Annotated in this window: 54 protein-coding genes (2 of these 54 running past the window's edge); 32 read left to right on the plus strand and 22 right to left on the minus strand. The window is 66.6% G+C overall.

Annotated features, from left to right (window positions below; all coding sequences use genetic code 11):
- Positions 1-83 carry the 5' end (the start) of a hypothetical protein gene (locus G432_RS01115; protein WP_015456963.1) on the minus strand. 445 nt of this gene lie to the left of the window's left edge, so only the first 83 of its 528 coding nucleotides appear in the window; its start codon is at positions 81-83; the stop codon falls past the left edge of the window.
- A gap of 152 nt (positions 84-235) precedes the next feature.
- Between G432_RS01115 and G432_RS01120 the strand changes: the two genes are divergently transcribed.
- On the plus strand, positions 236-1,162 hold the full coding sequence (locus G432_RS01120) for a cation diffusion facilitator family transporter (protein WP_015456964.1): 927 nt from the start codon (positions 236-238) through the stop codon (positions 1,160-1,162).
- Positions 1,163-1,273: 111 nt separating this feature from the next.
- Here G432_RS01120 and G432_RS01125 read toward each other — a convergent pair whose 3' ends face one another.
- Entirely contained in the window at positions 1,274-1,513 is a 240-nt protein-coding gene (locus G432_RS01125; RefSeq protein WP_015456965.1) for a hypothetical protein, read from the minus strand.
- Between the two features lie 154 nt (positions 1,514-1,667).
- The gene (locus G432_RS01130) at positions 1,668-3,041 is read right to left on the minus strand and encodes a M28 family peptidase (protein ID WP_015456966.1); all 1,374 of its coding nucleotides are present in this window, start codon (positions 3,039-3,041) and stop codon (positions 1,668-1,670) included.
- Between the two features lie 374 nt (positions 3,042-3,415).
- On the opposite strand from G432_RS01130, the gene ettA reads away from it, so the two are divergent.
- Positions 3,416-5,095 (plus strand): energy-dependent translational throttle protein EttA, encoded by a 1,680-nt coding sequence (gene ettA, locus G432_RS01135; RefSeq protein ID WP_015456967.1) that lies wholly within the window; start codon positions 3,416-3,418, stop codon positions 5,093-5,095.
- Between the two features lie 91 nt (positions 5,096-5,186).
- Here ettA and G432_RS01140 read toward each other — a convergent pair whose 3' ends face one another.
- On the minus strand, positions 5,187-5,585 hold the full coding sequence (locus G432_RS01140; RefSeq protein WP_015456968.1) for a hypothetical protein: 399 nt from the start codon (positions 5,583-5,585) through the stop codon (positions 5,187-5,189).
- Between the two features lie 79 nt (positions 5,586-5,664).
- Entirely contained in the window at positions 5,665-6,300 is a 636-nt protein-coding gene (locus G432_RS01145; protein WP_015456969.1) for a carbonic anhydrase, read from the minus strand.
- Between the two features lie 66 nt (positions 6,301-6,366).
- Here G432_RS01145 and lipA point away from each other — a divergent pair, with 66 nt between their 5' ends.
- Entirely contained in the window at positions 6,367-7,287 is a 921-nt protein-coding gene (lipA, locus tag G432_RS01150; RefSeq protein ID WP_015456970.1) for a lipoyl synthase, read from the plus strand.
- Positions 7,274-7,750: a type II toxin-antitoxin system RatA family toxin gene (locus G432_RS01155; protein WP_015456971.1), complete on the plus strand. Its 477-nt coding sequence runs from the start codon at positions 7,274-7,276 to the stop codon at positions 7,748-7,750. Before lipA ends, G432_RS01155 begins: the two co-directional genes overlap by 14 nt.
- Here the strand turns inward: G432_RS01155 and G432_RS01160 are convergent.
- From G432_RS01160 to G432_RS01170, 3 genes are read right to left on the minus strand one after another with little or no spacing between them, the layout of a single operon-like run.
- Positions 7,696-8,214: a CinA family protein gene (locus tag G432_RS01160; protein WP_015456972.1), complete on the minus strand. Its 519-nt coding sequence runs from the start codon at positions 8,212-8,214 to the stop codon at positions 7,696-7,698. The genes G432_RS01155 and G432_RS01160 overlap by 55 nt on opposite strands.
- Position 8,215: 1 nt before the next feature.
- Positions 8,216-8,758: a hypothetical protein gene (locus tag G432_RS01165; RefSeq protein ID WP_144061966.1), complete on the minus strand. Its 543-nt coding sequence runs from the start codon at positions 8,756-8,758 to the stop codon at positions 8,216-8,218.
- Positions 8,759-8,781: 23 nt separating this feature from the next.
- Entirely contained in the window at positions 8,782-9,957 is a 1,176-nt protein-coding gene (locus G432_RS01170; protein WP_015456974.1) for a bifunctional 2-C-methyl-D-erythritol 4-phosphate cytidylyltransferase/2-C-methyl-D-erythritol 2,4-cyclodiphosphate synthase, read from the minus strand.
- 84 nt (positions 9,958-10,041) lie between these two features.
- Between G432_RS01170 and dusB the strand changes: the two genes are divergently transcribed.
- The 7 genes from dusB to hflX all read left to right on the plus strand — a co-directional run bounded on the left by dusB (position 10,042) and on the right by hflX (position 19,233).
- Entirely contained in the window at positions 10,042-11,040 is a 999-nt protein-coding gene (gene dusB, locus G432_RS01175) for a tRNA dihydrouridine synthase DusB (protein WP_015456975.1), read from the plus strand.
- A complete protein-coding gene (locus G432_RS01180; RefSeq protein ID WP_015456976.1) occupies positions 11,016-12,140 on the plus strand; it encodes a two-component system sensor histidine kinase NtrB in 1,125 nt (374 codons plus the stop codon). Before dusB ends, G432_RS01180 begins: the two co-directional genes overlap by 25 nt.
- A complete protein-coding gene (gene ntrC, locus G432_RS01185) occupies positions 12,137-13,591 on the plus strand; it encodes a nitrogen regulation protein NR(I) (RefSeq protein WP_015456977.1) in 1,455 nt (484 codons plus the stop codon). Before G432_RS01180 ends, ntrC begins: the two co-directional genes overlap by 4 nt.
- Positions 13,592-13,682: 91 nt before the next feature.
- Entirely contained in the window at positions 13,683-15,938 is a 2,256-nt protein-coding gene (locus tag G432_RS01190) for a sensor histidine kinase (protein WP_015456978.1), read from the plus strand.
- The gene (gene ntrX, locus G432_RS01195) at positions 15,939-17,324 is read left to right on the plus strand and encodes a nitrogen assimilation response regulator NtrX (protein ID WP_015456979.1); all 1,386 of its coding nucleotides are present in this window, start codon (positions 15,939-15,941) and stop codon (positions 17,322-17,324) included.
- 125 nt (positions 17,325-17,449) lie between these two features.
- Complete coding sequence (hfq, locus tag G432_RS01200; RefSeq protein WP_015456980.1) at positions 17,450-17,938, plus strand: RNA chaperone Hfq; 489 nt, start codon at positions 17,450-17,452, stop codon at positions 17,936-17,938.
- A complete protein-coding gene (gene hflX, locus G432_RS01205) occupies positions 17,935-19,233 on the plus strand; it encodes a GTPase HflX (RefSeq protein WP_015456981.1) in 1,299 nt (432 codons plus the stop codon). Before hfq ends, hflX begins: the two co-directional genes overlap by 4 nt.
- On the opposite strand, the gene mazG is transcribed toward hflX, so the two are convergent.
- Complete coding sequence (mazG, locus tag G432_RS01210; protein ID WP_015456982.1) at positions 19,196-19,972, minus strand: nucleoside triphosphate pyrophosphohydrolase; 777 nt, start codon at positions 19,970-19,972, stop codon at positions 19,196-19,198. The two genes, hflX and mazG, sit on opposite strands and share 38 nt — an antisense overlap.
- A gap of 234 nt (positions 19,973-20,206) precedes the next feature.
- On the opposite strand from mazG, the gene G432_RS01215 reads away from it, so the two are divergent.
- Positions 20,207-21,268, plus strand: coding sequence for an NAD(P)-dependent alcohol dehydrogenase (locus tag G432_RS01215; protein ID WP_015456983.1), 1,062 nt, complete (start codon positions 20,207-20,209; stop codon positions 21,266-21,268).
- A 95-nt stretch (positions 21,269-21,363) separates the two neighbouring features.
- Positions 21,364-22,665, plus strand: a complete 1,302-nt coding sequence (gene purB, locus G432_RS01220) for an adenylosuccinate lyase (protein ID WP_015456984.1) — start codon at positions 21,364-21,366, stop codon at positions 22,663-22,665.
- 49 nt (positions 22,666-22,714) lie between these two features.
- Here the strand turns inward: purB and G432_RS01225 are convergent, their stop codons facing one another.
- Positions 22,715-24,430: an acyl-CoA dehydrogenase gene (locus tag G432_RS01225; RefSeq protein WP_015456985.1), complete on the minus strand. Its 1,716-nt coding sequence runs from the start codon at positions 24,428-24,430 to the stop codon at positions 22,715-22,717.
- A gap of 50 nt (positions 24,431-24,480) precedes the next feature.
- Here G432_RS01225 and G432_RS01230 point away from each other — a divergent pair, with 50 nt between their 5' ends.
- On the plus strand, positions 24,481-25,446 hold the full coding sequence (locus G432_RS01230) for an L-threonylcarbamoyladenylate synthase (protein ID WP_015456986.1): 966 nt from the start codon (positions 24,481-24,483) through the stop codon (positions 25,444-25,446).
- A 10-nt stretch (positions 25,447-25,456) separates the two neighbouring features.
- Here G432_RS01230 and msrA read toward each other — a convergent pair whose 3' ends face one another.
- Complete coding sequence (msrA, locus tag G432_RS01235) at positions 25,457-25,999, minus strand: peptide-methionine (S)-S-oxide reductase MsrA (RefSeq protein WP_015456987.1); 543 nt, start codon at positions 25,997-25,999, stop codon at positions 25,457-25,459.
- Between the two features lie 147 nt (positions 26,000-26,146).
- On the opposite strand from msrA, the gene G432_RS01240 reads away from it, so the two are divergent.
- Both G432_RS01240 and G432_RS01245 read left to right on the plus strand, forming a co-directional pair.
- Positions 26,147-28,567 (plus strand): PAS domain-containing protein, encoded by a 2,421-nt coding sequence (locus G432_RS01240; RefSeq protein WP_015456988.1) that lies wholly within the window; start codon positions 26,147-26,149, stop codon positions 28,565-28,567.
- Between the two features lie 5 nt (positions 28,568-28,572).
- Positions 28,573-28,932, plus strand: a complete 360-nt coding sequence (locus tag G432_RS01245) for a YbaN family protein (RefSeq protein WP_015456989.1) — start codon at positions 28,573-28,575, stop codon at positions 28,930-28,932.
- A gap of 15 nt (positions 28,933-28,947) precedes the next feature.
- On the opposite strand, the gene cofH is transcribed toward G432_RS01245, so the two are convergent.
- The 3 genes from cofH to pgi form a co-directional block, all read right to left on the minus strand.
- Complete coding sequence (gene cofH, locus G432_RS01250; protein WP_015456990.1) at positions 28,948-31,869, minus strand: 5-amino-6-(D-ribitylamino)uracil--L-tyrosine 4-hydroxyphenyl transferase CofH; 2,922 nt, start codon at positions 31,867-31,869, stop codon at positions 28,948-28,950.
- Between the two features lie 49 nt (positions 31,870-31,918).
- Positions 31,919-33,265: a glutathione-disulfide reductase gene (gene gor / locus G432_RS01255; RefSeq protein WP_015456991.1), complete on the minus strand. Its 1,347-nt coding sequence runs from the start codon at positions 33,263-33,265 to the stop codon at positions 31,919-31,921.
- An 86-nt stretch (positions 33,266-33,351) separates the two neighbouring features.
- Positions 33,352-34,854: a glucose-6-phosphate isomerase gene (pgi, locus tag G432_RS01260; protein WP_015456992.1), complete on the minus strand. Its 1,503-nt coding sequence runs from the start codon at positions 34,852-34,854 to the stop codon at positions 33,352-33,354.
- A gap of 200 nt (positions 34,855-35,054) precedes the next feature.
- Here pgi and lepB point away from each other — a divergent pair, with 200 nt between their 5' ends.
- A complete protein-coding gene (gene lepB, locus G432_RS01265; protein ID WP_015456993.1) occupies positions 35,055-35,837 on the plus strand; it encodes a signal peptidase I in 783 nt (260 codons plus the stop codon).
- 88 nt (positions 35,838-35,925) lie between these two features.
- Complete coding sequence (locus G432_RS01270) at positions 35,926-37,503, plus strand: sensor domain-containing diguanylate cyclase (RefSeq protein ID WP_015456994.1); 1,578 nt, start codon at positions 35,926-35,928, stop codon at positions 37,501-37,503.
- A gap of 7 nt (positions 37,504-37,510) precedes the next feature.
- Here the strand turns inward: G432_RS01270 and G432_RS01275 are convergent, their stop codons facing one another.
- The 3 genes from G432_RS01275 to G432_RS01285 form a co-directional block, all read right to left on the minus strand.
- Entirely contained in the window at positions 37,511-37,732 is a 222-nt protein-coding gene (locus G432_RS01275) for a hypothetical protein (RefSeq protein ID WP_015456995.1), read from the minus strand.
- A gap of 109 nt (positions 37,733-37,841) precedes the next feature.
- Positions 37,842-39,203 (minus strand): DEAD/DEAH box helicase, encoded by a 1,362-nt coding sequence (locus tag G432_RS01280; RefSeq protein WP_051128687.1) that lies wholly within the window; start codon positions 39,201-39,203, stop codon positions 37,842-37,844.
- Between the two features lie 212 nt (positions 39,204-39,415).
- Entirely contained in the window at positions 39,416-40,141 is a 726-nt protein-coding gene (locus tag G432_RS01285; protein ID WP_051128775.1) for an aspartyl/asparaginyl beta-hydroxylase domain-containing protein, read from the minus strand.
- A 265-nt stretch (positions 40,142-40,406) separates the two neighbouring features.
- On the opposite strand from G432_RS01285, the gene G432_RS01290 reads away from it, so the two are divergent.
- The 14 genes from G432_RS01290 to G432_RS01355 all read left to right on the plus strand — a co-directional run bounded on the left by G432_RS01290 (position 40,407) and on the right by G432_RS01355 (position 52,918).
- Positions 40,407-41,720 (plus strand): M20/M25/M40 family metallo-hydrolase, encoded by a 1,314-nt coding sequence (locus G432_RS01290; protein ID WP_015456998.1) that lies wholly within the window; start codon positions 40,407-40,409, stop codon positions 41,718-41,720.
- Between the two features lie 50 nt (positions 41,721-41,770).
- Positions 41,771-42,343 carry a NifU family protein gene (locus G432_RS01295; RefSeq protein ID WP_015456999.1) on the plus strand — a complete coding sequence of 191 codons (573 nt, stop codon included), beginning with the start codon at positions 41,771-41,773 and terminating at the stop codon, positions 42,341-42,343.
- A gap of 37 nt (positions 42,344-42,380) precedes the next feature.
- Positions 42,381-42,971 carry a malonic semialdehyde reductase gene (locus G432_RS01300; protein WP_015457000.1) on the plus strand — a complete coding sequence of 197 codons (591 nt, stop codon included), beginning with the start codon at positions 42,381-42,383 and terminating at the stop codon, positions 42,969-42,971.
- A 4-nt stretch (positions 42,972-42,975) separates the two neighbouring features.
- Positions 42,976-43,593, plus strand: coding sequence for a tRNA (adenosine(37)-N6)-threonylcarbamoyltransferase complex dimerization subunit type 1 TsaB (gene tsaB, locus G432_RS01305; RefSeq protein WP_015457001.1), 618 nt, complete (start codon positions 42,976-42,978; stop codon positions 43,591-43,593).
- Complete coding sequence (gene rimI / locus G432_RS01310; protein WP_015457002.1) at positions 43,590-44,081, plus strand: ribosomal protein S18-alanine N-acetyltransferase; 492 nt, start codon at positions 43,590-43,592, stop codon at positions 44,079-44,081. The genes tsaB and rimI overlap by 4 nt, the downstream gene beginning before the upstream one ends.
- Positions 44,082-44,194: 113 nt before the next feature.
- Positions 44,195-44,608: a MucR family transcriptional regulator gene (locus G432_RS01315; RefSeq protein WP_015457003.1), complete on the plus strand. Its 414-nt coding sequence runs from the start codon at positions 44,195-44,197 to the stop codon at positions 44,606-44,608.
- Positions 44,609-44,840: 232 nt separating this feature from the next.
- A complete protein-coding gene (locus G432_RS01320; RefSeq protein ID WP_015457004.1) occupies positions 44,841-45,263 on the plus strand; it encodes a Fur family transcriptional regulator in 423 nt (140 codons plus the stop codon).
- 19 nt (positions 45,264-45,282) lie between these two features.
- The gene (locus G432_RS01325) at positions 45,283-46,026 is read left to right on the plus strand and encodes a lysophospholipid acyltransferase family protein (protein WP_015457005.1); all 744 of its coding nucleotides are present in this window, start codon (positions 45,283-45,285) and stop codon (positions 46,024-46,026) included.
- Complete coding sequence (gene miaB, locus G432_RS01330; protein ID WP_015457006.1) at positions 46,023-47,351, plus strand: tRNA (N6-isopentenyl adenosine(37)-C2)-methylthiotransferase MiaB; 1,329 nt, start codon at positions 46,023-46,025, stop codon at positions 47,349-47,351. Before G432_RS01325 ends, miaB begins: the two co-directional genes overlap by 4 nt.
- Before the next feature lie 161 nt (positions 47,352-47,512).
- Positions 47,513-48,865 (plus strand): cytochrome-c peroxidase, encoded by a 1,353-nt coding sequence (locus tag G432_RS01335; RefSeq protein WP_015457007.1) that lies wholly within the window; start codon positions 47,513-47,515, stop codon positions 48,863-48,865.
- A gap of 160 nt (positions 48,866-49,025) precedes the next feature.
- A complete protein-coding gene (locus tag G432_RS01340; protein ID WP_015457008.1) occupies positions 49,026-50,027 on the plus strand; it encodes a PhoH family protein in 1,002 nt (333 codons plus the stop codon).
- On the plus strand, positions 50,024-50,533 hold the full coding sequence (gene ybeY / locus G432_RS01345; RefSeq protein ID WP_015457009.1) for an rRNA maturation RNase YbeY: 510 nt from the start codon (positions 50,024-50,026) through the stop codon (positions 50,531-50,533). The genes G432_RS01340 and ybeY overlap by 4 nt, the downstream gene beginning before the upstream one ends.
- A gap of 106 nt (positions 50,534-50,639) precedes the next feature.
- Entirely contained in the window at positions 50,640-51,530 is an 891-nt protein-coding gene (locus G432_RS01350; protein WP_041864750.1) for a hemolysin family protein, read from the plus strand.
- Positions 51,531-51,562: 32 nt separating this feature from the next.
- On the plus strand, positions 51,563-52,918 hold the full coding sequence (locus G432_RS01355; protein ID WP_015457011.1) for a PQQ-dependent sugar dehydrogenase: 1,356 nt from the start codon (positions 51,563-51,565) through the stop codon (positions 52,916-52,918).
- On the opposite strand, the gene G432_RS01360 is transcribed toward G432_RS01355, so the two are convergent.
- The 5 genes from G432_RS01360 to G432_RS01380 form a co-directional block, all read right to left on the minus strand.
- Positions 52,915-53,439 carry a GNAT family N-acetyltransferase gene (locus G432_RS01360; RefSeq protein WP_015457012.1) on the minus strand — a complete coding sequence of 175 codons (525 nt, stop codon included), beginning with the start codon at positions 53,437-53,439 and terminating at the stop codon, positions 52,915-52,917. The genes G432_RS01355 and G432_RS01360 overlap by 4 nt on opposite strands.
- A 4-nt stretch (positions 53,440-53,443) precedes the next feature.
- Positions 53,444-53,881: a VOC family protein gene (locus tag G432_RS01365; RefSeq protein WP_015457013.1), complete on the minus strand. Its 438-nt coding sequence runs from the start codon at positions 53,879-53,881 to the stop codon at positions 53,444-53,446.
- A gap of 331 nt (positions 53,882-54,212) precedes the next feature.
- Positions 54,213-55,778, minus strand: a complete 1,566-nt coding sequence (gene gcvPB, locus G432_RS01370; protein ID WP_015457014.1) for an aminomethyl-transferring glycine dehydrogenase subunit GcvPB — start codon at positions 55,776-55,778, stop codon at positions 54,213-54,215.
- On the minus strand, positions 55,775-57,142 hold the full coding sequence (gene gcvPA, locus G432_RS01375; RefSeq protein ID WP_015457015.1) for an aminomethyl-transferring glycine dehydrogenase subunit GcvPA: 1,368 nt from the start codon (positions 57,140-57,142) through the stop codon (positions 55,775-55,777). The genes gcvPB and gcvPA overlap by 4 nt, the downstream gene beginning before the upstream one ends.
- Before the next feature lies 1 nt (position 57,143).
- Positions 57,144-57,671: the 3' portion of a class I SAM-dependent methyltransferase gene (locus G432_RS01380; RefSeq protein WP_015457016.1), read on the minus strand. Its footprint extends 240 nt past the window's final position; 528 of the gene's 768 nt are visible here — the last part of the coding sequence; its start codon lies off the right edge, out of view; it ends in the stop codon at positions 57,144-57,146.

Below are 57,671 nucleotides of genomic sequence, written 5' to 3' on the forward strand. Positions count from 1 at the left end.
CGCGCATCGGCCTGCCAGGCGGATGCCAGGGCGGCCAGAAGGATCGGATAGCCGACAGGCCTGACGATATCTGCGATCTTCATTCCAAGCTCCTCGCCTCGCCGATCGGGCCGATACTATCCGACATCAAAATGTCGGCAATAGGGCCGGGGTTCCACCCGCCGGGGAACATGCGGCCCGCCGCGAGGGTTGGGCTTTCCGGGAACGGACCGGCAGGCAGCGATCGGGTGGGCGGATGGCGAGCGGCGGCAAAAAGGTCATCTACGCGGCTCTTGCCGGCAATCTCGGCATCGCGATCGCCAAATTCATCGCCGCCACCTTTACCGGCAGCTCCTCCATGCTGACGGAAGGCGTGCATTCGCTGGTCGATACCGGCAACCAGTGGCTGCTGCTCTATGGGATCAGGCAATCGAAGCGCGAGCCCGATATCATCCACCCCTTCGGCTATGGGCGGGAGCTTTACTTCTGGAGCTTCATCGTCGCGCTGCTGATCTTCGCGGGCGGCGCGGGGGTATCGATCTATGAAGGGCTGATCCACATCCGCCGGCCGGAAACCATGTCCTCCCCGGTGATCAACTATATCGTGCTGGCGGTCGCGTTCGTCTTCGAAGCGTCGTCCTGGACGGTCGCGATGCGCGAATTTTCCCGGACCAAGGGCGGCGACGGCTGGTGGGCGGCGATCCGCCGCAGCAAGGACCCTTCCACCTTCGCGGTCCTGTTCGAAGACAGCGCGGCGATGATCGGCATCGTGATCGCCGCCATCTTCATCACGCTCGCCCTGGTGACGGGCGATCCCCGGCTGGACGGCGTCGGATCGATCCTGATCGGCGGGGTGCTGGCGGTGGTGGCGCTGCTCCTGGCGCGCGAGAGCAAGGGGCTGCTGATCGGAGAGCGGGCAAGCCCGGCACTCAGCGGATCGATCGCCGCCCTGGCCAAGGCTCAGCCCGGCGTCTGCGCGGTCAATGAAGTGCTGACGCTGCACATGGCGCCCGATCAGGTGACGGCCGCGATCAGCCTCGATTTCGACGATGACCTCACCACGCGGGAGATCGAGCGCGCCGTGGCGGAGATCGAGGCGCGAACCGCCGCCGCGCATCCCGAAGTCACCCACGTCTTCATCCGGCCGCAAGCCCGCCGGGAAAGCGGATCGCCCGCCAGCTGAAGGGAGAGGGAGGCAACGGCGCCGGAGGCCGGCCGCCGAATGCAAAACGGGCGCCCCCGGAAGGAGGCGCCCGCTCTTGCCACACGCCCAGCGAACCGAGCGCGGCGCGAATTACATCGCGTTCGTGGCGTTCTCGACAACAGCCGAAGCGTTGTCGGCAGCGTTCTCGACAGCCGCCGCAGCGTTGTCGCTGGTGTTCTCGATCGCCGCAGTCGCGTTGTCGGCGGTCGCCTCGATGGCTTCGACAGCGTTATCCGCGACATTCTCGACCGCCGTTTCAGTCGGCGACTTGTTGCACGCGGCCAGGGCAATCAGGCCGGTGGCAGCGAGAACAAAGCTAAGCTTCTTCATTCGAGCAGCTCCCATAGTTCTTTATCAGAGGCCGGCCCGAACGCCGTCCCGGCGGCCCCCATAGCGTCGCCCCCGTCGTCGTCAACGCCAAATTCAGCGAGGGTCGCGTGTTTTCTGCCGTCTTGCGCCGCATCGCACAAGTCATTTTGATGATTTACTCTCCTTCGGTGGGCGCCACCGGCCCCAGTTCCGTGGGGTCATTCGCCACCGTCGCGATCATCGCGGTCCATGCCGCCACGTTCTGCGAAAGCTGGATTCGGTCGATCTTGTCGAGCGTATCGTCGGGCGTGTGGTGCAGGTCGAAATAGCGGCTGCCGTCCTGGCTCAGCGAGATCACGGGCACGCCCGTGGCCGCCAGCGGGGCGATATCCGATCCGCCGCGCGCCGTGTTGCTTCCCTTGGCCACGCCGATCGGCTCCAGCGCCTGCGCCAGCCTGGCGACCACGGGCATGGCCGCCTGGTTCACGTAGGTCTGGAAACGGTAGATGCGATCGGCGCCGAAATCGGATTCGGCCAGAACCGCATGCTTTTCATTGATATGCGCGTTCCGATAGGCGGTCCCGCCCAGCAGCCCGACCTCCTCGGCGCCGAACCATACCACCCGAATCGTCCGCAGCGGCGTGCCGGCATCCATCACGCGCTTGGCGGCGGCGGTCACGATGCCGCAGCCGGAGGCGTCGTCGATGGCGCCGGTGCCCAGATCCCAGCTATCGAGATGGCATCCGACCAGCACGATCCCGGCCTTGGGATCGCGGCCGGGCACTTCGGCCATCACATTGCCGGATTCGCGCGGGCCGATATTCTTCGGGGTCAGCACCAGTTTCATCGTCACCGGCTTGCCGCGCGCAAGGATGCGCTTGAGCTGTTCGGCATCGGGCAGCGTAAGGGCGGCGGCCGGGATCGGCTTGACGCCATCCGTCCAGCTCTGGACGCCGGTATGCGGATTGCGGTGGAAATCGGTGCCGATCGACCGGATGATGATCGCGGCCGCCCCCTTCCTGCTGGCGATCGAGGGGCCCTTGCGCCGGGTGACGCCGAACGCGCCATAGCTCGATCCGTCCTGCGTCGCGCCCATGGCGTGATCGACGAACACGATCTTGCCGCGGACCTGGGCCTCCGGCGCGGCTTCGAGCGCGGCAAGGGTGGGGAAGGCCGCGATTTCGGCGGTGATACCGCCGGCGGGCGTGGCGCCGCTATTGCCCAGCGCGGCCAGCACCAGCTTCTGGGGGAAGGGGGAGACGATCTCCGCGCTTTCCTCGCCGCGCACCCAGACCGGCATCTGGAACGGTTCGATCCGCGGATTGCTGAAGCCCAGGGCGTTGAGACGGACGACCGCCCAATTCCGCGCGCGCGCTTCCGCCTCGGTGCCGGCAAGCCGCTGGCCGACCTCGGTGGTCAGGCCCTCCGTGATCGACCAGGCGATATCGTCCTTGAGGGCGGCGTCGCGGAGGGCCGCGACATCCATGGTCTGCGCAAGGGCTGGGGTGGCAAGGAAGGTTGCGGCAAGGATCGCTGCTGGCAGGCGCATGAAGGTGGATGCTCCCCTGGAGATGCTGATCCTGCCCAAGTGGCGGAACATCCGCCGCAAAACAATAGGGGCCTCGGCTCGCCCCCCGATGCCGAGGCCCCTACCGGGCCTTGCTGCGATCCTGCGTGAAGCAGCCGCGCCATGCCTTCGCGCCCCAAAGGACCGGCCAACCGGAAAGCAACTCTCATGCCACTGGCTCTGCGGCTTGATACCGGCCACCCCGCCTCCCATATGCTGTAAAATATCCCGACATGCCGAGGGATTGCCCCAAGGGTGACGCCGGGCTGTCGCACCGGTTTGCCAAGTGCCCGGCGCTGGGCTAGGTGCGGCGGGATTTTTTCAGCCTCGACCGTTTTTTCCGGAGATCACAGCCGATGGCCGTGCAGTACAGCTACGTCATGAAGGGTCTCACCAAGACCTTCCCCGGCGCGAACAAGCCGATTTTCAATAACATCCACCTGCAGTTCCTCCCCGGCACGAAGATCGCGATCATCGGCGTCAACGGCGCCGGCAAATCGACGCTGATGAAGGTGATGGCCGGCATCGACACCGATTTCTCGGGCGAGGCCTGGGCGGCCGAAGGCATCCGCGTCGGCTATCTGCCGCAGGAGCCGCAGCTCGATCCGGCCAAGACGGTCAAGGAAAACGTCATGGACGGCGTGCGCCCCGTCGCCGACATGATCGACCGGTTCAACGAAATCTCGAACCTGATGGGCGATCCGCCCGAGGATGCCGATTTCGATGCCCTGCTCGCCGAGATGGGCGAGTTGCAGGAGAAGATCGACGCGGTGGACGGCTGGACGCTCGACAACCAGCTCGAAATCGCGATGGAAGCGCTGCGCTGCCCACCGGGCGACTGGGCGGTGGACAGCCTTTCCGGTGGTGAGAAGCGCCGCATCGCGCTTTGCCGCCTGCTGCTCGAAAAGCCCGATATCCTGCTGCTCGACGAACCGACCAACCACCTGGATGCGGAAAGCGTGCAGTGGCTGGAACAGCATCTGATCGAATATCCGGGCAACGTCATCCTCGTCACCCACGATCGCTACTTCCTCGACAATGTCGTGGGCTGGGTGCTGGAGCTCGATCGCGGCCGGGGCCTCCCGTTCGAGGGCAATTATTCCGCCTGGCTGGAAGCCAAGGCCAAGCGGATGGAGCAGGAAGAGCGCGAGGAAGCCGGCCGCCAGAAGGCGATCAAGGAAGAGCTGGAGTGGATCCGGCAGACGCCCAAGGCGCGCCAGTCCAAGTCCAAGGCCCGTATCCGCGCGTTCGACGAGCTCGTCGAGAAGCAGAATGCCCGCGCGCCGGGCAAGGCCCAGATCGTCATCCAGACGCCGGAGCGCCTCGGCGGCAAGGTGATCGAGGCGAAGAACCTCACCAAGGCCTATGGCGACAAGCTGCTGTTCGAGGATCTCAGCTTCACGCTGCCGCCGGGCGGCATCGTCGGCGTGATCGGCCCGAACGGCGCCGGCAAGTCCACCCTGTTCCGCCTCATCACCGGCCAGGAAAAGCCCGATTCGGGCGAGATCGACGTCGGCCCCACCGTGAAGCTCGGCTATGTCGACCAGTCACGCGACGCGCTCGACGCCAACAAGAATGTCTGGGAGGAAGTGTCCGGCGGGCATGACCTGATGACGGTCGGCAAGTTCGAGATGTCGACGCGCGCCTATGTCGGCGCCTTCAACTTCAAGGGGCCGGACCAGCAAAAGAAGGTCGGCCAGCTTTCGGGCGGCGAGCGCAACCGCGTCCACATGGCCAAGATGCTGAAGCAGGGTGGCAACGTGCTGCTGCTCGACGAACCGACCAACGACCTCGACGTCGAGACGCTGCGCGCGCTGGAAGAGGCGCTGGAGAATTTCGCCGGCTGCGCCGTGGTCATCAGCCACGATCGCTTCTTCCTCGATCGCCTGGCGACCCATATCCTGGCGTTCGAGGGCGACAGCCACGTCGAATGGTTCGAAGGCAATTTCGAAGCCTATGAGGAGGATAAGCGCCGCCGCCTGGGCGACGCCGCCGATCGTCCGACCCGGCTCGCCTATAAGAAGCTGACGCGCTGAAGAACGGCAGGCGCGGCTCGGACGATTCGGCCAAAGGGGCCGGAACGGACGGCCGCGCCATCCCTCCTCGACGGTCGGCGCAGAGAAATCCTCAATAGAAATCGGAGGGATTCGGCGTCGGCTTCTTGCAGGCCTTCAGCACGCCGCGATCGCAATCCCGCTTCTGCTCGCGCCAGGCCGCCATGGCATCTGCATAGGCGCGCTGCTGGCGGGCGAAGCGGGCCTCGTCCTGCGCCACGGCCTGCGCATGAGCCTGCACCGACGTGCGATAGGCGGCCATGTCCGCCTCATATTGCGCCTGGACGGCCTCGGAAGCCGCCTGCTGGGCCGACGCTTCGCTGCCCTCCCGGGCATTGAGCCCGCGCGTTACCGGCACCTCCTGCGCATCGGCGGCGTTTTCCACGGCGGTTTGCGGGGCAGGGGCGGTCTGCGCGACGGCGGCACCACCCGCGAACGCCAGCAGGGCGGCGATGGGAATCCTCAAATGCATCCTCGTTCCTCCTTCCCCTGTCGAAAGGAAGGAACGTCGCGGTCGCCGATCCCGTTCCGGGTGTGAGCCCGGCCGGATGTCAGGCCGGGTGGAACTCGCCGCTGCCGGGGTCCATCACATGCAGCACGCCGTCCGCAATAGCGAAATAGGCGCCGTGCAGCCGCAGCCGCCCCTCGCGCTCGCGTTCCACGATGCACGGGAAGGTGCGCAGATTGTCGAGGCTGACCTTCACGGCGGCCTCTTCCATCGCCCGGTGCGCCGCCGGTCCATCGGTGCCGTGCACGGCTACCACCGCATCGCGCGCCGGGCGCAGCATATCGATCCAGTCGGCGATGAAGCCGCCCTCGCCGGGGCGCATATCCTTGAATTTCTGGCTCAGCGATGCCGAGCAGCCGCCGCAGGCGCCGTGGCCCATCACCACGATCTCCGACACTTCGAGCTGGGTGACGGCGAATTCCAGCGCCGCCGACACGCCATGATGGCCGCCGCCCGTTTCCATGGGCGGCACCAGATTGGCGACATTGCGGACGACGAACATCTCGCCCGGCGAGGTATCGAAGATTCGAGTCGGGTCGACGCGGCTGTCGGAGCAGGCGATCACCAGCACCTTGGGGCTCTGCCCCTCGGCCAGTTCCGCCCAGCGGGCGCGCTCGCGGGACCATTCGCCGGCCTTGAAGCGGCGATAGCCTTCGATCATGTTCTGGAAGTCGCTCATGCCCGTGCCGTAGCGGCAGGATGTCGGGGCTGGCAAGTCGCGCTTCGCATCGCTATCTGGCCAATCATGACCGAGCCGCTCGCTTCCCCCGCCTCGCCCCGCACCCGCAAGCCGGACTGGATCCGCGTCCGCGCGCCGATCGGCGAGGCTTTCTCCCAGACCCGCCAGCTCATGCGGCGGCTGAACCTCGCCACCGTGTGCGAGGAGGCGGCCTGCCCCAATATCGGCGAATGCTGGACGAAGAAGCATGCGACGGTGATGATCCTGGGCGATACCTGCACCCGGGCCTGCGCCTTCTGCAACGTGAAGACGGGCATGCCCCGCGCGGTCGACCCGCTGGAGCCGCAGCACGTGGCGGACGCGGCGGCCGAGCTTGGGCTCGAACATATCGTCATCACCTCGGTGGATCGCGACGACCTGCCCGACGGCGGCGCATCGCAGTTCGTGAAGGTGATCGAGGCGCTTCGCCGCACCACGCCGTCCACGACGATCGAAATCCTGACGCCGGATTTCCGCAACAAGGCGGATGCCGCGCTCGAATCGATCATCGCCGCGCGGCCGGACGTCTATAACCACAATCTCGAAACCGTCCCCAGGCTCTATCCGACGATCCGCCCCGGCGCGCGTTATTATGCGTCGCTGCGCCTGCTGGAGACGGTGAAGCGGCTCGATCCGTCGATCTTCACCAAGTCCGGCGTGATGGTCGGCCTGGGCGAGGAGCGGATGGAAATCCATCAGGTGATGGACGACATGCGTTCCGCCAACATCGATTTCCTCACCATCGGCCAGTATCTGCAGCCCACGCCGCGCCACGCCAAGGTGGCCGAATTCGTGACGCCGCAGACTTTCTCGGCCTACGCCGCGATCGCGCGGGCCAAGGGCTTCCTGCTGGTCGCCTCCAGCCCGCTCACCCGGTCGAGCTACCATGCCGGGGACGATTTCGCGAAGCTCCGCGCCGCCCGCGAGGCCCAGCTTGCCAAAGCATAGCGAAACCCGGCACCTGCCTTATTCGCCTGAGCAGCTTTTCGAGCTGGTGGCCGATGTGCCGCGCTATCAGGAATTCCTGCCCTGGGTGGCCGCCGTCCGCGTCCGTTCGGACAGCGAAGCGGAAATGGTCGCGGACCTCGTGGTCGGCTTCAAGGGCCTGCGGGAGAATTTCACCTCGCTGGTCCACAAGAAGCGGCCCGAATCGATCCGCGTCGAATATGTCGATGGCCCGCTGAAATATCTGCACAACGACTGGACGTTCCGGCCGGACGGGCAGGGCGGCACGATGCTGGATTTCTCGGTGGATTTCGCCTTCCGCTCGGCGATCTTCGAGATGCTGGCCGGCCAGGTCTTCGATCGCGCGCTGCGCAAGATGATCGGCGCGTTCGAACAGCGCGCCGCAGAGCTTTACGGCACCGACGCATCCGGCATCAGCAGGTCGAGCGCGACCAGCGCCGCCTGAAGGCGGATGCCGCCCCGGCCCAGATCGCCGAACTCATGCGCATCGGCGGTCACGTCATTGGCGTCGCCGCCCTTTTCGGCGCGGGCGAAAACCACGGTCCCCACCGGTTTTTTCTCGCTGCCGCCATCGGGGCCGGCAATGCCGGTGATGGCGACGGCGACGTCGGCTTCCGCCCGTTCCAGCGCGCCGCGCGCCATGCCCCAGGCCACCGCGATCGAAACCGCGCCGAACGTCTCCAGCACGTCCAGGCTCACGCCCAGCATCCGGATCTTCGCCTCGTTCGAATAGGTCACGTAGCCGGCCAGGAACACGTCGGACGATCCGGGTATCTCGGTCAGCGCGGCGGAAACGAGGCCGCCCGTGCAGCTTTCGGCCACCGCGATCGTCTTGCCGGCCGCGCGGTTGGCATCGATCACGCGGCGCGCGGCGTCCACCAGCTCGCGGGGCAGGGTGGTGTCCACCATGTCAGCGGTCTCCCTTGGCGGCCGGGCAGATGGCGAAGGGGCTTTCCCCCGGCGCGCTGTCCTTCGATCCCAATATCATCAGCATCGCCGTCAGCCGGCCGAGATTCTCGGCGGGCAGGGGGCTCAGCAATTCGACCGCTTCGTTCACGTCGCCACAATCCTTGGGTTTGATCGTCTCGGCTATGGCGACGCCCACGATGCTCGTCACCATCGCCTTTTCCGTCGTATCGCCCAGCCCGGCCATATCCTGCCCCATCAGCGAGGTCATCGCGGTGCGCGCGACCGGCCAATGCCGCTCGCTTTCCGCGCGATAACGCTCCGCGAGCGCCGGGCCGGACTGGCGCAGAAAGGCATTCGGCGCCAGCGTGCCCGAACATCTGTTGCCCATGCCCTCCAGCACGGAAGGCAGGGCGTAGGTCATCAGCGCCTCCAGCTGCGGGCGCGTGATGCAGGATGCCGGATCGTTCTGCTTCGCCATGGTCGCGGCTGCCGCCGGAGAGGCAAGCGTCGCCAGCAGGGATAGCAGGGATGGGATGGTGCGCACGTCGATAGCCTTCCGGTTCGGATTCATCGATCTTCCGGCACGCGCACCGTCACGATCGCCTGCGCGGCTATGCCTTCGCCCCGGCCGGTGAAGCCCAGCCGTTCGGTGGTGGTGGCCTTGATGCTAACCCCGCGTTCGGGCAGCCGCAACAGCGCGGCGACACGGGCGCGCATGGCATCCCGATGCGGGTCGATCTTCGGCGCCTCGCAGATGATCGTCAGGTCGACATGGTCGATCACGCCGCCCGCGGCCTCGATCAGCCCACGCGCATGCTCGACGAAGCGGTCCGATGCGGCCCCGCGCCATTGCGGATCGGACGGCGGGAAATGGCTGCCGATATCGCCGTCGCCGATCGCGCCCAGCATCGCATCGGTGATCGCATGCAGGGCCACGTCCGCATCGCTGTGGCCGGCCAGCCCCCGGCTGTGGGGAATGGAGATCCCCGCAAGCCACAGGTCGGTATTGTCCGCAAAGGCATGGACGTCGAAGCCCATGCCCACGCGCGTCACCATGCGCGCGCCCAGCCTTTGCTCCGCCGTCATGACGTCCTCCTGGAAGGTGATCTTCTCCAGCGCCGGATCGCCCGCCACGATCGCCACCGCATGGCCGGCGGCGCGCAGGATCTGGGCATCGTCGGTCGCCTCCAGCTCCTCCGGCCAGGCGCGGTGGGCCGCCAATATGGCGTCGAAGGCGAAGCTCTGCGGCGTCTGGACGCGCACAAGCCCGTCCCGCGGGACGGCCCCGCCCAATTCCGGGCCGCCACGCGCCAGCGTGTCGGCGACGGGAATGGCGGGCACCGCGCCCCCCGCCCCGCCGAGGGCCGCGACCAGCCGGTCGATCACCGCGGCGGGCAGGAAAGGGCGCGCCGCATCATGGATCATCACCAGCCGGGCTTTCCCGATCGCCTCCAGCCCGCGCAGCACCGATTCGCGGCGGGTGGCTCCGCCCGTCACCGACGGCAGGAAGAGGGCCGGCGGCGCTCCGCTCGCGGCCATCGCCTCCGCGCAAAGCGCTTCCTGTCCCGCCCCGATCACCAACTGGATGCGGTCGATCGCCGGATGCCGGCTGAAAGCCTGGATGGCGTGGGCCAGCATCGGCTTGCCCCCGATCGGCCGATATTGCTTGGGTAGGCCGCCGCCCGCGCGCTCGCCTTTTCCGGCGGCGACGATCAGCGCCACAATGTCGAAGCCTCCGGCCATCGCGGTCCGTTAGCCGACAGCGGCCTTGCCCGCCAGCGCCTTTCCGAGTAGGGCGATTGCCGGTTTTTTAGGCAGATCGACAGAATGTCCCGGCTCGCACCTATCCAGATTGGTGGCGTCACCATCGCCACGCCCGTCATCCTGGCGCCGATGACCGGGGTCAGCGACCTGCCGTTCCGCAAGATGGTGCGGGAATATGGGTCGGGCCTGAACGTTACCGAGATGATCGCCAGCCAGGCCGCGATCCGGGAAACGCGGCAGTCGATCCAGAAGGCGGCGTGGGACCCGATCGAGGAGCCGGTTTCGATGCAGCTCGTCGGCTGCACGCCGGCGGAGATGGCGGAAGCCGCCAAGCTTTCGGAGGATCGCGGCGCCGCGATCATCGACATCAACATGGGCTGCCCGGTCCGCAAGGTGGTGAACGGCGATGCCGGGTCGGCGCTGATGCGCGTGCCGGACCTTGCCGTCGCGATCATCAAGGCGGTGGCCGGTGCCGTATCGGTGCCCGTCACGCTCAAGATGCGGATGGGCTGGGATCATGACAGCCTGAACGCGCCGGAACTGGCCCGCATCGCCGAGGATGTCGGGATCAAGATGGTCACGATCCATGGCCGCACCCGCTGCCAGATGTATCGGGGTTCCGCCGACTGGGCCTTCATCCGCAAGGTGAAGGATGCCGTTTCCATCCCGGTGATCGCCAATGGCGACATCTGCTCGATCGAGGATGCCGATCAGGCGCTCGCCCAGTCCGGCGCGGACGGCGTCATGATCGGGCGCGGGGCTTATGGCCGGCCCTGGCTGCTCCATCAGGTGATGCGCTGGCTGGAGACGGGCGAGCGCGTGCCCGATCCTTCGATCGACGAGCAGTATAGCCTGATAACAAGGCATTACAGGCTGATGCTGGAACATTATGGCGAGTTCACCGGCGTGAACATGGCACGCAAGCATATCGGCTGGTATACCAAGGGCCTTCCCGGCTCGGCTGAATTCCGCAACCGCGTGAACCAGGAAGCCAGCGCCGCCACGGTGCTTTCCATGCTCGAGCAATTCTATTCGCCATGGCTCTGCCGGGCAGCGGCCTGATCCGGATCGGGCGATCGGCCGCGGGGATGCCCCGTTTGCCCGATCCCGATTGTCCGGGCCTGGCCGAACAGATCGCAGCGCTCCCCACGCCGATGCTGGTGATCGACGGGGACGGCATCGTCCGCGACGTCAACAATGCCGGGGAGGCGATGCTCAACCTCGGCCGCGGCGCCATCGTCGGCCGTGATATCGCGGGAATGATCGGCCATCCGCTCACCTCCATGGCATCCGACGCGCCGTTCGCGGCCTATGATCTGGAGATCGTCCTTCCCGGCGGCCGGCACCAGCGGGTCGACCTGATGATCGGCCCGATGGCGGATCGCGCGGGATGGCGCGTCGTCACCCTCCACGGCCTGCCGCCGGCTCACCTGCTCGGCCGGCGCGGCGATCGGGATGGCGGTGCGCTTTCCGCCGTCGGCGCGGCGGCGGTGCTGGCGCATGAGATCAAGAATCCGCTGTCGGGGATCCGCGGCGCCGCGCAGCTGCTCGAGGCCTCGGTCGACGATCAGGCCCGCGATCTCACCCGTCTGATCCGCGATGAGGTGGATCGGGTGGCCGCGCTGATCGATCGGATGGAAGGCTTCACCGATACCAGGCGGCTGGAGCTCGGCCCCCAGAATATCCACCTCCTCCTCGGCCATGCCCGCGAGGTGGCGTTGCAGGGTTTCGCCAGCGGCTTCACGATCCGGGAAATCTACGATCCGTCGCTGCCACCCGTGCTGGGCCATCGGGATTCGCTGATCCAGATCCTCATAAATCTTATCAAGAATGCCGTTGAGGCAATGCAGAACAATGGGAATATCGTGACGCTTCATACGGCTTATCGCCACGGTGTATCGGTTCGGCTGCGGGGAGGGGACGTCAAGCGCTCGCTCCCGATCGAAGTCTGCGTGATCGACGAAGGTCCCGGCGCGCCGGTGGAGATCGAGGATCATCTGTTCGAGCCGTTCGTCACCGGCAAGCCCACGGGAAGCGGGCTGGGCCTCGCGCTCGTCGCCAAGCTCGTGGCCGACCAGGGCGGCATCATCGAATATGCGCGCGAAGGCACCCCGCCGCGCACCGTCTTCCGCCTCCTCCTGCCGCGCGCGGGGCAGGCGTGAGCGTGGGGCGCATTCTCGTCGTCGATGACGATGCCGCCATCCGCACCGTCGTGCGCGAGGCGCTCCGCCGGGACGGGCATGTCGTGGAAACGGCCGCCAGCGTCGCCGAGCAGCGCCGCAAGATGACGGAATTTCAGCCGCAGGTGCTGGTGACGGACGTCATCCTGCCCGACGGCAACGGCCTCGATCTCGTGCCCGAGATGCTGGCGGATCACCCCCGCATGCCGGTGATCGTGCTTTCGGCGCAGAACACGCTGGCCACTGCCGTTCGCGCGACCGAGCAGGGGGCGTTCGAATATCTGCCCAAGCCGTTCGATCTGGGCGAATTGTCCCGCGCGGTGGCCGATGCCCTTACCGCGCGGGGGGCCGGGCTGGATGATCTGGCGGATGCGGGATCGGGCGAGGATCTGCCGCTGATCGGCCGTTCCCCTCCCATGCAGGAGGTCTATCGCACCATCGCGCGGGTCGTGGCCAACGACCTCACCGTGCTGGTGCTCGGGGAATCCGGGACCGGTAAGGAACTGGTCGCGCGCGCCATCCACGACATGGGATCGCGGGCGAACAAGCCCTTCGTCGCGATCAACATGGCCGCGATCCCCCGCGAATTGATCGAAAGCGAGCTATTCGGCCATGAACGGGGGGCCTTTACGGGCGCGGCGATGCGCACTGCGGGGAGGTTCGAGCAAGCGCAGGGCGGCACGCTGTTCCTGGACGAGATCGGCGACATGCCATTCGAGGCCCAGACCAGGCTGCTGCGCGTGCTGCAGACCGGGGAGTTCAATCCCGTCGGCAGCGCGCGATCGATCCGCACGGATGTCCGCATCATCGCGGCCACGCACAAGGATCTGCAAAAACTGATTGCGGACAATGCGTTCCGAGAGGATCTTTATTATCGCCTCAATGTCGTTCCCGTCCGCCTGCCGTCGCTGCGCCAGCGCACCGAGGATATCGGGGAACTGGCCCTGCACTTCCTGGAAAAGGCGGCTGCCGACGGCCTGCCCCGCAAACGGCTGGAGCGCGCGGCGATCGAGCGGCTTTCGCGCCACAGCTGGCCGGGCAATGTGCGCGAGCTTGAAAATCTGATGCGGCGCCTTGCGGCCCTGAGCCGCGAGGAATGGATCACCGTATCGATCGTCGACCAGCAATTGAGCGGCGATATGGTCGCGTCCGAAGGCGGCGCACCCGCCATCGCTTCGGGCGGCGGGCTGGCGGATGCGGTCGAGCATCATGTCGCCCGCTATTTCGCCACGTTCGGACGCGATCTTCCGCCCGACGGCCTGTTCGAGCGGATCCTTGCCGAGGTGGAGCGTCCCTTGCTGAAGCTCACTCTGGCGGCGGTGAAGGGCAACCAGCTCAAGGCCGCCAAACTGCTGGGAATAAACCGCAACACGCTGCGCAAGAAGCTTACGGAGCGCGGTATCGATCCTTCCGACGTGCGGCGCATGGGCTGAATATCCACGATATTCCGCATATCCACGATATTCCGCGCTGCCTGTCGCAACTGTGTTTTGCATGCAACGGGATCGTGGTAGGGATGCCACGATGTCCGTGGCCCCGTCTCGCAGCGAAGGTTCCGCCTGGCTTCGCCGGCTGACATTATTGTCGCGCCGGCGGCTGATGCCGGCGTTCGAGATCGGCGCGTTCGCTGCCACCATCGCGATCGCGGCGGCGACCTATTTCATCATCACTGGCGGAGGAACCCCGGCGCGCCTGCTGACGCCGCCGCTGGTCGCCCTGCTGCTGGTCGCCAACCTCGTCCCGATCATGGTGCTGCTGGTGCTGCTGGCCCGCCGGGTGGCGCGGGGCAGGGCGGCGCGATCGCCGGTGGGCGGCAATGGCAGGCTGCACGTCCGGCTCGTCGCGCTCTTCTCGGTCATCGCCAGCGTGCCGACGCTGCTGGTCGTGATCTTCGCATCGCTGCTGTTCCAATATGGCGTGGAATTCTGGTTCTCCGATCGCGCGCGCACGGTGCTCGAAAATGCTGACAGCGTCGCCCAGGCCTATGTCGAGGAGAACAAGCAGCGCATTGTCGCCGATATCGTCGCGATGGGCGGCGACGTTAACGGTTATGCCGCCGAATTCGGCGTCAATTCGCCGCGTTTCGCCGAGGGGCTGGCCTGGCAGGTCTCCGCCCGCAACCTATCGGAAGCGGCCGTCATCACCATCGGCGGGGACGGGACGCGCCGCCTGATCGCCGGCGCCAATCTCGACGATCGCCCGCTGGAGCTTCGCCTGCCTGCCGCCTCGATCGCCGAGCTTCGGCAGGGTCGCGCCCGCGTCGTCACCGATGCCGGCGACCGCGTGGAAACTGTCGTCCGCCTCGATCCCGAAGCGGAAGTCTATCTCTACGCCTCGCGCGGCGTCGATCCGATGGTGCTGCAATCCGTCGCAAGGGCGAAAAGCGCGCGCGGCGATTACGCCCAGCTGCTGGCGCGTTCGCGCTCGCTCCAGCTCCAGTTCAACGCCGCGCTGCTGGTCGTCTCGCTGCTCATCGTCGCCACGGCGATCCTGATCGCGCTCAAGATGGCCGACCGCATCGTCCGCCCCGTGGCCGATCTGGTCGGCGCGGCACGGCAGGTCGCCTCGGGCAATCTTTCCGCGCGGGTGGCATTGCCCCGTTCGCATGACGAGATCGGCACGCTCGCAGCCGCCTTCAATCGCATGACGCGGAAGCTGGAGGAGCAGACCGGCGCGCTGCTGACGGCAAACCAGCAGCTCGACAGCCGACGCGCCCTGATCGAAGCTGTTCTGTCGGGCGTGAGCGCCGGCGTCATTTCGGTCGATTCCGATGGAATTATCCGTCTTATCAATCCATCAGCAGCCGAACTTCTCAAGACGAATGAAAGCCCGGTCGGCCGTTCGATAACGGAGGTGGCGCCGGAACTGGGCGCGCTTCTGGATGCGACGGACAGGGAAGCCGTCATCCAGTTTTCGAGCGCGGGCGAGCCGCGCACATTGGCGGTCACGCTGGTGCGGACCGGCAATGGCGAGGTGCTGACCTTCGATGACATCACCCAACAACTGCTCGATCAGCGGCGTGCCGCCTGGTCGGACGTCGCGCGCCGCATCGCCCACGAAATCAAGAATCCGCTGACGCCGATCCAGCTTGCCGCCGAACGGCTGCAGCGCCGCTACGGCCAGGAGGTTCAGTCCGACAAGGGCGTGTTCGAGCGGCTGACCGGCACGATCGTGCGCCAGGTCGGCGATCTCCGCCGCATGGTCGACGAATTCTCGTCCTTCGCACGCATGCCCAAGCCGATTTTCCGCGCGGAGTCGCTGGTCGATATCGCCCGCCAGGCGCTGTTCCTGCACGAGGTCGCCCATCCCGCCATCGCGTTCAGGCTGGTGGCGCCCGATCCGTCGCCGATCATGGTCTGCGACAGGCGCCAGCTTGGCCAGGCGCTGACCAACATCGTCAAGAATGCGGTGGAAGCCATTGATGCAAAGGGCGAGGGCAGCCCCGGTTCGATCGACATGACGGTCGCGATGGAAGGGGAACGGCTGCTCATCATGGTGGCGGACGACGGCATCGGCCTTCCGCCGGAACGCGAGCGTATCACCGAACCCTATATGACCACCCGTGCCCGCGGCACCGGCCTCGGCCTCGCGATCGTCCGCAAGATCGTCGAGGAACATTTTGGAACCATTGCATTTTCCGATCGTCCCGGCGGCGGCACCATCGTGACGCTCGGTTTCGATGTCGCGACGCTCGCCTCGCTCGACCTCGAACAGGATGCCGATGCCACGGACGATGCCGCACCACTTCCCGTCCTTACCCGCCAGAAGAGTGATGGATAGATGAGCCTGGACGTTTTGATCGTCGACGATGAGCAGGATATTCGCGAGCTTGTCGCCGGGGTTCTGGAGGATGAGGGCTATGAGGCCCGCACGGCGGGTGACAGCGACAGCGCCCTGGCCGCGCTGGCGGAGCGCCGGCCGTCGCTGGTGCTGCTCGATGTCTGGCTGCAGGGATCGCGGCTCGACGGGCTGGACCTGCTGGAGGAGATCAAGCGGCGCGACCCCTCGATCCCGGTGCTGGTCATCTCCGGCCACGGCAATATCGACACCGCTGTTGCCGCCGTCCGCCGCGGCGCCACCGACTTCATCGAAAAGCCGTTCGAGGCCGAACGCCTGCTGCTGCTGGTCGGCCGCGCGACCGAGACGGAACGGCTGCGCCGCGAGGTCGCCTCGCTCAAGGCCCAGATCGGCCAGGAGGACGAGCTCACCGGCAATTCCGCCGCGATCAACGCCGTTCGCGCGACGCTGAAGCGAGTCGCCGCCACCGGCAGCCGCGTGCTCATCAGTGGCCCCGCCGGGGTCGGCAAGGAAGTGGCGGCGAGGCTGCTGCACCTGTGGAGCCCGCGGGTTTCCGCCCCGTTCATCGTCGTATCCGCCGCGCGGATGACGCCGGAGCGGGTGGAGGAGGAGCTTTTCGGGGTGGAGGAGGGGGGGGAGCTCGTCCGCCCCGGCCTGCTCGAACAGGCCCATGGCGGCACGCTGTTCCTCGACGAGATAGCGGACATGCCCACAACCACCCAGGGCCGCATCCTCCGCGTCCTCACGGACCAAAGCTTCACCAGGATCGGCGGCACGCGCACCGTCAAGGTGGACGTGCGGGTCGTCTCGGCCTCCGCGCGCGATCTCGCCGTCGAGATCGCCGAGGGGCGCTTCCGCGAGGATCTCTATTACCGGCTGAACGTCGTGCCGGTGCATCTGCCGGCACTTTCGGAGCGGCGGGAGGATATTCCGGCGCTGGTGGATCATTTCGTCGCGCGCTTCGCCTCCGAACGGCGGGTGAGCACGCCGGCCGTGTCGCCGGAGGCCGTGGCGGCGCTCCAGACCTATGAATGGCCCGGCAATGTCCGCCAGCTCCGCAACGTCGTCGAGCGCACGATCATCCTTGCGCCGGGCGACCGGTTGCAGGTGATCGATGTCGACATGCTGCCCCCCGAGGTGCTGAGCGACCAGGAAAGGATCGTGCCGGGCAACGCCGCCCGCTCCATCATGGGGACGCCGCTGCGCGAGGCGCGGGAAACCTTCGAGCGGGAATATCTGCGGGTCCAGATCCGCCGCTTTTCCGGCAACATCTCCCGCACCGCGACCTTCATCGGCATGGAGCGCTCCGCCCTCCACCGCAAGCTCAAGACGCTTGGCCTTGCCGATCCCAAGGATGGCGAGGAATGATAGGCATGGACCTCTCTTCGCGGCTGCGGTAAGCCAAGAGGGTCCCGCACTCGGCGGGACGAGCACGACGCCGGCCAAGGCGCTCATGCGGGCAATGTCCCGCCACGAATCCGGAGACCGGACTTATGGCCGACAAGGTCAACAACCTTCAGGATATTTTCCTCAACACGCTCCGCAAATCCAAGACCCCCGTCACGATGTTCCTCGTGAAGGGCGTGAAGTTGCAGGGCATCATCACCTGGTTCGACAATTTCTCGGTGCTGCTGCGCCGCGATGGCCAGTCGCAGCTCATCTACAAGCATGCGATCTCCACGGTGATGCCGGCGCATCCGCTCGACCTTTCGGAGATCGACAAGAATTTCGCGGAAGAGCGCAAGGCGACCCTGCTGCAGGAAATCTTCCTGAGCGCGGTCCGCAAGGCGCGGGAGCCCGTCACCATGTTCCTGGTGAACGGCGTCATGCTTCAGGGCGAAATCGCGGCCTATGACCTGTTCTGCATGCTGCTGCGCCGCGACGGCATGAGCCAGCTGGTCTACAAGCACGCCATATCGACGGTCCAGCCCGCCAATCCGCTCAACCTGAGCGGAGTGGACAACGACGCGGACGACGATTGAGCGTTTTCAACCGTGCGGATGACGACGGGCTGAGCCGCGGCGCGAAAGCGATCGTGGCTTTGCCTGATCGTGGCAGCGGATCGGGCAGGGATACCGACGCGCGTCTGGCCGAAGCGGCCGGGCTTGCCGCGGCGATCGGCGTGGATGTGGTCGAAAAGCTCGCCTTCCGTCTGCGCGATCCCAAACCGGCCACCCTGTTCGGATCGGGGCAGGTGGATGCGATCGCCACGGCCGCCCGCATGGCGGAGGCGGAGCTCGTCATCGTCGACGGCGCGCTTTCCCCCATCCAGCAGCGCAATCTGGAAAAGGCGCTCGATACCAAGGTAATCGATCGCACCGGCCTGATCCTGGAGATTTTCGGCGAGCGGGCCGCGACGGCCGAGGGGCGGCTCCAGGTGGAACTGGCCCATCTCGATTATCAGGCGGGCCGGCTGGTGCGGAGCTGGACCCACCTCGAACGCCAGCGGGGCGGCTTCGGCTTCCTGGGCGGTCCCGGCGAAACCCAGATCGAGGCCGACCGGCGGCTGATCCGCGATCGCATGGCCAAGCTGCGGCGCGAGCTGGAGAATGTTACCCGCACGCGCGGCCTCCATCGGGCGCGCCGCCAGCGGGCGCCCTGGCCGGTGATCGCGCTGGTCGGCTATACCAATGCCGGGAAATCCACCTTGTTCAATCGGATGACCGGCGCCACCGTGATGGCGGAGAATTTGCTCTTCGCCACGCTCGATCCGACGATGCGGCAGATATCGCTGCCTGGCATCGACAAGGCGATCCTGTCCGATACGGTGGGCTTCGTATCCGATCTGCCCACACAGCTCGTGGCGGCCTTCCGCGCGACGCTGGAGGAGGTGACGGCTGCGGACCTCATCATCCATGTTCGCGATATTTCCCACCCCGATAGCGAGCCGCAGGCGCGGGATGTCGAAGCCGTGCTCGCCGAAATCGGCATCGTCGGCGGGGAAGGGGGCACGCCGATATTCGAGGCGTGGAACAAGATCGATGCCCTGCCGCCCGAGGAGGCCGATCGCGTGCTGGCCGAGGCCGCCCGGCGGGACGATGTGGTCGCCATCAGCGCGTTCACGGGAGAGGGCGTCGATGCATTGCAGCGCGCCGTGGCCGAACGGCTCACCCATGGCAGCCGGCGCTACAGCCTGCGCGTCGATCCCGCCGACGGGGGCGCCATCGCCTGGCTGCACGCCCATGGCGAGGTGCTGAGCCAGGAGATGGATGGCGACAGGCTGGCGATCGAAGTGAAGCTCAGCGAGGCGGACTGGGCGCGCTATCAGGCGCGCTGACCGGCGATTTCTCCGCGGCCTTCGCCCGATCCCACAGCCTGTCCTGGGCGGCGAGGTCGAGCGTCGCGAAGCCGCCGTCCGCCAGGGCCTCCATGGAACGGAAACGCCGTTCGAACTTCGCATTGGCGCTCCGCAACGCGGCTTCCGCGTCGACATGGTGATGCCGTGCCCAGTTGACGACCGCGAACAGCAGGTCACCTATCTCCTCGGCCCGCGCCTCCGCATCGGGGGCATCTTCCACCTCGGCGAGCTCCTCGATGATCTTGGCGCGCGGACCGTCCGCATCGGGCCAGTCGAACCCGACCCGCGCCGCCCGCTTCTGGAGCTTTTCCGCGCGCAGCAGCGCCGGCAGGCCCAGCGCGACGCCGGCTAGGGCGGATGCATCGGCATGCCCGCGGCGTTCCTCCGCTTTCAGCGCCTCCCAGCCGGGAGACCGGCCGTCGCCGAAGACATGGGGATGGCGCCGGATCATCTTGTCGCAGATCGCCGTGACGACGTCGCCGATCGCAAAGGCGCCGCGTTCCTCGGCCATGCGGGAATGGTAAACGACCTGGAGCAGCAGGTCGCCAAGCTCGTCCTTCAGCGCCGCCATATCATCGCGCTCGCAGGCGTCGGCGACCTCATAGGCTTCCTCGATCGTGTAGGGAGCAATGCTCGCAAACGTCTGCTCGCGATCCCACGGACAGCCATTTTCCGGGTCGCGCAACCGCTCCATGATGAGAACCAGACGATCGAGCATGAAAATTCACCTTGGAGAGCGTTGAGAGAGGGGTTGGGAGCGACGGGGGGCCGTGCGGTTGGGATCAGCCTATGTCTGATAATATACATTATGTAAAATATTGACGCCTTGGCACCGATGGTTTCTATGCCCCCGTTGGCGGCCAACGCAAAAGAGATCGTGCCAAATCGCGGTTCCTGTGGCCATATGCCCGTGCCGGCGTGATACGCCCGTTGTCCTGTCCAGCGAGGAACCATGACCAGCCAAGCCCGAGCCTATGCCACGCAGTCGAGTGAGACGCCGTTCGCGCCCTTCAGCTTTGATCGCCGCGATGTCGGCCCGAAGGACGTTTCGATCGAGATCCTCTTTTGCGGCGTGTGCCATTCGGACCTCCACACAGCGCGCAGCGAATGGGGCGGCACGCTCTACCCCTGCGTTCCCGGCCACGAGATCGTCGGGCGCGTTACGGCCGTCGGCGCCGAGGTCACCCGCTTCGCGGTCGGCGATATAGCCGGCGTCGGCTGCATGGTCGACAGTTGCCGGCACTGTCCGTCCTGCGAGGCCGGCGAGGAGCAATATTGCGAGACGACCGGCTTCGTCGGCACCTATGGCGGGGTCGATCCGATATTGGGCGGCCCAAGCTTCGGAGGCTATTCCGACCATATCGTGGTGACGGAGGATTTCGTGCTGAAGATCAGGCACGACATGGCCGATCTGGCGGCCGTCGCGCCGCTGCTCTGCGCCGGGATCACCACTTATTCGCCGCTCCACCACTGGAACACCGGCCCCGGCAAGAAAGTGGGCGTGGTCGGCCTCGGCGGGCTTGGTCATATGGGCGTGAAGATCGCCGCGGCGATGGGCGCGCATGTGGTGGCCTTCACCACGTCGCCGGCAAAGCGGGAGGACGCGCTTCGCCTAGGCGCCCACGAAGTCGTCGTGTCGCGCGATGCGGCCGAGATGAATGCCCATGTCAGCAGCTTCGATTTCATCCTTAATACCGTCGCGGCACCGCATGATCTCGATGCCTTCACCCGGCTGCTGAAACGCGACGGCACGATGACGCTGGTGGGGGTGCCCGGCACGCCGCACCCCTCCCCCTCCGTCGCCAACCTCATCTTCCGGCGGCGCGCCATCGCGGGGTCGCTGATCGGCGGGATCGCCGAAACCCAGGAAATGCTGGATTTCTGCCACGAACATAACCTCACCGCCGATATAGAGCTGATTCCGATCCAATATATCGACAAGGCCTATGACCGGATGGTCGGCAGCGACGTCAAATATCGCTTCGTCATCGACATGGCCTCGCTCAAGGGCTGAGGATGGCGCACGCAAGCGGGGCCGGCCGGGGATTTGATGCGGCCGGCCCGCTCTGCTAGGTCGCGCGCGATTTCTCTCAACGCAGGACGCCCGGCATGATCCCCCGCTATTCGCGGCCCGAAATGGTCGCCATCTGGACCCCCGAATCCAAGTTCCGCATCTGGTTCGAGATCGAGGCGCACGCCACCGACGCGCTCGCCGAACTGGGCGTCGTGCCGAAGGAAGCGGCCAAGGCGATCTGGGAAAAAGGCGCGTTCGAGGTCGATCGCATCGACGCGATCGAGGCCGAGGTGAAGCACGACGTCATCGCCTTCCTCACCAATGTCGCCGAGCATGTCGGCGAGCCCGCCCGCTTCATGCACCAGGGCATGACCTCGTCGGACGTGCTCGATACCTGCCTCGCCGTCCAGCTCGCGCGGGCGACCGATATCCTGCTCGCCGATCTCGACCGGCTGCTCGATGTGCTGAAGCGCCGCGCCTATGAATATAAGCTCACGCCCACGATCGGCCGCAGCCACGGCATCCATGCCGAGCCCGTCACCTTCGGCCTGAAGCTGGCTCAGGCCTATGCCGAATTCGATCGCAACCGCACCCGCCTGCGCGCGGCGCGGGCCGATATCGCCACTTGCGCGATTTCCGGCGCGGTCGGCACCTTCGCCAATATCGATCCGCGCGTCGAAGCCCATGTCGCGGAGAAGATGGGCCTTTCCGTGGAGCCCACCTCCACGCAGGTGATCCCGCGCGATCGCCACGCCATGTATTTCGCCACGCTGGGCGTGATCGCATCGTCGATCGAGCGCGTGGCCACCGAAATCCGCCACCTCCAGCGCACCGAAGTGCTGGAAGCGGAGGAATATTTCTCGCCGGGCCAGAAGGGCTCGTCGGCCATGCCGCACAAGCGCAACCCGGTGCTGACCGAAAACCTGACCGGCCTCGCCCGCATGGTGCGCGGCTACGTCACCCCGGCCCTGGAGAATGTCGCGCTGTGGCATGAACGCGACATCAGCCACTCCTCGGTCGAACGCTATATCGGCCCGGATGCCACCATCACGCTCGATTTCGCGCTCAACCGCCTGACCGGCGTGATCGACAAGCTGCTCGTCTATCCGGAGCGGATGGAGAAGAATCTCAACAAGATGGGTGGGCTTGTTCATTCCCAGCGCGTACTGCTGGCGCTTACCCAGGCCGGCATCAGCCGCGAGGACGCCTATCGCCTCGTCCAGAAGAACGCGATGAAGGTGTGGGAATCGGACGGCCAGCTTTCGCTGCTCGAACTGCTGAAGGCCGATCCGGACGTCAGCGCCAAGCTATCGGCCGAGGAACTGGAAGAGAAGTTCGACCTCGCCTATCATCTGAAGCACGTCGACACGATCTTCGCCCGCGTCTTCGGCGAATGAGGAGAAGAGCCGCCATCTCCATCGGGATGGCGGCCCTTCCTTCCCCGGATCAGGCCGAAAAGGCTTCGGCGCTGATCCCGTAAAGCCCCTCCGCGCCTGCGGTCGCCGCAGCGGCAAGCCCCGCGGCCTCGGGCACGATCCGATCCAGATAGAAGCGCGCGGCCGCCTGCTTGAGCGCGAGGAAATCGGCGTCCATCCCCTGCTCCGTCCGCGCCGCCCGCTCCTGCCGGACCATCAGCCAGCCCGATACGGCGACCGACAGCATCGTCAGGAAGGGATAGCTTCCGGCCAGCCGATCATCCGCACCGGCGGCCAGCAGCCGCGCGCCGACCAGTTCGCAGGCATCGACCAGTGCCATCAGCGCGCCTTCGTCCGCTGCTTCCGCGCGAATATCGGCGAGAAGTGCTGAGAAAACCGCGCCATTTTCCATCGACAGCTTGCGGCCCACCAGATCGGCCGCCTGGATGCCGTTCGTGCCTTCGTAGATCGGCGCGATCCGGGCGTCGCGATAATGCTGGGCGGCGCCGGTCTCCTCGATGAAGCCCATGCCGCCATGCACCTGCACGCCGAGGCTGGAAACCTCGCAGCCGACGTCGGTGCCATATGCCTTGGCGAGCGGCGTCAGCAGATCGACGCGCGCCTGCGCGGCCGCGTCGCCGGCATGGGCGCGGTCGACCTGGCCGGCCGCGTAATAGATCAGGGCGCGGGCCGCCATCGTCTGCGCCTTCATGCGCAGCAGCATGCGGCGGACGTCCGGATGCTCGATGATCGCCACGGAATCGCGTGATGCGGCCCCTGCCCGTGCGGACTGTATTCGCTCGCGCGCATAAGCCACCGCCTGCTGGGTCGCCCGCTCCGCGATCGACACGCCCTGCAGGCCGACATTGAGGCGGGCATTGTTCATCATCGTGAACATCGCCCGCATCCCGCCATTTTCCGGGCCGATCAGCCAGCCATGGCAATCGTCGCCGTCGCCAAAGGAAAGCACGCAGGTGGGCGAGGCATGGATACCCATCTTGTGCTCGATCGAAACGCAGCGGACGTCGTTGGGCGTGTCGTCCAGCCGGAATTTGGGGACGAGAAACAACGATATGCCGCGCGTGCCGGCAGGCGCACCCGGCGTGCGGGCCAGGACGAGATGGACGATATTGTCGGTCAGGTCATGGTCGCCGAAGGTGATGAAGATCTTCGTGCCCTTGATCCGCCAGCTTCCGTCACCGGCCGGCGTCGCCATGCTGCGCAGCGCCCCCACGTCGGACCCCGCCTGCGGCTCGGTGAGGTTCATCGTGCCGTTCCATTCGCCGGTCACCAGCCTGGGCAGCCAGGTGGCCTGCTGCTCCGGCGATCCATGGGAGGTCAGCGCCTCGACCGCGCCGGGGGTCAGCATCATGATGAGCGAGAAGCCCATATTGGCCGTTCCCAGATCCTCGAGCACGGCGGTGGCCAGCGCAAAGGGCAGCCCCTGCCCGCCATGTTCGGGATCGGCGGCCAGCGTTCCCCAGCCGCCTTCCACATAAGCGCGATAGGCTTCGTGGAAGCCGGCCGGCATCTTCACGCCCTCTGGCGTCCATTTGGCGCCGGTCACGTCGCCGGGCCGGTTGAGCGGCGCGAATTCGCCGGCCGCGAATGCACCCGCGCCTTCCAGGATCGCATCGACGACATCGGGCGTCGCGGCCGCGAAGCGATCCTTCGCCTGCAATTCCTCGATCCCGACGATATGGCGCATGAGGAAGCGCTGTTCGCTGACAACAGGTATGAAGGTCATCGGTCTCGCCTGGTCTTGTATATGAAGCCGTGCGGCTATAGCGCCGGGGCGTGAACGCGCAAAACCCAACCTGGCAGACGGAAATCCGCCCCTACGGCACGGCCGCCATCGCCGAGGCGGCCGAATGGATAGGCAGGGGCCAGCCCGTCGCGATCGCCACGGAGACGGTTTACGGCCTTGCCGGCGACGCCACATCCGATTCGGCGGTGGCGCGCATCTATGCGGCCAAGGGGCGTCCCAGCTTCAATCCGCTCATCGTGCATCTGCCCTCGGCCGAAGCCGCGGCCGAAGTCGCCGATTTCCCGCCGGCGGCGCGGCTGCTCGCCAAAGCCTTCTGGCCCGGCCCGTTGACGATGGTGCTCCCGCTCCTCCCCGGCGCGAAGATCGCGCCCATCGTGACGGCGGGGCTGCCGACCGTGGCGATCCGCGTGCCCGCCCATCCCGCCATGCAGGCTTTACTCGCGGAAGTCGGCCGGCCACTTGCCGCGCCCTCCGCCAATGCCAGCGGATCGATCAGCCCCACCACGGCGCAGCATGTGCTGGCGTCGCTGGACGGCCGCATCCCGATGGTGATCGATTCCGGCCCAACCCGGCAGGGGATCGAATCCACCATTGTCGCGATCGATACCGATGGCGGCGCCCGCCTGCTACGCCCCGGCCCGATCACGCCGGACCAGATCGCCGCCGTGACGGGTCAGGCGGTTTATCCCGCGGGATCGGGAAAAATCGAGGCGCCGGGCCAGCTTGCCAGCCATTATGCGCCGTCGCGGCCTCTCCGCCTCGATGCCGTCGATCGCCGCGATGGCGAATGGCTGATCGGCTTCGGACCGGTCGCCGGCGATGCCACCCTTTCGGATAGGGGCGATCTCGTCGAGGCGGCAGCGCGGCTGTTCGCGGCGCTGCACGAGGCGGACCTTTCGGACTGCGCGGGGATCGCGGTCGCCCCGATCCCGGCCGACGGGTTGGGGCTGGCGATCAACGATCGCCTGCGCCGCGCCGCCGCGCCGAAATCGTGACACGGGCCGGTCAGGCCTCCTGCCGCTTCAGCCGCGCGGCATAGCTTTTACGGAATTTCTGCAGCTTCGGCGCGACCACGGCCATGCAATAGGGATTGCTGTTCCCTTCCCGCTCGAAATATTCCTGATGATAGTCCTCGGCCACATACCAGGGCGCCAGCGGCTCGATGGTCGTCACCACCGGCTGCTCATGATCCGCCTGCGCGCGCGCGATGGCGGCGCGGGCCTCGGCCTCCTGCTCCGGCGAATGCGGGAAGATCGCCGAGCGATACTGGGTGCCGATATCATTGCCCTGGCGGTTGAGCTGCGTCGGATCGTGGATGTGGAAGAAGATGTCCAGCAGGTCGGCATAACCGATCACCGCGGGATCGAAATGTATCCGCACCGCTTCCGCATGGCCGGTATCGCCGCCGCATACCTGCTTGTAGGTCGGGTTCGCGACGGTGCCGCCCGTATAGCCGCTTTCGACCGAGCTTACGCCCAGCACGTCGTCGAACACCGCTTCCACGCACCAGAAGCAACCTCCGGCCAGTGTCGCAACCTCTTCAGCCACCCGTAATTCCTTTCGACTTTGTGCGGACGGAGATAATCATCGACGCGCTCTGTTCAATCCAATTGCGGAAACTGGCTCTCTGCATTTAAGGTGCGGCCAGATGTGTGCATATGCGCAACTTGGCCGAAACTGGCCTGGGCGGGTGCCATGAGCGGCCTGGGGGGACATCGGCTCGACGAAAGCGAGACCGCGCGGCTGGTGCGCGCTTTCGACTGGGGCGCCACGCCGCTTGGCCCGATGGATGAATGGCCGGCGGAACTGCGCATTGCCGTCGATATGGCGCTGGCTTCCCCGATAGCGATGGCGATCACCTGGGGCGCGGATTTCCGCATGGTCTACAATCAGGCCTATGCCCAGATCGCCGGCCCCCGCCATCCCGCCGCCATGGGCAAGCCTGCGCGGGAGGTATGGCCTGAAGTCTGGGAGGAATGGAACCGGCCCGTCCTCGCCCGCGTCCGCGCCGGCGAATCCATCGCCGCGCGGGACCAGCGAATGCTGCTGGGCAAGGATCCGGCGACGGAGGAACGCTGGTTCGATGCCTTCTATTCCCCCTTGCGCGGCCCGGACGGCGGCGAAGGCGGCACGCTGTGCATCGCCATCGAATGCACCGGGCGCAAGCGGGCCGAAGGCGCCCTGAAAGCCAGCGAACATCAGCTGCGCACCGTCGCCGCCGCCGTTCCCCACCAGATATGGGTCACCGACGCGGATGGCCATTTCCGCTGGTTCAACACGCGGGTCTACGACTTCGTCGGCGAGGAACCCGATGTCGAACTCAACGATCAATGGATGGATTTCGTCCATCCCGACGACATCGGGGATCTGACCGCGGCCTGGCAAAAATCGCTGACCACGGAAACCCGCTTCGAACATTCCTATCGCCTGCGCTCTCCTAACAGCGGCTATCGCTGGCACCTGGCCCGCGCCGTGCCGACGCGGGAAGCAGATGGCGAGGTGCGCTGGATCGGCACCAACACCGATATTCACGACCAGCGCGGCGAGGCCGATGCCCTGCTCGCCCGCAATGCCGCGCTGGAGCATCGGGTCGCGCTGCGCACCCAGGAACGGGACAGGATCTGGAACGTCTCGCGCGATCTGCTGCTGGTGGCCGATCAGGACGGGCTGTGGCTTGCGATCAACCCGGCTTGGACGGCGACGCTGGGCTGGGACGAAGCCCAGTTGCTGGGCCGCGAGGCGATCGATCTCGTGCATCCCGACGACAGGCCGGCCACGCGGGACGAGCTCAAGCGCCTGGCGCGGGGCGAGGCGACCGGCCGTTTCGAGAACCGCCTGCGCGCCCGGGACGGCAGCTATCGGGTGATCTCCTGGACGGCGGCGGCCGTCGACGATCTTCTATATTGCGTGGCGCGGGACATCACGGCGGAGCGCGAGGCCGCGCAGGCATTGGCGGAGGCGGAGGCAGCGCTGCGCCAGGCCCAGAAGATGGAGATGATCGGCCAGCTTACCGGCGGCATCGCCCATGATTTCAACAATCTGATCCAGGGGATCAGCGGGTCGCTCGATATCGTCCGGCGCAGGCTGGCCGAAGGCCGCCTCGACGATATCGAACGCTTCCTCGTCGGCGCCGTGGAATCCGCCGAGCGTGCCGGCGCCCTCACCCACCGGCTGTTGGCCTTCGCCCGGCGCCAGCCGCTCGATCCCCGCCCCACCCGCGCCAACGGGCTGATCGAATCCATGCGCGACCTGCTGGGGCGGACGCTGGGGGAAAGGATCAGCCTGGAATATGATCTCGCGCCCGGATTGTGGCGAGTGCGGTGCGATCCCAACCAGCTTGAAGGCGCCTTGCTGAACCTCGCCATCAACGGGCGAGATGCGATGCCCGATGGCGGCACGCTGACCATCGCCACGGCCAACCTTGCCGCCGGCACGGCCGCGCAATCGCTGCCGCCGGATCTCGCCCCAGGCGATTATGTGCGCATCGCCGTAAGCGATACCGGCACCGGCATGGCGCCGGATGTGATCGCGCGGGCGTTCGAACCCTTCTTCACCACCAAGCCGATCGGCCAGGGAACGGGGCTGGGCCTGGCCAGCATCTATGGTTTCGCGCGCCAGTCCAAAGGCGAGGTCGCGATCGAGAGCGAACTTGGCAGGGGCACGACGGTGGCCCTCTATTTGCCCCGTCATATGGGTGCGGACGACGCCGCTTCGGACACCGCATCCGGCGATATGGCGATCACCGGGCGGGGCGAGACGATCCTGGTGATTGAGGACGAGCCCGTCGTCCGGGCGCTCATCGTCGAGCTGCTCGACGATCTCGGCTATTGCACGCTCGCGGCCGACGATGCCGAGCCGGGGCTGGAACTGCTCCGTTCCGGCGCCCCGATCGACCTGATGATCACCGATATCGGCCTGCCGGGGATGGACGGCCGCGATCTCGGCCGCATCGCGCGCGAAATGCGCCCCGGCCTGCCCATCCTCTACATGACCGGTTACGCCGACACCGCAACCGATGCGGACGATATCGCGGAGGAAGGCACCGCCCTCATCACCAAGCCGTTCGGCGGGCCGCTGCTGGCCGATCGGGTGGCGGCGATGCTGCGCCGCGCCTGAAGATCATGTTCCGACGGAGAATATATCTGGCGGCGGGCCTGCTTGCCTTGGGCGCGGGAACGGCCGGCATCTTCCTGCCGCTGCTGCCCACCGTGCCCTTTTACATCCTCGCCGCCTTCTGCTTCGGCCGCAGCAATCCGGCCTGGGAGGCGCGGCTGCTCGATCATCCCCGCTTCGGCCCGCATATCCGCGCCTGGCGGGAACATGGGGCGATCAGCATCAGGGCCAAGGCGTGGGCGCTGACCATGCTCACCGTCAGCGCCGTGATCGGGCTCACCTTCCTCAAATGGCCATGGTCCTTATTCCCGGCGGCCGCCGCCTTATGCAGCGGCGCCTGGATATGGACCCGTCCATCCCGCAGCTAGAAAGCACCCCGCCGCTCATTCGGCGGCGATGCAGGCTTCTTCCGGTTCGGCGCGCCCGTAAAGCGTCGTCCGCCGTATCGGCGTCCGCCCCAGCGACGCCGCCATCGCCCGCATGTCCGCCGCCGTCATCTCCTGGCCGTGGGTGGCGCCGGCGGCGCGGGTGATGCTTTCGTTCATCAGAGTCCCGCCCAGATCGTTGGCGCCGGCCCGCAGCGCCGCGCGCATGCCTTCGCGGCCCATCTTCACCCAGGAAGCCTGGATATTGTCGAATCCCAGCACCAGCCGCGAAACCGCATGCATCAGCACCGCCTCGCGCGCGGTCGGTCCCGGCCGCGCGGCGCCCCTGCGGTAGATCGGCGCCTCGTGCGCCACGAAGGCCAGCGGCACGAATTCGGTGAAGCCCCCCGTGCGCAGCTGAAGGTCGCGGATCGCGGCGAGATGGATCGCCCAGTCGCGATAATCGTCGACATGGCCGAACATGATGGTCGCGGTCGTCCGGATGCCCTGGAGATGGGCGGTCTCGATCACTTCCAGCCATTCCCCGGTGGAAAGCTTGTCCGGGCACAGGATGGCGCGGACGGGATCGTGCAGGATTTCCGCCGCCGTTCCCGGCAGGCTGCCCAGCCCCTCGTCGCGCAGCATGGCCAGATAGTCCGGCAGCTTCATGCCCAGCGTCGATGCGCCATGGCTGATCTCCAGCGGGGAGAAGGCGTGGACGTGCATGGCTGGATCGGCGCGCTTCACCGTGCGGACGATCTCCAGATAGGTCTCGCCCGTGAAGCTCGGGTGGATGCCGCCCTGCAGGCACACCTCGGTGCCGCCGCGATCGCGCGCCTCGGACACGCGCGCGGCGATTTCCGCCATGTCCAGCAGATAGGCCGCCTCATTGCCCGCCGCCTTGCGATTGCCCTTTGAAAAGGCGCAGAAATTACAGCGATAGCTGCAGATGTTCGTATAGTTGATGTTGCGGTTGATCACATAGGTGGCGGCATCGCCCACCGCCCTCGCCCGCAGATGATCCGCGGCCTCGCAAACGCGGTGATAGTCATTTCCCCGCGCCGCGAACAAGGCGGCGATATCGTCGGCTGCGAACGACGCCCATTCGCCGCCCAGTGCCGCATCCACGATTTCCGCGATCCGGGTGCGACCGCTTCCCGCGCGCGGGACGGACGCCATCGTCTCCGACCGGCCGGCCCGCCAGCCGCTTTCGCGGCCCAGCCCGGCGGCGTCGCTATGCTCCAGAACGGGACGCCGCATCGCGGGATCGAGCCAGCGTTCGGCATCGCGGGCATAGGCCGGATAGATGGTGAGCCGTTCGGCCAGCACCTTGCCGCCGGCGGCCGTCGCCGCGCGCAGTCGCTCGATCTCGGGCCAGGGCGCCTCGGGGTTCACATGGTCCGGGGTCAGCGGCGAAACGCCGCCCCAGTCGTTGATCCCCGCCTCGATCAGCCGGGGCAGATCGGTGGGCGCAAGATTGGGCGGCGCCTGGATGCTCATGTCCGGCCCCAGCATCAGCCGGGCGACGGCGATGGTCCAGAGCAGCTCGTCCGCCTCGGCGGCGGGCGCATTCGCCATCTTCGTGCCCGGCTTGGGCAGGAAGTTCTGGACGATCACTTCCTGAAGATGCCCGTGACGCACGTGCAGCGCACGCAACGCCGCAATCGCCTCGATCCTTTCGGCGCGCGTCTCGCCGATGCCGATCAATATGCCCGAGGTGAAGGGCACGGCCTGCCGCCCGGCCGCCTCGATCGTCGCCAGCCGCAGGGCCGGCACCTTGTCCGGCGATCCATGGTGCGGCCCGCCCGGTTCGCCCAGACGATCGGCGATCGTCTCCAGCATCAGCCCCATGGAGGCGGAGACGGGGCGCAGCGCGGCAATCTCCTCGTCGGTCATGCAGCCGGCATTGATGTGCGGCAACAGCCCGGTCTGGTCGCGCACCGCCGCCGCGACATGGGCGACATAATCGAGCGTGCTGGAAAATCCGTTGGCATCCAGCCACTCGCGCGCGGCAGCGTAGCGAAGCTCCGGCTTCTCGCCCAGCGTGAACAGCGCCTCCCGACAGCCCATGGCGGCGCCGCGCTTCGCGATCTCCACCGCTTCCGTCACCGCCATATAGGGGCTTTCCAGCCGGCGCGGCGTCTTGGCGAAGGTGCAGTAATGGCACACGTCGCGGCACAGCATCGTCAGCGGCAGGAACACCTTGGGCGAATAGGTGACGATATCGCCATGGCCCTGGTCGCGGAGCTTGCCCGCCGCCGCCGCCAGCTCGCCGGGGTCGGCCGCCAGCAACGCCGCCGCCTCATACTGGGCCAGCAGGGGCGCCAGCGGATGATCGCGCCCCGCCAGCGCACCCGCCGCGACCGCAAGGTCGATGGCGCGATCGACATCGAGCCCGATCGCATCATCGACGAACGCCGCCGCATCGGGCGCGGCATCGCGATGGCGGGCGAAGCTGTCCGGCCCGAAGGCGGGAGGAACGATCCGATCCGCAGGCATCAGCAGCAGGTTGGTCCCGTCACCCGCCGCGCACGGCGCGATCAGCGGCCCCTGCCCCGTGCGATAACGACCGACGATGCGATCGATGGCGGCATCGTCGATCAGGGCAAGATCGGCGGGAACCAGCGCGATATGCCGCGCGCCCAGCGCAAGCGCCCGATCCATGCCGGCCGCCATCGCCGCATTCAGGCCTTCGCCCGCATCGGCCACCGCCACCGCACCGGCTGCCTGCGCCGCCTCGGCCATCCGCGCATCGCCGGTGACGGCGATCACCCCAGCGAAATGCCGGCTGCGTGCAAGCGTCGCGATCACATGGCTCGCCATGGCGAGGACGAAATCCGCCCTGTCGCCACCCAGCACCTCCGCCAGTCGGCTCTTGGCCTCCGCCAGTCGCTTGACGGGCACGACCGCCCAGATTCCGCCTTCGCCCAGCAACGCCATGTCCCGTTCCAGATCGTCCCACCGGGGTAGATGCCCGTCCGGGGAACGCCTATTTCATAAGCACCAGTTCTTCGGACATAGAAGGATGAAGGGCCACAGTTTCGTCGAACGCCTGCTTGGTCAGCCCCGCCTTCACCGCCACGGCGGCCGCCTGCAATATCTCCGGCGCATCCGGCCCGATCATGTGGAGGCCCAGCACCTTCCCGTTTTCGGGGTGCACGATCATCTTGTAGAGCGCGCGTTCGTTGCGGTTGGCCAGCACATTCTTCATCGGCCGGAAATCCGACGTGTAGATCTTGGCATTGCCGAACTTGTTGCGCGCCTGCGCCTCGGTGAGGCCGACGCCGGCCAGCGGCGGGTGGCTGAACACGGCTGATGGAATGCACCCATAGTCCACCGTGGTCGGCTTGCCGCCGAACTGGGTGTCGGCGAAGGCCTGCCCTTCGCGGATCGCCACGGGGGTGAGCTGCACCCGATCGGTGACGTCGCCGACGGCGAAGATGCTGTCGCAGGAGGAGCGGCTATGCTCGTCCACCTTCACCGCGCCGCGCTCGTTCAGCTCGACGCCGGCATTCTCCAGGCCGAGCCCGCTGGTATGGGGCGTCCGGCCTATGGCATAGAGCAGCACGTCGCACGGGATGGGATCGCAACCGGTGACATGCACCAGCAATGATCCATCCGCCGCCTTCTCCACCTTCTGGAACGCGGCGTTGAACCGGAACTCGATCCCCTTCGCCATCGATATCTGAAGCAGGCGATCGCGGATCTGCTCGTCATAGCCACGCAGGATCTGGTCCGAACGGTTGATCAGCGTCACCTGCGATCCGAATTCGTGGAAGATGCCGGCGAATTCGTTGGCGATATAGCCCGCGCCCGCGATCACGATGCGGCGGGGCAGCGCTTCCAGGTGGAAGACCTCGTTGGAGGTGATGCCCAGTTCCGCGCCGGGACAATCGGGAATGGTGGGCCATGCGCCCGTGGCGATCAGTATCTTGTCCGCCGTCACCGTGCGGCCGGATGCCAGCAGCACCTCGTGGGGGCCGGCCACGGTCGCTCGCTCGCGGACGATCTCGACATTATTGTTGTTCAGCGTGTTTTCGTAGAGGCCGTTCAGCCGGTCGACTTCGGAAAGCACGTTATCGCGCAAGGTCGGCCAGTCGAACCGGCAATCGGGCACCTCCCAGCCGAAACGCCGGGCGTCCTGGAGGTCCTCGGCGAAATGCGCGCCGTAGACGAGCAGCTTCTTGGGCACGCATCCGCGGATCACGCAGGTGCCGCCGACCCGATATTCCTCCGCCACCGCCACCCTGGCGCCGTGCGCCGCCGCCACGCGCGAAGCCCGCACGCCGCCCGAACCGGCGCCGATGACGAAAAGGTCATAATCGTAACTGGCCATATATGCTCCGCAGGATCGCTTTCCGACAGGAGATAGGCAGCCGCCGGCCCGAAGGCCAACGGCTTGTCCCTATCGCTCTGATCGCCTTAGCCGAATGCGCGGGCGATCAGCGCCCGGGTCGAAGGATCGAAACGGTCGGTCCCTTCGGTTTCGATCGATTTGGCGATCTCCTTGCCCAGCTCCACGCCGAACTGGTCGAAGGGGTTGATGCCCAGCAGGGCCGCGTTGGCGAACACACGATGCTCGTAGAAGGCGATCAGCGCGCCAAGCCGGGCGGGATCGACGCTGTCGAGCAATATGGTGGTGGACGGCCGGTCGCCCGGATAGGCGCGGGCGGGATCCTCGCTCGCCTTGCCCGCCATCAGCGCGGCCCCTTGCGCGAAGGCGTTGGTCAGCAGCGCGCGGTGATGGGCCTCGTCCAGCGCATCCCCCGGCTCGATCGAGGCGATGAATTCCACCGGCACCAGATGCGTGCCCTGATGGAGAAGCTGGAACACCGCGTGCTGGGCGTCGGTGCCCACGCCGCCCCAGGTGATCGGCGCGGTGGGATGATCCACCGGCTTGCCGTCGGCGCGGACCCGCTTGCCGTTCGATTCCATTTCCAGCTGCTGGAGGTAGGACGGCAGCAGCCGCAGCCGCTCGTCATAAGCGAACACGGCCCGCGTCTCCGCCTGCCGGACGGCGGCGTAATAAAGGTCCACGAATGCGGCCAGCAGCGGCGCATTGCGCTCCGGCGGGGCCAGGCGGAAGTGCCGGTCCATGGCGGCGGCGCCTTCCAGCAGCGTCTCGAACGCATCCCAGCCGAGGGCCAGCGCCGCCGGAAAGCCGATCGAGGACCAGAGCGAATAGCGCCCGCCGACGCTTTCGGCGAAGGGCAGCACGCGTGTCTCGTCCACGCCCCATTCCACCGCGCGCTCGGGCGCGGCGGTCAGCGCCACAACCTGGCCATAGGGGTCCTCCACGCCCGCTTCCGCCAGCCAGGCCAGCGCGCTGGCCGCGTTCAGCATCGTCTCGGTGGTCGTGAAGGTCTTGGAGGCGATCACCACCAGCGTCGCCGCCGGATCGAAGCGGCGGAACACGGCTTCCAGCGCCGCTCCGTCGACATTGGATACGATGGCGACGTCATAGCGCCCCGAATCCCGGCCCAGCGCATCGACCAGCAGGTCCGGCCCCAGCGCCGATCCGCCGATGCCGATGTGCAGCACATGCCGGATCGGTCCCAGCGCGTCCGCCTCGATCGCATCGATCAGCGCCCGCATCCGGGCGTGGAAATGCCGGGCGCGGGCCACGCTTTCCGGGGCGCCCTGCCCCCGTTCGGCCGGATGCTCCGCCGCCCGTCCCTCGGTGACGTTGACGGCCGCGCCGCTGAACAGCGCCTCGCGGGCCTTGGCGAAGCCGGCGGCATCCGCCAGCGCGACGAAGCGATCGATCAGCCCGGCATCGAGATGCGTCTTGGAAAAATCGAAATGCAGGCCGCCTTCATCGATCGTCAGCCGCGAAAGGCGATCGGGCTCGGCCTGGAACAGCTCCGTCAGGCTGGGCCGCGCCGCTTCCTGAATTGCCTGCCACGCCTTTACCGTATCGACCATAGGGATCATCTCCTTGCGAGCGCCGGATCGATACAGGCTGCGGCACCGCGCCGCCACCGCTTTCGGCGCCCACGGCCGCCGATCGACGGCGAGATTGACCGCTTGACCGGAAGCCTGCCGCGCAGCACACCCGCGACATGCCAGACAGCGCTTCCGACTCCAGCCCCCGAGCATCCAAGCAAAAGTCGCCGGGCGGGATCATGGAGAATATCCGTTTTCTCCTCACCCTGCTGATCCTGGCTGTACTGTTGCGAAGCCTGGTGGTGGCGCCGTTCAACATTCCATCGGAATCGATGCTGCCCAGGTTGCTGGTGGGCGACTATCTGTTCGTCGCCAAATGGCCCTACGGCTATTCGCGCTACAGCTTCCCGTTCGGCCTGGCGCCGATCGACGGGCGTATCCCGTCCGGCGCGCCCGATCGCGGCGACGTGGTCGTCTTCAAGACGCCGTCGGACAACAGCACCGATTATATCAAGCGTGTGATCGGCCTGCCGGGCGACATCATCCAGATCAGGGGCGGGCAGATCATCCTGAACGGCACGCCGGTGCCGCGGGTCCGCGTCGCCGACTTCATCGATCCGGTCACGCCCAACAGCCCCTGCCGCCCCGAACCGGGCCTCAACATCGTCGAGGAAACGGCGGCCGACGGCAATCGCATCTGCCGCTACCAGCGCTATCGCGAAACGCTGCCCAACGGCCGCAGCTATGACGTGCTCGATCTCGGCAACGTGCCCTTTGCGGACGATACGCCCACCTACGTCGTGCCACAGGGCCATTATTTCCTGATGGGCGACAATCGCGATCGTTCGGCGGACAGCCGCTATCCCGCGCAGGTGGATGGCGCGATCGGCATGGTTCCCAGCGAAAATATCGTCGGCCGGGCGCTGGTGATGTTTTTCTCCACGGATGGCAGCGCCGAATGGCTGAAGCCGTGGACATGGCCGGGCGCCGTGCGCTGGTCCCGCCTCGGCGGAGGCTTCTGAAAGGATGGCGGCCCGGCCCTTGCGGTTAAGCAGGCGCTAACCTCGCCGGGTTAGCGTAGGCGGAATCCAAAGGGAGTATTCCGTCGCCATGGCTGGCGAGGAACAAAGGGAAGTGGACGAAACCGGCGCAGCCAAGACGGGCATGATCGGCCATGCCGATGCCCTTCGGCGCGTCAGCGGCGAGTTTGCGGATACGGCGCTCGAAATGGATTTCGCGCAGGAACGGCTGCCCGAAACGCTGCGCTATGCCCGGCTGCTGATGCTGGGCTCCATGGTGCTCAACACCCTGTTCCTGGCCAGCGACTGGCGCTTCCACGGCACCGCGCATTTCTGGGTGGCGGTGCCGGCGAGGCTCGTCACCATCCTGCTCGCCCTCGCCTGCTTCCTCGCGTTGCGCCGGGTTTCCACGCCGCGCGGGGCCACGCTGGTCATGGTCGCCTGGATGGTGGTGAACGCGCTGGCGGTGATGCTGCTTGTCACTTCGCACAGCCGGATCGCGCTGTTCGTCGTCATCATGCTGCCGCTCATCTACTATCTCGTCGTGCCCGGCCGCTTCTGGGCCGTCGCGGCCTGCGGCATCGCCTGCAGCCTGCTGATGTATCTGGGCTATGGCGAATATCGCGCCTCTCCCACCACGGCGGGCGGCCTCGCGCTGGCCCTGTTGATGCTCAACAGCGCGCTCATCATCGTCATATCGCGATCCAACCGGCTGGAACGGCTGCAATGGATCGCCATGCGTTCGGAACGGCGCATCGCCGCGGAGCTCGATCTCAGCCGCGAGACGCTTGCCCGCATGTTCGCGGCCAGCCCAATCCCGATGGTCATCACCGATCGGGAAACCGGCAAGGTGGTGGATGCCAACGACAGCTATCGCGAGCTTCTGGGCACCGATCCCATGGCCGGCCCCGGAACGCTCGAGCCCTTCTACGTCACGCCCGGGGATCGCCAGCGCCTGCTGGCGATGATCGACCGGGACGACAAGTTCGGTGATACCGAAATGCAGATCAGGACGGCGGATGGATCGCTGCGCACGGTGATCGTGAAGGCCAATGCGGTATCCACCCCGCACGGCCGCCGGATCATGGCGGGCATCATCGACATTTCCGATCGCAAGGCCGTGGAGCTAAGCCTGGAATGGCTGGCCTCCACCGATACGCTGACCGGCCTGCCCAACCGCCACAGCTTCCTCGCTACCGCGCGCGCGGCGATTGCCGCCGCCGAACAGACGGGCGTTCCCCTTGCGCTGCTGATGGTCGATCTCGACCATTTCAAGCGGATCAACGATGGCTGGGGGCATCAGATGGGCGACTGCGCCCTCCGGGCCTTCGCGGCATTGTGTCTGGAGCATCTGCGGGACGACGACATCATCGGCCGCCTCGGCGGCGAGGAATTCGGCATATTGCTGCCCGGCTGCGATGCGGAGGCCGCCCTCGCCGCCGCCGGGCGCCTGCGGCAGGCGATCGCCGGGATCATCGTCGATCCGCTGATCAGCGACGGGCCGCGCCTGTCCGCCAGCATCGGCGTGACGGTCGTCGCCCAAGGCGAAAGCGATCTGGAAAAGGCCATCGGCCGTGCGGACAAGGCGCTCTACGAAGCGAAGCGGATGGGCCGGAACTATGTCGTCCTCGATCCGCTTCTGGAAATCCCGTCCGCAAGACCGCACTGACGCGGGCTCAAAGCCCGGGGCGCTGGCTTTCGATCGCCTCGCGGATCATGGCGCGGGTGCGTTCTATCCGGGGATTGGCGCTGCGCCGCCGGACGATCTCGATCGCGGCCTCCAGCGCGGGTTCCACGATGCGGCGCGCCTTGGCCGCCGGCAGGTAGATATTCTCGCCGCGGGCGGCATCGCTCAGGGCGGCGGCGGCTGCGTGCAGAACTTCGTCACTGATTGCCACGAAACCCTCCTTCGCCCAATCAGCCGCCCATCGCGGAAAGTGGGGCCTGCGCTACAGGATCGCAAGCCCCTTCCGTCGGTTAGCAGCCCAATGGCGCGTGCAGCGGCCCTCAGCGCCCGCCCGTCTTGCGGACGGCGCCGGCATGGCGGCCGACGCTGCCCGAACGGCGCGGCGGGAAGCGGCGCTGCCGCTCGCCGGTGGCCGGGCGCTCGCCGTCATGACGGCGCGGCTGGCGATCGCCCCGCCCGTCGGAAGGCTGCGACGCCGCCGGCTTGGGCAGCTTCGCCTTCTCGGCGATGAAGTTTTCCGGCAGCGGCTGGATTTCCATCTTCACCCGCGTCAGCTTCTCGATGGCCCGCTGATAGGGCCGCTCGTCGTCGGCGATGAAGGCGATGGCGATGCCCGCCGCGCCGGCGCGCGCGGTGCGGCCGATGCGGTGGACATATTGTTCCGGCACGTTCGGCAGCTCGAAGTTGAAGACGTGGCTCACGCCGCCGACGTCGATGCCGCGCGCGGCGATATCCGTCGCCACCAGGATCTTGATCTCGCCCTTGCGGAAGGCGCCCAGCGCACGTTCGCGCTGGGGCTGGCTCTTATTGCCGTGGATCGCCTCGCAGCCGATGCCGGCGGCCTTCAGATGCTTCACCACCCGGTCCGCGCCATGCTTGGTGCGGGTGAAGACCAGCGCGCGATCGATCGGCTCGCTGCGGATGCGCAGGGTAAGCAGCGCCTGCTTCTCCGCCTGGTTGACGAAGGTGGCAAACTGCTCGACCCGCTCGGCGGTGGTCGATTGCGGCGCCACCGAAACCTTCACCGGATCGCTCAGGAAACGATCGCCCAGCTCGGCGATCGCCTTGGGCATGGTAGCGGAGAAGAACAGGCTCTGGCGCTTCTTGGGCAGGAGCTGGTCGATGCGCTTCAGCGCGTGGATGAAGCCCAGGTCCAGCATCTGATCGGCCTCGTCGAGCACGAAGATCTCGACATTCTTCAGGCTCAGCGCGCGCTGGTCGATCAGGTCGAGCAGCCGGCCCGGCGTGGCGACGAGGATGTCGACGCCCGCCTGAAGCTGGCGGATCTGCCGGTTGATCGGCACGCCGCCGAACACGGTCGCCACCGAAAGGCGCAGGAACTTGCCATAGGCGACGAAGCTGTCGGCGATCTGGCTCGCCAGCTCGCGGGTCGGCGAAAGCACCAGCATCCGGCAGCCCTGCGGCGGGCGGTGCTTGGGGTTGCTGGCAAGGATGGCGAGCGACGGCAGGGCGAACGCGGCGGTCTTGCCGGTGCCGGTCTGGGCGATGCCGCACAGGTCGCGCCCGTCCAGCAGCGGCGGGATCGCCTTCAGCTGGATCGGCGTGGGATTGGAGTAATTCTTGGCGGCGAGCGCCTTCAGGATCGGCTCGGGAAGGCCAAGATCGGTGAACTGGGTCAAGTATATAACTTTCGAATGCGGCCAGCGCCCACGACGCTTCATGGCGTGCGGACGGCAAGCGGGTTCGGATGACGACCCGCGTGAAAAGGGAAGCCTCAGGCTAGGGCGTCTCGAGGGAAGGAACCGGCCTGCCATTTGGAAGCGGCAGGAGATCACGCTGCTCCGATCCGGGCATGCGGGCTTGCCGCCTGCCGACGCTGCGTGCCACATAAGGCAGCTGGCGGCTTAAAGCAAGCGCGGGGCGCAGGCGCCCCTTACTCCGCCCCCGCCTGCTTCGCCCCGGCGCGCCTTTGTTCGGACCATTGGGTGATGCCGCGCCGGGCCTCCTGCACGAAGCGCGATCGCCGCACCCCTTCCAGGAACAGCCCGCCCACGATCTTGCCGATCACCCCCACCGGCCGGCGGAACTGCACCAGCAGGACGATGCGCGTCTCATCCGTATCGTTCTGCACCTCATGTTCGAACACGTCGTCGAACACCAAAGCCTTGCCTTCCTCCCAGCTGAGCCACTGGTCCACCACGCGCATCCGGCACTTGTCCTTCTCGCGCGGCACCTGGATGCCGAGGTGGCAGGTAAGGAAAGCCTTGGTCACCCCGGTATGGGTGGGAATGCGGGTGTTGGGCACGAGGATCGAGAAGAAGGCCGAATTCAGCCCCGGCACCTTCGACACCAGCTCGGTCGTGCGCGGGCAGGCCCGGCAATTATTCTCCTCGCGATAGCCGTAGCCGATCAGGAAGAAGGATCGCCAGCGCCCGGCGGGGGCGATGCGGCGGTGATCGGGTGAAACCGAAGCCAGCGGCGGCACCTCCTCGAGGTCCTGAAGCGCGGCTGCGGCCTCCGCCCGGATTTCCTCCCAATGCGCCTCCAGCATCTCGACCCAGGCGAACTCGCTGCGATCGAAAACCGGCCTGTCGCCGATCTTCGAGGATCGCGCGATCCAGCGGTTGGTGATCGGCTGCATGCGCTTGCCGAAGCGCATGATAAGGGGTTTCTTGGGAACCAGCGCCGAACTGGGCGCCAGGCGCGCATTGATATCGTCGGGAATGTCGGCCCGGCCGGTTGCCGCTTGCTCTTTCCCGTTGCTGATCGAATTCACAAATGCCCTCGACGGTTGTGAAATATTGCCCCTCGCCCATCGCTTGGTTAGCCGCGATCGCCGCCCTTCGCCAGCCCGTCCTGCCTCTCCATTTGCTCGCCGCGCCTGTCGCTGTATGTCTGGACGATCCTATCCGGGGGAATCGCAGATGCCTTCCAATTCCTTGATTTACGTGTCGCTTCTGGTGTCCGCCATGCTGCCGCACGCGGCGCAGGCGCGGCTCTCGCCGGCGGAATCGAGGATGGTGGAGACGGTCCGTTCGGAACAGGACCGGTCGATCGCGCTTCTGGAACGGCTGGTGAACGTCAACTCCGGCACCATGAACCTCGCCGGCGTCGAAAAGGTCGGGCAGATGATGCGGGCCGAGCTTGAGCCGCTGGGCTTCGACGTCCGGTGGGTGCCGATGGCGGCTGTCGGTCGCGCGGGCCATATCGTCGCCACCCACAAGGGAGACGGCAAGGGCAAGCGCCTCCTCCTCATCGGCCATCTCGATACGGTTTTCGAACAGCATTCCCCATTCCAGACGTTCGTCCGCAAGGGCGACAAGGCCGAAGGCCCCGGCGCGGGGGACGACAAGGGCGGCATGGTGGTGATGCTCGCCGCGCTCCGGGCGATGCAGGCGGCCGGCACGCTCAAGGCCGCCGATATCGAGATCGTCCTTACCGGCGACGAGGAAGATGCCGGCAGCCCCGTGGAAACGGCGCGCGCCGCCCTCGTCGAAGCGGGCAAGCGCGCCGACGTGGCGCTCGATTTCGAAGGGCTGGTGCGCGACGGCGGGCGCGACATGGGCTCTATCGCGCGCCGCTCCTCCTATAGCTGGACGATCACCGCCACCGGCAGGACCGGCCATTCCAGCCTGATCTTCACGCCCCAATATGGCGATGGCGCCGCCAATGAGCTGGCCCGGATCGTCACCGCCTTCCGCCAGGAGCTGCCCGAACCCAACCTCACCTTCAATGTGGGCCTGATCGCGGCCGGGGCCAATGCCTCGATCGAAGCGGATGGCGCGCGGGCCAGCGCATCGGGCAAGACCAACATCATCCCGGCCATCGCCATCGCCAGGGGCGATTTCCGCACCCTGACCAACGACCAGACGCTCCGTGTCCGCCAGAAGATGGAGGCGATCGTCGCGCGGCATGCCCCGGGCACGGATGCGAAGATCGAGTTCGAGGAAGGTTACCCCTCGATGGCCCCCACCGCCGGCAACCGCGCCGTGCTGGCGAGCCTCAACGGCGTCAACCGCGATCTCGGCCTGCCGGAAATGCCGGAGCTCGATCCGCTCAAGCGCGGCGCGGGGGACATCTCCTTCGTCGCCGGCGATGTCGATGGGCTGGCGGGCCTCGGCCCCTACAGCACTGGCGATCATGCGCCGGGCGAAACCGTCGATCTGCCCAGCATTTCCACCCAGGCGCAGCGCGCGGCGATATTGATGTCCCGGCTCAGCCGCGAACCGCGCAAGTAAAGCCGCCTTTCGCCCTTGATCGGCGGCGCCATCCGCCCCAAATGCGAACCATGCTGATCGAAACCGAAACGACGCCGAATCCCGCCACGCTCAAGTTCCTGCCCGGACAGGCGGTGATGACAGCGGGCACCCGCGATTTCGCCGATGCGGACGAAGCCGCGGCGTCGCCGCTGGCGTCCGCGCTGTTCAGCCTCGGCGATGTCACCGGCGTCTTCTTCGGCCGCGATTTCGTGTCCGTCACGGCGGCGCCCGGCGTCGACTGGCGCGATCTCAAGCCGCAGGTGCTTTCCGTCCTGCTCGATCACTTCTCCAGCGGATCGCCGCTGTTCGCGCCCGGCTCCGCCGCCGAAATCCTCGTGCCGGCGGACGAAAGCTTCGCCGAAAACCCGGAGGACGCCGATATCGTCGCCCAGATCAAGGATCTGATCGATACGCGCGTCCGCCCCGCCGTTGCGCGCGACGGCGGCGACATCGCCTATCGCGGCTTCGATCGCGGCGTGGTCTATCTCGCCATGCACGGCGCCTGTTCCGGCTGCCCGTCCTCGACGGCCACGCTCAAACAGGGCATCGAAACGCTGCTGAAGCATTATGTGCCGGAAGTGACCGAAGTCCGCGCCGCCTGATTTTCCGCGTCCATGTTCAACATTCAAAGGGGTTCATATGGCTGAGAAGCTTTCGGAGGAGGGCCTCGACCTCCTCTTTCGCAAGGCGCGTTCCTACAATGGCTATCTGGATCGTCCCGTCAGCGAAGATCAGCTTCACGCCATCTGGGATCTGGTGAAATGGGGGCCGACCTCGGCCAACATGCTTCCCGCCCGCATCGTCTGGTGCGTCAGCCAGGAATCGAAGGACAAGCTTGCCGCGCTGGCCAGCGGCACCAACGGCCCGAAAATCCAGAGCGCGCCCGTCACCGCGATCATCGGCATGGACATGGAATTTTACGAACATCTCCCCCGGCTTTTCCCGCACGCCGATGCGCGTAGCTGGTTCGCCGGCAATGACGCCCTGATCGAGGCTTCCGCCTTCCGCAACTCCTCGCTCCAGGGCGGCTATTTCATCATGGCGGCGCGCGCGCTGGGGCTGGATACCGGCCCGATGTCCGGTTTCGACAATGCCGCCGTGGACGCCGCGTTCTTCGCCGGCACCAAGGTGAAGTCCAACTTCATCTCCACGCTGGGCTATGGCGATCCCGCGACGATCTTCGATCGATCGCCGCGCCCTGATTTCAAGGATTTCAACAAGATCGTCTGATTCGATGGCACGGCCCGGCAGGGAATTGGTGATCGAGACCGCGACGGCCGCCTGCTCGGTCGCGCTGATCGAGGATGGCGTCGTCATCGCCGCGCTTCACGAAACGGTGGGGCGCGGCCATGCTGAACGGCTGATCCCGATGATCGCCGAGCTTCCCGGAGCGGGCCGTGCGGATGTGATTCGCGTCGATTGCGGTCCCGGCAGCTTCACCGGCATCCGGGTGGGCCTGGCCGCCGCCCGCGCGCTCGGCCTCGGCTGGGGCGTGCCGGTGTCGGGCTTCTCCTCGCTTTCCCTCATCGCCGCGGCCGTTGCCGATCCGCCCGCAACGCTGGCCGTCGCCATCGGCGGCGGGCATGGCGAATTATTCGTCCAGCGTTTCCGCACCGCCCCCCTGCAACCGATCGAGCCCGTCTTTTCGGCCCGGCCGGAGGCTGCGGCCCGGATCGGCGAGGCGCTGGTGGTCGGGGGTGGCGCGGATGCGCTCGTTTCAGCCCGGGGATCGGGCGAGGCGCGCGACGTCGAGGCGAATGCCGCGAACATCGCCCGCCTGCAGGACGAGCTGGTCGCCTTGCCGCCCCACCCCATCTATGTCCGCGCCCCCGATGCGCGGCCGCCGGATTGACGGGCCTGTCCACCAGGGCCGGGGGCGTGCTGCTCCGCGAGGGCGGCGCGCAGGACATCGCCGCGGTCATGACCGTCATGGACGCGGCCTTCGACAAGCAGTTCGGCGAGGCATGGAACGCCCAGCAATGCCTGGGCATCCTCGGGCTTCCCGGCGTCTGGCTGACGATCGCTTCGATCGGCGAGGATGCCGTCGGCTTTGCGCTGTCCCGCGTCATATTGGACGAGGCGGAACTGCTGCTGCTCGGCGTCTCGCCCCGCTTCCGCCGCCGAGGTATCGGCCAGGCACTGCTTGACGCCACGATGGAAAATGCGCGCCATCGCGGAGTGAACCATCTTCACCTTGAAGTCCGCCAGGGCAATCCCGCAATTTCTCTCTACGAACGCAACGGATTTTCAGAGGTAGGAAGGCGTGCTGATTATTATCGCGGCGCAGACGGCAGCCTATTCGACGCGTTCAGCCTGACGCGATCATTACGGCGAGATTGATTACAAAGGAATTTCGTCGAAAACGAGTTGCATTTCCGTTTCAGGCAATTCAATGCGATCCCATGGCCGGCACGAACGGATCGGCCGAATAATCATTGCCAAGGGTTCGCGAAATGAACGAAGACGCCGGTCTCACCGAGACCCTCATCACGCTCACCGCCGATATCGTGTCCGCACATGTGAGCAACAACAGCGTTGCGGTGTCGGATCTTCCGGCGCTCATCCAGAACGTCCACAATGCGCTGGCCAATCTTGGCGGTGAAGCGGCCGAACCCGAAGTGAAGCAGGAACCGGCGGTTTCGGTGCGCGCATCGGTGAAGCCCGACTACATCGTCTGCCTCGAGGACGGCAAGAAGCTGAAGATGCTGAAGCGCCACCTGATGACCCACTATCAGATGACGCCGGAACAGTATCGCGCCAAGTGGAACCTCCCGGCCGACTATCCGATGGTCGCCCCCAATTATGCCGAACAGCGCCGCACCCTGGCGAAGAAGATCGGTCTGGGCACCAAGCGCCGCAAGCGCTGATCCCGGCGATCCGCATGGCAAGGGGCCGGAGCGGGCGACAAGCCTCCTCCGGCCTTTTTGTTGGTGCCGAAGGGTGTTGCCCGCCCTTCCCCCTCGCGCCAAAAATGTCTAGAGCGGATATGCTTTACGAGGGCCGATCGGTTTCGTCCCGCGCCGGACATTCGGCGCGCGGCGATATGCCCGGCCCGCCCATCATCGCCCGCGCGGCGATATGCAGTGTCCAAGAGGAATCATGACGCGGAAGATCGATGTTGAAGCGCTCTGCGCCGAAAAAGGGCTTCGCATCACCGAGCAGCGCCGCGTGATCGCGCGCGTTCTTTCCGAGGCGGAGGATCATCCCGATGTCGAGGCGCTGCACGCGCGCGCTTCGGCGATCGATCCCGGCATTTCGATCGCCACCGTTTATCGGACGGTGCGCCTGTTCGAGGAAGCCGGCATTCTCGAACGGCACGATTTCGGCGACGGGCGCGCGCGCTACGAGGCCGCGGCCGAAACCCATCACGATCACTTGATCGATGTCGAAACCGGCAAGGTGATCGAATTCGTCGATCCGGAGTTGGAGGAGCTTCAGCGCAAGATCGCAACCAAGCTCGGCTTCCGGCTGGTCGATCACCGGATGGAACTTTACGGCGTATCGCTGGATCGTCCGCACTGACGGCATCCGCCCGCCGCGCATGATGTTCCGGCTGCAGCGCCGCCTCGCCCTTGCGGCTGGGAGCCTTATCCTCAGCCTGCCCGGCCATGCGGTGCATCGTATCGTTGGCCATCCCTCGCCCTGGGTCCGGCGCTTCCTGTGGCTGGCGGGCCGATCCTTCGGGCTAAGGACCCGGATCGCCGGCACGCCCGTCCGCGATCATGTGCTCTACGTCGCCAATCACGTCTCCTGGCTGGATATCCTGGCGCTGGGCGGGGCGACCGGCGCGGCCTTCGTTTCGAAGGATGATGTCGCCGGCTGGCCGGTCGTCGGCTGGCTGGCGCGCGAAGGCGGCACCATCTTCATCAGCCGCGCCGATCGCGCCGGGGTGAAGGGACAGGCCGATGCGCTCGGCGCGGCACTTGCCACCGGCAGGCCGGCGGCGCTGTTTCCGGAAGGGACGACCGGGAACGGCCGCGAGCTTCTGCCTTTCCGCGCTTCCTTGCTCGCCTCGCTCGATCGCGCGCCGCCCCATGTCGTGGTGCAGCCCGTGGCGATCGATTACGGCCCGGCGGCCGCCCGGCTCGCCTGGACGGATGGAGAGGCCGCAGGCACCAACGCCCGGCGCGTCCTCGGCACGGCGGGTTCGCTTGGCGTCACCTTGCGCTTCCTCGATCCGATCGATCCCCGGCTGGGCCGGAAGGCCGTGGCGCAGGCCGCACAGGCCGCGATCCAGGCGGCGCTTTTGGAAAGCGGCGCCTTGGTCTATAGCGCCGCGCCATGAACAAGCCCGCCCCCAAGACCTTCCACGTCAAGTCGTTCGGATGCCAGATGAACGTCTATGACGGCGCGCGCATGGCCGAATTGCTCGAGGCCGAGGGGCTGAGCGCGGTCACCGGCGCGGAGGAGGCCGATCTCGTCGTCCTCAACACCTGCCATATCCGTGAAAAGGCGGCAGAAAAGGTCTATTCCGATATCGGCCGCCTGCGTCGTGACGACGGCAGCAGCCCGATGATCGCGGTCGCCGGCTGTGTCGCCCAGGCCGAGGGCGCGGAAATTCCCCGCCGCGCGCCCAGCGTCGATATCGTCGTCGGCCCCCAGGCCTATCACCGCCTGCCCGATCTCGTGCGCGAGGCGCAGAAGGGCGGCCACGGCGCGCGCGCCGTCGATACGAACATGCCCGCCGAATCCAAGTTCGATGCCCTTCCCGCGCGGCGCAGGCAGGGGCCGACGGCCTTCCTCACCGTGCAGGAGGGCTGCGACAAGTTCTGCACCTATTGCGTGGTCCCTTATACGCGTGGCGGCGAGGTATCCCGCCCGTGGCAGGCCGTGGTCGACGAGGCGAAGGCTCTGGTCGATGCCGGTGCGCGGGAGATCACCCTGCTCGGCCAGAATGTGAACGCCTGGGAAGGCGAGGATGAGGCCGGTCGTGTCCAGGGCCTCGGCGGGCTGATCCGCGCGCTGGATCGCCTGCCCGGCCTCGACCGCATCCGTTATACCACTAGTCATCCCAATGACATGCGAGACGATCTTGTGAACGCGCATAAGGATGTGGCGTCGCTGATGCCCTTCCTTCACCTGCCCGTGCAGGCCGGCAGCGATCGCATCCTGAAGGCGATGAACCGCAGCCATACGGTGGAAAGCTATCTGCGCCAGATCGATCGTGTGCGCGCGGCGCGGCCCGACATCGCCATCTCGGGTGATTTCATCGTCGGCTTTCCCGGTGAGACGGAGGAGGATTTCGCGGCCACGCTCGCGCTTGTCGCACGGGTCGAGCATGCCCAGGCCTTCTCCTTCAAATATTCCCCCCGCCCCGGCACGCCCGCCGCGACGATGGGAGATCAGGTCGCGGCGGAAGTGATGGACGATCGGCTGCAGCGGCTCCAGGCCCTGCTCAACAAGCAGCAGCATGATTTCAACCAGGCCAAGCTGGGTATTCGGACCCAGGTGCTGATCGAGCGTGACGGCAAGAAATCCGGCCAGCGGATCGGCAAGTCGCCCTGGCTGCAATCGGTGATCGTCGAAGATGGCCCCGCGATCGGCTCGCTCGTCGATGTCGACATAATAGCCGCGGGGCCGAACAGCCTCACGGGTGCTATTGCATCCTAATTGCAATCAAGCGGATAAAACTTCCGCTCTGCAGCATCGGTCTCGGCATGGATTGATCGATCTCGTGATTTAGAGATATCGATGAGTCCGCATTGACAAGTGATCGAACTAAGTATTTCTTCCGTTCCAGTACCTCGTGTCTATAACAGGGAGAGACACGCATGGGCCGGAAATCCAAGCGCCTTCTTTCGGTGGCCGCGCTCCTTGCCGGGGCGGGGCTGATGATTGCTGCCACCAACGAAAGCTTCGCCGATCTCGTCAACAGGCTCCAGCGCGAAAAGCCGACCTTCGCCAAGCGACAGTCGGACCTGCTGGCCGCGCGTTACGATCTTTCCAATCGCCCGGCGCCTGGCGTCACCATGTCGAAAGGCAAGGCGATCCAGGGCGGCGTGCGCGTCCGCCTGCCTGCGGGCGTGAGCTGGGATCAGCTGGCGAGCCTTTCGCCGGAGGAGATACGCGACCGCGATCTGTGGCCGGCGGGCTTCTATCCCCTGCCCCACCCGCACCACGAAGCAGGCGGCATGATCTTCCCGCAGCCCACGATCGACGAGACCAAGCGGCAGACGCAGCGCGATCTGACCCGTTTCGATCTGGATTATGATCTGCCGCAGCACATGCTGCCGGAATTTCCGGCACCCATTTACCTCACGACGCGGCCCGATCTTGGCGACGTATCGAAGGGCCAGCTGGTAACGCTGGCCAATTATTACGGCATCTTCAAGGACGTGCTCAACCCGAAGCAATTGGAAGGGCTGCGCCTGCTGGTCACGCCCTTCCCGCAACAGCAGTTCAACCAGACGGAAGATCGCCGCGCGCTGACCGCCAATCAGGGCGTCGCCTGCTTCGATTGCCACACCAACGGCCACACCAACGCCGCCACCCACACCGTGGGCGACATCCGCCCGAACGAGCATCGCCATCGCATCGACACCCCGTCGCTGCGCGGCGTCAATGTCCAACGCCTCTTCGGCTCGCAGCGCGCGCTCAAGACGGTCGAGGATTTCACCGAGTTCGAGCAGCGCGCCGCTTATTTCGACGGCGATCAGGTTACGGCGGCCATGAAGGGCGTGAACCCGCTGGAACGCGGCAGCCAGGTCCACTTCATGAGCGAATTCCAGTCGATCCTGGATTTCCCGCCGGCGCCCAAGCTCGACGTGTTCGGCAAGCTCATCCCCGCCAAGGCGACGGAGAGCGAGCTGCGCGGCGAGGCGGTGTTCAATGGCAAGGGCAAGTGCGCCGTTTGCCATAGCGGCCCCTATTTCACCGATAATCTGATGCACAATCTCCAGGTCGAACGCTTCTTCAAGCCGAAGATGATCAACGGCCGCCTCGCTTCGGCCGACGGGCCGATCAAGACCTTCACCCTGCGCGGCATCAAGGATTCGCCGCCCTATCTCCACGATGATCGGCTGATGACGCTCGACGATACGGTGGAATTCTTCAACATCGTGCTGGGGACCAGGCTGACGACGGAAGAAAAGAAGGATCTGGTCGCCTATCTTTACACCCTCTGAACCCCCGGAGGGTTTCGCGGGTCGCAAAGGTGATGCGCCGCTGCATCGGTCGGGATGCAGCGGCGCATCGTCTTAACAGGCCCATTGCCGATCCGCCCGGAAAGCGCCACCTTGGCATTCGCGAGTCCCGCCTGGCCGGCGCGGCTGCACAGGGAGATTTATGTCGCGTAAGCCCGTACAAGCGCAGGCCGGCGATCGCGCCCGCCTGGAAATCCTGTTCGACAAACCCCAGCTGCTGGGCCGCCTGTTCGGCGAATATGACCAGAATCTCGTAGCGATAGAAAACCGGCTCGGCGTCTATATCGCCGCCCGGGGCAATCGGCTGCAGATCGAGGGCGAGGCCCAGGCCGCCGCCCGCGCTCGCGAGGTGCTGACGGGCCTCTACAACCGCATCGTCCAGGGGCAGGACATCGATGCCGGCGCCGTCGACGCGGTGATCGCCATGTCGGCCGAACCGACGCTGGACGGCATCATCCGCACCGACGTCAGCCAGCCGCCCGCCGTGCTGATCCGCACGCGCAAGAAAACCATCGTCCCGCGTTCCACCACCCAGATCCGCTACATGGAGGCGCTGGGCACGTCGGATATCATCTTCGCCCTTGGCCCCGCCGGCACGGGCAAGACCTATCTCGCCGTCGCGCAGGCCGTGCAGCAGCTCATCGCCGGCTCGGTAGACCGGCTGATCCTTTCGCGCCCGGCGGTGGAGGCCGGCGAACGCCTCGGCTTCCTGCCCGGCGACATGAAGGAGAAGGTCGATCCCTATCTCCGCCCGCTCTATGACGCGCTCTACGACATGCTCCCCGCCGAGCAGGTGGAACGCCGCATCGCCAGCGGGGAGATCGAGATCGCGCCGCTGGCCTTCATGCGCGGCCGCACGCTTTCGGATGCCTTCATCATCCTCGACGAGGCGCAGAACACCACGCCGGCGCAGATGAAGATGTTCCTCACCCGCTTCGGCATGAACAGCCGGATGGTGATTTGCGGCGATCCCCGCCAGGTCGATCTTCCGGTGCCCGGCAATTCGGGCCTTGCCGATGCGGTGGCGCGGCTCGAAGGCGTGCAGGGCATCGCCACGGTGCGCTTCGGCGCCGGCGATGTCGTGCGCCATCCGATCGTCGGCCGCATCGTCGAAGCCTATGAGGGCAAGGATGACGAAGCGTGATCGAAACCGCCGTTCAGGTCGAGCCGGCATGGGGTGATGCCGTGGATTGGGAGGCGCTGGCCGAGCGCGCGGTGCTGGCCGCCTTCCGTCACAGTCCGCACGGCTCCCTGGTGGACGATTCCGTCGCGATCGAGGTCTCGGTCCGCTATGCCGAGGATGACGAGGTGCGCGAGCTGAACGCCACCTATCGTGGCAAGGACAAGCCCACCAACGTCCTGTCCTTCCCCATGGTCCAGCCCGATCTTCTGGAAGGGCTGTCGAACAGCGACGATGGCGAGGTGCTACTGGGCGACATCATCCTCGCCCATGGCGTCTGCGTGCGCGAAGCCGAGGAAAAGGGCGTGGCGCCGGCCACCCACGCCACCCATCTCGTCGTCCACGGCACGCTCCACCTGCTTGGCTTCGACCATATCGACGAAGGCGAGGCGGAGGCGATGGAAGCGATCGAGCGCGCCGCCCTCGCCTCGCTCGGCATCGGCGATCCCTATGCGATCGAGGATGATTGAGCGGCCCGGCCGGCGCGATCGACGGGTGGGATATAGCGTCTCGACTCAGGCGGGATAGGACGGCTATTCTGTCCTTCCTGACAAAGGGGACTGAAACACCAATATCATGCCCGACGATTCCAGTAGCGGCGACAGTAGCGGCCGATTGTGGCGGGGCCTGCGCGCCCTTCTCTTCGGTGAGGAAAACGAGCCGACCCTTCGCGACCAGATCGAGGAAGCGATAGAGGAGCATGAAGGGGAGGCCCCCACCAAGGGCGATCTCTCCCCGATCGAACGGCAGATGCTGCGCAACCTCCTCCATTTCGGGGAGCGCACCGCCGGCGATATCGGCGTGCCGCGGGCGGACATCATCGCCGTGCCGGAAACGATCAGCTTCGCCGATCTCGTCGCCACCCTCGTCGATGCCGGCCACAGCCGGCTGCCCGTCTATCGCGAAAGCCTGGATGAGGTGATCGGCATGGTCCATGTGAAGGATGTCTTCACCATCCTTGCATCGGGCGGGCCGCATCCGGCCACGCTGGAAGGCTTGATCCGCCAGCCGCGCTATGTGCCGGAATCGATGGGCGTGCTCGATCTGCTTGCCGAGATGCGGGCCACGCGCACCCACCTCGCCATCGTGCTCGATGAATATTCCGGCACCGAGGGGCTGGTGACGATCGAGGATCTCGTCGAGGAGATCGTCGGCGAGATCGATGACGAGCATGACGAGGAGACGCAGGCGCTGCTCGTGCCGCTGGAAGACGGCATCTGGGAAGCCGATGCCCGTGCGGAGCTGGAGGACGTGGCCGAGATCATCGATCCACGCCTTGCCGAGGTGGACGAGGATATCGACACGATCGGCGGCCTGGCCTCGGTCCTGTCCGGCCATGTGCCGCAGATCGGCGAGGTCGTGACGCACAAGAGCGGCTGGCAGCTCGAGATCACCGATGGCGACGCCAAGCGCGTCTCCCGGCTCCGCCTGCATCCGCCGCGCGACCTGCCGGCCGAGGAGGAGTAGCGCGGCGACGGCGAATGCCATAGACTAGGCCCATGAAAATCCGCACGATCCTGATCCCTGTCCTCCTCGCCGGCGCCGCCTATGGCGGCTGGCGCATGCTCAACAACGAACATGCCGATCTCAGCGTCGATGCGGTGACGGGGGCGAACCCCACCATCGCCGAACCGAAGAAGCGGCTGCTGCCGACCGTGAAGGTGGCGGACGTTGTCGGATGGAAAGCGGGGGAAACGCCGGTCGCGGCACAAGGGCTGCGCGTCAACGCCTTCGCCACCGGGCTCGAACATCCGCGCTGGCTGCTGCCGCTTTCAAATGGCGACGTGCTGGTGGCGGAAAGCAACAGCCCGCCGCGCGACGGCGGCGGCGTGCGCGGCTGGGCCATGCGCTACATCATGGGCCGGGCCGGGGCGGGCGTCCCCTCCCCCAACCGCATCACCCTGCTGCGCGATGCCGATGGCGACGGCGTGGCCGAACAGCGCAGCGTGCTTCTTTCCGGGCTGAACTCGCCCTTCGGCATGGCGCTGGTCGGCGATCACCTCTACGTCGGCAACGCCGATGCCCTGGTCCGCTTCCCCTTCAAGCCGGGCCAGATGAAGATCGATGCGCCCGCCGAGAAGATCGTCGATCTTCCCGCCAATCCGCCGGGGCATTGGGCGCGCAACGTCGTCGCCAATGCCGACGGCTCGAAGCTCTATGTAGCGGTCGGATCGGCCACCAACATCGCCGATAACGGCATGGACGTGGAAAAGGACCGCGCCGCCATCTGGGAAGTCGATCCCAAGACCAAGGCGCACCGCATCTATGCCTATGGCCTGCGCAATCCCACCGGCATGGCGTGGGAGCCGACGACGGGCGCGTTGTGGACGGTCGTCAACGAACGCGACATGCTGGGCTCCGATCTCGCGCCCGACTATCTCACGCATGTCGAGTTGGGCGGCTTCTACGGCTGGCCCTATTATTACTGGCACGGCTACATCGACAATCGGGTCGAGCAGCCGGACGAAGACCAGCGCCAATATCTGGTCCGGCCGGATTACGCGCTCGGGCCGCATACGGCCTCGCTGGGCCTCAGCTTCGCCAAGGACGTGAAGCTCGGCTCGCGCTTCGCCAGCGGCGCCTTCATCGGCCAGCACGGTTCATGGAACCGGCGGCCTTTCTCGGGCTATAAGGTGATCTTCGTCCCCTTCGCCAACGGCAAGCCCGCGGGCAAGCCGATCGATGTGCTCACCGGCTTCCTTGACGACAAGGATCGCGCACGCGGCCGCCCCGTCGGCGTGATCGCGGATCGCACGGGCGCGCTGCTCGTCGCCGACGATGCCGGCAATGCCGTCTGGCGGGTCAGCGCCACGGACGCCGCTGCATCCGGGCCCGCGCCGGAACCGGCAAACTAAAAACGCTTCAACCGATAGAGCACGTGCCGGCGCAGCGGATGCGCCGCGTCCAGTGCCGGATGGTTGAAATCGGCAGCGGGATCGCGGCGGAACCCCAGCCGGTCCATCACCGCCTGCGATCGGATGTTCGGCACGGATGTGATGGCGATGACCTCCTCGCCCTGGAGGCGCTCCGCCGCATCCGCCAGCACGGCCCGCATCGGCCCGGTCACGTAGCCGCGCCCCCAATGCGCCCGACGGAGCCGCCAGGCGACCTCGATGGCAGGCGCGCAGGCAAGGTCCTCGCGCACGGGCTGCAGCCCCGCCGCGCCCACGGGCACGCCCTCATCGTCCACGATCGCCCACATGCCCCAGCCGCGCTCCCGCAGGCCGCCGAGCATGCGGGCGAAGGCGGCCTCCACCTGCTCGTCGGTCCAGGGGCCGGCCAGCCAATGCACGATATCGGGATCGGTTTGGATCAGGCGAAAGGCGGGCAGGTCCCCCTCCCGCCACGGCCGCAGGCGCGGGTGCAGCGTCTCCAACGGATCAGGCCCTGGCGAAAAGCTGGCCGAGATCGGCGAAGGCCTTGAACTCCAGCGCATTGCCGGAAGGATCGCGGAAGAACATCGTCGCCTGCTCCCCCGGCTGGCCGGCAAAGCGGATATGGGGCGCGATACCGAACGGAATGCCGGCCGCTTCCACCCGCGCCGCCAGCGCCTTCCAGTCCTCCATCGTCAGCACCACCCCGAAATGCGGCACGGGCACATCATGCCCGTCAACCGCGTTGCTTGCCCCGGCATGGCTGTTGCCCGGCCGCATATCGGGATCGAGGTGGGCGACGATCTGATGGCCGAAAAGATCGAAATCCACCCATTCCGGCGCGCTGCGCCCTTCCGGGCATCCCAGCACCCCGCCGTAAAAGGCGCGGGCGGCTTCAAGATCATGAACGGGAAAGGCGATATGAAAAGGACGAAGGCTGGTCATCGACCCAGCATAATATAAGTTCACGCCGTTGCGAAGCACAGACATGCACCAGAAACGATTCGCATATTATAAGCAACGCCCGGCTAATCATCGCGCTATTTGACGCGATTGACCAAAGAACCCGCGATAAATTGCGAATTTCAGCTTGGCTCCCCGCTTCACCGCACAGTAGCGCCCAGGGGCATAATATCGGCTTGCGGGGATGCCCTGGAAGCCCCGCCGGCCATCAGGCTGCCATTCCGGCCGATCCCCCCGAACAATCGGCCGGATCGCTCCAGGCCTGCCGCCGCCGTTCCCTTAACCTGCCCAACGGCGGCGGCAGTGTGGCCCCTTATTCGGCGGCCTGGGCGGCGGCCGGTTCCTTCCAGACAAGTATCGGCTTGCGCGCGGCCAGCGTCTCGTCCAGCCGCCGGCGCGGGGCCAGATGCGGCGCGGATTTCAGCGCCGGATCGCCCGCCTTGGCCCGTTCGCCGACGCTGCGCAGCGCGCCGATGAACTGGTCCAGCGCGGCCTTGCTCTCGGTCTCCGTGGGCTCGACCAGCATCGCTCCGTGGATCACCAGCGGGAAATAGACCGTCATCGGGTGGAAACCCTCGTCGATCAGCCCCTTGGCGATATCCAGCGTCGAAAAGCCCTCCGGCAGATTGTCGTCGGAGAACAACGCCTCGTGCATGCACGGGCCCGACGCCGCGAACGGCGCGTCCAGCACGCTTTCCAGCGAGCGCAGGATATAGTTGGCGTTCAGCACGGCATCTTCCGAAACCTGCTTCAGCCCGTCCGCGCCGTGGCTCAGCATATAGGCCGCCGCGCGGACGAACATGCCCATCTGGCCGTGGAAGGCGACCATGCGGCCGAACGATCCGGCATGATGCTCGCCCGCCGTCTCCTCCTCGACCAGGGCATAATGATCGCCCTGCTTCTCCACGAAAGGCAGCGGCGCATAGGGCGCCAGCGATTCGGAGAACACCACCGGCCCGGAACCGGGCCCGCCCCCGCCATGGGGGGTGGAGAAGGTCTTGTGCAGGTTGATGTGCATGGCGTCCACGCCCAGGTCGCCGGGCCGCACCCGGCCGACGATGGCGTTGAAATTGGCACCGTCGCAATAGACGAGCGCGCCCGCCGCATGCACCGCGTCGGAAATCGCCTTCATGTCCGGCTCGAACAGGCCGCACGTATTGGGGTTGGTGATCATCACCGCCGCCACGTCCGGCCCCAGCCGCGCCTTCAGCGCCTCCAGATCCACGCGCCCCGCCGCCGTGGCCGGGATATTCTCCACGGCATAGCCGCAGAAGGCCGCCGTCGCCGGATTGGTGCCATGGGCGCTTTCCGGCACCAGGATCACCTTGCGCGCGTCGCCCCGCGCTTCCAGCGCCGAGCGGATCGCCAGCAAGCCGCAAAGCTCGCCATGGGCACCGGCCTTGGGGCTCATCGCCACGGCGGCCATGCCGGTCAGCTTCACCAGCCATTCGCCGACGAGGTGGATCAGCGCCAGCGCACCCTGCACCGAATCCACCGGCTGGAGCGGGTGGATGTCGGCAAAGCCGGGCAGCCGCGCCATCCGCTCGTTCAGGCGCGGATTATGCTTCATCGTGCAGCTTCCCAGCGGGAAGAGGCCGAGGTCGATCGCATAATTCTGGCGGCTGAGGCGGGTATAATGGCGCACCGCCTCCGGTTCCGAAAGGCCGGGCAGGCCGATCGCGGCCGTCCGCTCCAGCCCGCCGAGCCGGCTCGCGACCTTGGGGGCTTCCGGCAGGTCCACGCCCGTCCGCTCGCTGTCGCCGATCTCGAAGATCAGCGCCTCTTCCAGCATCAGGCCCTTGTTGCCGGTGAAGGTCTTGACCGGTGCCGCCTCGCCCCCAGCCATTTCCGGGCGCCATCCGCTCTGGTTGATGCTCATCGCAGCGCCTCCTCCAGCGCATCGGCCAATTCGTCGACATCGTCCTCGGTGGTGGTTTCGGTCACGGCCACCACCAGCCCATTCTCCAGCGCTTCCACGCCCGGATAGAGCCGCCCCAGCGAAACGCCGCCGAGAATGCCGTCATCCGCCAGCGCGCGGACCACGGGCCGGGCCTCGCGCGAAAGCCGCAGGGTGAATTCGTTGAAGAAGGCACCGTTCACCAGGTCCACGCCCGGCACCTTCGCCAGCCTTTCGGCAGCCGCCACGGCCTTGGCGTGGTTCAGCACCGCCAGGTCACGCAGGCCGCGCTCGCCCAGCAGGGTCAGGTGGATCGAGAAAGCCAGCGCACACAGGCCGGAATTGGTGCAGATGTTCGACGTCGCCTTTTCGCGGCGGATATGCTGCTCGCGCGTCGAAAGGGTCAGCACGAAGCCGCGCTTGCCCTCGGCATCCACCGTCTCCCCGCACAGCCGGCCCGGCATCTGGCGCACATATTTCTCGCGCGTGGCGAACAGGCCGACATAAGGCCCGCCGAACTGCAGGCCGACGCCCAGCGCCTGCCCCTCGCCCACCACGATGTCCGCGCCCATCTCGCCCGGCGAGCGGATCGCGCCCAGCGCCACCGGCTCGGTCACGACCGCGATCAGCAGCGCGCCCATTTCCTGGCAACGCGCCGCCAGCTCGGAAAGATCGGCGACATGGCCCAGGATGTTGGGATTCTGCACGACCACGCAGCTCGTATCGCGATCCACCGCCGCGATCAGGCGGGCCAGATCGTCGCCCGGCGCGCCGTCGGTCAGCTCGGGAATGGCGGTTTCCAGCACGTCGCCGGTGAACTTCGTTATCGTCGTGCAGACCGACACATAATGCGGATGCACCCCGGCCGAGATCAGCGCCTTGGCCCGCTTGGTGATGCGCCGCGCCATCACGATCGCCTCCCAGCACGCGGTCGACCCGTCATACATGGAGGCATTGGCGACGTCGCAGCCCAGCAGGCGCGCGACCTGCGTCTGGAATTCGAACAGCACCTGCAGCGTGCCCTGCGCGATTTCCGGCTGATAGGGCGTGTAGGCGGTCAGGAACTCGCCGCGCTGGATCAGATGGTCCACGCTTGCCGGCACATGGTGCCGGTAGGCGCCGCAGCCCAGGAAGAAGGGGCTGTCGCCGGCGGCAAGGTTGCGATCGGCCAGCGCCTTGAGCTGGCGTTCCACCGCCATTTCGGGTGCATGCAGCGGCAAGCCGGCGATGGGGCCGGAAAGCCGGGCGGCCTCCGGCACGTCGACGAACAGGTCGTCGATCGATTGCGCGCCGATGGTCTGGAGCATCGCGCTCCGATCGGCATCGGAAAGGGGTAGATAGCGCATGTTAAGAGGGTTTCCTCATGCTGAATCTCAAGCGGACATAATCGGCAATCCACGTGCCGTCGGGTTGCAGCAGCTCCGGTTTCAGCCTCTCCTGCGTGGCGATCGCCACCTCGGCCTGCTCGGCCTCGGGCACGCCGACGTTGGTCATGAAACCGCCGCGAAAAGTCCTGATCCATCCGGCGGCACCGGCCGGAAGCGGCGTGGGGCGCGGGATCAGATCGACCTCGATGGCGACAAAGCCGGCCTTGGCATAGACCGCCGCGAAGGCATCCGGCGTCGGATACCATTGCGGGTCGTCAGCCGGCAGTGCGTAGCCGCGTGCCGCAAGCTCGGCATAGAGCGCCTCGCGCAGCCGGGCGACATTGCCGTCCCCGCCCATTTCCCCCACGAACCGCCCGCCGGGCTTCAACGCCCGGAACACGCCCGCCGCAACGGCATCGCCGTCCAGCATCCAGTGCAGCGCGGCGTTGGAAAAGGCCGCATCGAATTCCGGCCCGAAATCCAGCGCCTGTCCGTCCGCCACGCGCGC

The sequence above is a fragment of the Sphingomonas sp. MM-1 genome (assembly GCF_000347675.2).
In the GTDB taxonomy this organism is placed as follows: Bacteria; Pseudomonadota; Alphaproteobacteria; order Sphingomonadales; family Sphingomonadaceae; genus Sphingomonas_E; species Sphingomonas_E fennica.

Coding starts and splice junctions, on each gene's coding strand:
- G432_RS01335 (WP_015457007.1), top strand. CDS start 47,513: ATGGGCCGGAAATCCAAGCGCCTTCTTTCGGTGGCCGCGCTCCTTGCC.
- G432_RS01145 (WP_015456969.1), bottom strand. CDS start 6,300: ATGAGCGACTTCCAGAACATGATCGAAGGCTATCGCCGCTTCAAGGCC.
- lepB (WP_015456993.1), top strand. CDS start 35,055: ATGGAGAATATCCGTTTTCTCCTCACCCTGCTGATCCTGGCTGTACTG.
- G432_RS01160 (WP_015456972.1), bottom strand. CDS start 8,214: ATGGTGGACACCACCCTGCCCCGCGAGCTGGTGGACGCCGCGCGCCGC.
- lipA (WP_015456970.1), top strand. CDS start 6,367: ATGACCGAGCCGCTCGCTTCCCCCGCCTCGCCCCGCACCCGCAAGCCG.
- G432_RS01170 (WP_015456974.1), bottom strand. CDS start 9,957: ATGGCCGGAGGCTTCGACATTGTGGCGCTGATCGTCGCCGCCGGAAAA.
- G432_RS01270 (WP_015456994.1), top strand. CDS start 35,926: ATGGCTGGCGAGGAACAAAGGGAAGTGGACGAAACCGGCGCAGCCAAG.
- purB (WP_015456984.1), top strand. CDS start 21,364: ATGATCCCCCGCTATTCGCGGCCCGAAATGGTCGCCATCTGGACCCCC.
- G432_RS01130 (WP_015456966.1), bottom strand. CDS start 3,041: ATGCGCCTGCCAGCAGCGATCCTTGCCGCAACCTTCCTTGCCACCCCA.
- G432_RS01325 (WP_015457005.1), top strand. CDS start 45,283: ATGATGTTCCGGCTGCAGCGCCGCCTCGCCCTTGCGGCTGGGAGCCTT.
- gcvPB (WP_015457014.1), bottom strand. CDS start 55,778: ATGAGCATCAACCAGAGCGGATGGCGCCCGGAAATGGCTGGGGGCGAG.
- G432_RS01190 (WP_015456978.1), top strand. CDS start 13,683: ATGTCCGTGGCCCCGTCTCGCAGCGAAGGTTCCGCCTGGCTTCGCCGG.
- gor (WP_015456991.1), bottom strand. CDS start 33,265: ATGGCCAGTTACGATTATGACCTTTTCGTCATCGGCGCCGGTTCGGGC.
- miaB (WP_015457006.1), top strand. CDS start 46,023: ATGAACAAGCCCGCCCCCAAGACCTTCCACGTCAAGTCGTTCGGATGC.
- G432_RS01215 (WP_015456983.1), top strand. CDS start 20,207: ATGACCAGCCAAGCCCGAGCCTATGCCACGCAGTCGAGTGAGACGCCG.
- cofH (WP_015456990.1), bottom strand. CDS start 31,869: ATGGCGTTGCTGGGCGAAGGCGGAATCTGGGCGGTCGTGCCCGTCAAG.
- G432_RS01315 (WP_015457003.1), top strand. CDS start 44,195: ATGAACGAAGACGCCGGTCTCACCGAGACCCTCATCACGCTCACCGCC.
- G432_RS01355 (WP_015457011.1), top strand. CDS start 51,563: ATGAAAATCCGCACGATCCTGATCCCTGTCCTCCTCGCCGGCGCCGCC.
- G432_RS01240 (WP_015456988.1), top strand. CDS start 26,147: ATGAGCGGCCTGGGGGGACATCGGCTCGACGAAAGCGAGACCGCGCGG.
- G432_RS01125 (WP_015456965.1), bottom strand. CDS start 1,513: ATGAAGAAGCTTAGCTTTGTTCTCGCTGCCACCGGCCTGATTGCCCTG.
- ettA (WP_015456967.1), top strand. CDS start 3,416: ATGGCCGTGCAGTACAGCTACGTCATGAAGGGTCTCACCAAGACCTTC.
- G432_RS01320 (WP_015457004.1), top strand. CDS start 44,841: ATGACGCGGAAGATCGATGTTGAAGCGCTCTGCGCCGAAAAAGGGCTT.
- G432_RS01295 (WP_015456999.1), top strand. CDS start 41,771: ATGCTGATCGAAACCGAAACGACGCCGAATCCCGCCACGCTCAAGTTC.
- dusB (WP_015456975.1), top strand. CDS start 10,042: ATGTCCCGGCTCGCACCTATCCAGATTGGTGGCGTCACCATCGCCACG.
- G432_RS01120 (WP_015456964.1), top strand. CDS start 236: ATGGCGAGCGGCGGCAAAAAGGTCATCTACGCGGCTCTTGCCGGCAAT.
- G432_RS01350 (WP_041864750.1), top strand. CDS start 50,640: ATGCCCGACGATTCCAGTAGCGGCGACAGTAGCGGCCGATTGTGGCGG.
- tsaB (WP_015457001.1), top strand. CDS start 42,976: ATGGCACGGCCCGGCAGGGAATTGGTGATCGAGACCGCGACGGCCGCC.
- G432_RS01300 (WP_015457000.1), top strand. CDS start 42,381: ATGGCTGAGAAGCTTTCGGAGGAGGGCCTCGACCTCCTCTTTCGCAAG.
- ntrX (WP_015456979.1), top strand. CDS start 15,939: ATGAGCCTGGACGTTTTGATCGTCGACGATGAGCAGGATATTCGCGAG.
- mazG (WP_015456982.1), bottom strand. CDS start 19,972: ATGCTCGATCGTCTGGTTCTCATCATGGAGCGGTTGCGCGACCCGGAA.
- G432_RS01365 (WP_015457013.1), bottom strand. CDS start 53,881: ATGACCAGCCTTCGTCCTTTTCATATCGCCTTTCCCGTTCATGATCTT.
- G432_RS01285 (WP_051128775.1), bottom strand. CDS start 40,141: ATGCGCTTCGGCAAGCGCATGCAGCCGATCACCAACCGCTGGATCGCG.
- gcvPA (WP_015457015.1), bottom strand. CDS start 57,142: ATGCGCTATCTACCCCTTTCCGATGCCGATCGGAGCGCGATGCTCCAG.
- G432_RS01290 (WP_015456998.1), top strand. CDS start 40,407: ATGCCTTCCAATTCCTTGATTTACGTGTCGCTTCTGGTGTCCGCCATG.
- hfq (WP_015456980.1), top strand. CDS start 17,450: ATGGCCGACAAGGTCAACAACCTTCAGGATATTTTCCTCAACACGCTC.
- G432_RS01225 (WP_015456985.1), bottom strand. CDS start 24,430: ATGACCTTCATACCTGTTGTCAGCGAACAGCGCTTCCTCATGCGCCAT.
- G432_RS01280 (WP_051128687.1), bottom strand. CDS start 39,203: ATGAAGCGTCGTGGGCGCTGGCCGCATTCGAAAGTTATATACTTGACC.
- G432_RS01245 (WP_015456989.1), top strand. CDS start 28,573: ATGTTCCGACGGAGAATATATCTGGCGGCGGGCCTGCTTGCCTTGGGC.
- G432_RS01340 (WP_015457008.1), top strand. CDS start 49,026: ATGTCGCGTAAGCCCGTACAAGCGCAGGCCGGCGATCGCGCCCGCCTG.
- G432_RS01180 (WP_015456976.1), top strand. CDS start 11,016: ATGGCTCTGCCGGGCAGCGGCCTGATCCGGATCGGGCGATCGGCCGCG.
- G432_RS01140 (WP_015456968.1), bottom strand. CDS start 5,585: ATGCATTTGAGGATTCCCATCGCCGCCCTGCTGGCGTTCGCGGGTGGT.
- pgi (WP_015456992.1), bottom strand. CDS start 34,854: ATGGTCGATACGGTAAAGGCGTGGCAGGCAATTCAGGAAGCGGCGCGG.